Annotated in this window: 51 protein-coding genes and 4 pseudogenes (2 of these 55 running past the window's edge); 35 read left to right on the forward strand and 20 right to left on the reverse strand. The window is 50.4% G+C overall.

Annotated features, from left to right (window positions below):
* From HV237_RS11480 to HV237_RS11495, 4 genes are all read left to right on the forward strand, one after another.
* Positions 1–557: the 3' end of a glycoside hydrolase family 65 protein gene (locus HV237_RS11480; protein ID WP_135107959.1), read on the forward strand. 1,720 nt of this gene lie to the left of the window's left edge; only the last 557 of its 2,277 coding nucleotides appear in the window; the start codon falls outside the window, past its left edge; its stop codon occupies positions 555–557.
* Positions 554–1,222, forward strand: coding sequence for a beta-phosphoglucomutase (pgmB, locus tag HV237_RS11485; RefSeq protein WP_181541822.1), 669 nt, complete (start codon positions 554–556; stop codon positions 1,220–1,222). The genes HV237_RS11480 and pgmB overlap by 4 nt, the downstream gene beginning before the upstream one ends.
* A 10-nt stretch (positions 1,223–1,232) precedes the next feature.
* Positions 1,233–2,315 carry an ABC transporter ATP-binding protein gene (locus HV237_RS11490; protein ID WP_016153219.1) on the forward strand — a complete coding sequence of 361 codons (1,083 nt, stop codon included), beginning with the start codon at positions 1,233–1,235 and terminating at the stop codon, positions 2,313–2,315.
* A gap of 67 nt (positions 2,316–2,382) precedes the next feature.
* Positions 2,383–3,288, forward strand: coding sequence for an OmpG family monomeric porin (locus HV237_RS11495; RefSeq protein WP_016156630.1), 906 nt, complete (start codon positions 2,383–2,385; stop codon positions 3,286–3,288).
* A gap of 29 nt (positions 3,289–3,317) precedes the next feature.
* Here the strand turns inward: HV237_RS11495 and HV237_RS11500 are convergent, their stop codons facing one another.
* Positions 3,318–4,328, reverse strand: coding sequence for a LacI family DNA-binding transcriptional regulator (locus HV237_RS11500; protein ID WP_016153217.1), 1,011 nt, complete (start codon positions 4,326–4,328; stop codon positions 3,318–3,320).
* A 228-nt stretch (positions 4,329–4,556) separates the two neighbouring features.
* Between HV237_RS11500 and pspE the strand changes: the two genes are divergently transcribed.
* From pspE to tyrR, 4 genes are all read left to right on the forward strand, one after another.
* A complete protein-coding gene (gene pspE, locus HV237_RS11505) occupies positions 4,557–4,874 on the forward strand; it encodes a thiosulfate sulfurtransferase PspE (RefSeq protein WP_047358103.1) in 318 nt (105 codons plus the stop codon).
* Positions 4,875–5,016: 142 nt separating this feature from the next.
* The gene (locus tag HV237_RS11510) at positions 5,017–6,414 is read left to right on the forward strand and encodes a YcjX family protein (protein ID WP_016153215.1); all 1,398 of its coding nucleotides are present in this window, start codon (positions 5,017–5,019) and stop codon (positions 6,412–6,414) included.
* Positions 6,411–7,472 carry a YcjF family protein gene (locus HV237_RS11515; RefSeq protein WP_016153214.1) on the forward strand — a complete coding sequence of 354 codons (1,062 nt, stop codon included), beginning with the start codon at positions 6,411–6,413 and terminating at the stop codon, positions 7,470–7,472. Before HV237_RS11510 ends, HV237_RS11515 begins: the two co-directional genes overlap by 4 nt.
* Before the next feature lie 147 nt (positions 7,473–7,619).
* Positions 7,620–9,164, forward strand: a complete 1,545-nt coding sequence (gene tyrR / locus HV237_RS11520) for a transcriptional regulator TyrR (protein WP_016153213.1) — start codon at positions 7,620–7,622, stop codon at positions 9,162–9,164.
* A 53-nt stretch (positions 9,165–9,217) separates the two neighbouring features.
* Here tyrR and tpx read toward each other — a convergent pair whose 3' ends face one another.
* On the reverse strand, positions 9,218–9,724 hold the full coding sequence (tpx, locus tag HV237_RS11525) for a thiol peroxidase (protein WP_016153212.1): 507 nt from the start codon (positions 9,722–9,724) through the stop codon (positions 9,218–9,220).
* Positions 9,725–9,839: 115 nt separating this feature from the next.
* On the opposite strand from tpx, the gene ycjG reads away from it, so the two are divergent.
* Positions 9,840–10,805, forward strand: a complete 966-nt coding sequence (gene ycjG / locus HV237_RS11530) for an L-Ala-D/L-Glu epimerase (protein WP_047358104.1) — start codon at positions 9,840–9,842, stop codon at positions 10,803–10,805.
* Here ycjG and mpaA read toward each other — a convergent pair.
* Positions 10,780–11,508, reverse strand: coding sequence for a murein tripeptide amidase MpaA (gene mpaA / locus HV237_RS11535; protein WP_047358105.1), 729 nt, complete (start codon positions 11,506–11,508; stop codon positions 10,780–10,782). The genes ycjG and mpaA overlap by 26 nt on opposite strands.
* Positions 11,509–11,692: 184 nt before the next feature.
* Between mpaA and mppA the strand changes: the two genes are divergently transcribed.
* Complete coding sequence (gene mppA, locus HV237_RS11540) at positions 11,693–13,306, forward strand: murein tripeptide ABC transporter substrate-binding protein MppA (RefSeq protein WP_016153209.1); 1,614 nt, start codon at positions 11,693–11,695, stop codon at positions 13,304–13,306.
* A gap of 107 nt (positions 13,307–13,413) precedes the next feature.
* Here mppA and HV237_RS11545 read toward each other — a convergent pair whose 3' ends face one another.
* Positions 13,414–14,184: a DeoR/GlpR family DNA-binding transcription regulator gene (locus HV237_RS11545; protein WP_047358106.1), complete on the reverse strand. Its 771-nt coding sequence runs from the start codon at positions 14,182–14,184 to the stop codon at positions 13,414–13,416.
* A 117-nt stretch (positions 14,185–14,301) separates the two neighbouring features.
* On the opposite strand from HV237_RS11545, the gene HV237_RS11550 reads away from it, so the two are divergent.
* Complete coding sequence (locus HV237_RS11550) at positions 14,302–14,685, forward strand: VOC family protein (protein ID WP_047358107.1); 384 nt, start codon at positions 14,302–14,304, stop codon at positions 14,683–14,685.
* A gap of 215 nt (positions 14,686–14,900) precedes the next feature.
* The gene (locus tag HV237_RS11555) at positions 14,901–15,308 is read left to right on the forward strand and encodes a cupin domain-containing protein (RefSeq protein ID WP_172864449.1); all 408 of its coding nucleotides are present in this window, start codon (positions 14,901–14,903) and stop codon (positions 15,306–15,308) included.
* Positions 15,309–15,509: 201 nt separating this feature from the next.
* Here the strand turns inward: HV237_RS11555 and HV237_RS11565 are convergent, their stop codons facing one another.
* A complete protein-coding gene (locus HV237_RS11565) occupies positions 15,510–16,541 on the reverse strand; it encodes a mechanosensitive ion channel family protein (protein ID WP_047358109.1) in 1,032 nt (343 codons plus the stop codon).
* Between the two features lie 243 nt (positions 16,542–16,784).
* On the opposite strand from HV237_RS11565, the gene HV237_RS11570 reads away from it, so the two are divergent.
* Positions 16,785–17,045, forward strand: a complete 261-nt coding sequence (locus HV237_RS11570) for a DUF2534 family protein (protein WP_003020403.1) — start codon at positions 16,785–16,787, stop codon at positions 17,043–17,045.
* Between the two features lie 48 nt (positions 17,046–17,093).
* Here the strand turns inward: HV237_RS11570 and uspE are convergent, their stop codons facing one another.
* From uspE to ogt, 3 genes are all read right to left on the reverse strand, one after another.
* Entirely contained in the window at positions 17,094–18,044 is a 951-nt protein-coding gene (gene uspE / locus HV237_RS11575; protein ID WP_016153204.1) for a universal stress protein UspE, read from the reverse strand.
* A gap of 151 nt (positions 18,045–18,195) precedes the next feature.
* On the reverse strand, positions 18,196–18,948 hold the full coding sequence (gene fnr, locus HV237_RS11580) for a fumarate/nitrate reduction transcriptional regulator Fnr (RefSeq protein WP_003020397.1): 753 nt from the start codon (positions 18,946–18,948) through the stop codon (positions 18,196–18,198).
* 194 nt (positions 18,949–19,142) lie between these two features.
* Positions 19,143–19,658: a methylated-DNA--[protein]-cysteine S-methyltransferase gene (gene ogt / locus HV237_RS11585; RefSeq protein WP_016153203.1), complete on the reverse strand. Its 516-nt coding sequence runs from the start codon at positions 19,656–19,658 to the stop codon at positions 19,143–19,145.
* Between the two features lie 213 nt (positions 19,659–19,871).
* Between ogt and smrA the strand changes: the two genes are divergently transcribed.
* Positions 19,872–20,435 (forward strand): DNA endonuclease SmrA, encoded by a 564-nt coding sequence (gene smrA, locus HV237_RS11590; RefSeq protein WP_016153202.1) that lies wholly within the window; start codon positions 19,872–19,874, stop codon positions 20,433–20,435.
* Positions 20,436–20,447: 12 nt separating this feature from the next.
* Here the strand turns inward: smrA and HV237_RS11595 are convergent, their stop codons facing one another.
* Together HV237_RS11595 and HV237_RS11600 are read right to left on the reverse strand one after the other, a co-directional pair.
* Entirely contained in the window at positions 20,448–21,680 is a 1,233-nt protein-coding gene (locus HV237_RS11595) for a sensor domain-containing diguanylate cyclase (protein ID WP_016156622.1), read from the reverse strand.
* A gap of 67 nt (positions 21,681–21,747) precedes the next feature.
* Entirely contained in the window at positions 21,748–23,862 is a 2,115-nt protein-coding gene (locus HV237_RS11600) for an EAL domain-containing protein (RefSeq protein WP_047358110.1), read from the reverse strand.
* Between the two features lie 410 nt (positions 23,863–24,272).
* Here HV237_RS11600 and HV237_RS11605 point away from each other — a divergent pair, with 410 nt between their 5' ends.
* The 4 genes from HV237_RS11605 to dbpA all read left to right on the forward strand — a co-directional run bounded on the left by HV237_RS11605 (position 24,273) and on the right by dbpA (position 28,367).
* Entirely contained in the window at positions 24,273–25,382 is a 1,110-nt protein-coding gene (locus HV237_RS11605) for a methyl-accepting chemotaxis protein (RefSeq protein ID WP_047358111.1), read from the forward strand.
* 156 nt (positions 25,383–25,538) lie between these two features.
* On the forward strand, positions 25,539–26,522 hold the full coding sequence (gene zntB, locus HV237_RS11610; protein ID WP_016153198.1) for a zinc transporter ZntB: 984 nt from the start codon (positions 25,539–25,541) through the stop codon (positions 26,520–26,522).
* Positions 26,523–26,797: 275 nt separating this feature from the next.
* Complete coding sequence (locus tag HV237_RS11615) at positions 26,798–26,965, forward strand: hypothetical protein (RefSeq protein WP_016153197.1); 168 nt, start codon at positions 26,798–26,800, stop codon at positions 26,963–26,965.
* A gap of 28 nt (positions 26,966–26,993) precedes the next feature.
* Positions 26,994–28,367 carry an ATP-dependent RNA helicase DbpA gene (dbpA, locus tag HV237_RS11620; protein ID WP_047358112.1) on the forward strand — a complete coding sequence of 458 codons (1,374 nt, stop codon included), beginning with the start codon at positions 26,994–26,996 and terminating at the stop codon, positions 28,365–28,367.
* A 49-nt stretch (positions 28,368–28,416) separates the two neighbouring features.
* Here dbpA and ttcA read toward each other — a convergent pair whose 3' ends face one another.
* The 5 genes from ttcA to nifJ form a co-directional block, all read right to left on the reverse strand.
* Positions 28,417–29,352, reverse strand: a complete 936-nt coding sequence (gene ttcA, locus HV237_RS11625; RefSeq protein WP_016156617.1) for a tRNA 2-thiocytidine(32) synthetase TtcA — start codon at positions 29,350–29,352, stop codon at positions 28,417–28,419.
* Between the two features lie 198 nt (positions 29,353–29,550).
* Positions 29,551–29,985, reverse strand: coding sequence for a universal stress protein UspF (uspF, locus tag HV237_RS11630; RefSeq protein ID WP_047358113.1), 435 nt, complete (start codon positions 29,983–29,985; stop codon positions 29,551–29,553).
* Positions 29,986–30,066: 81 nt separating this feature from the next.
* Positions 30,067–30,279 (reverse strand): KTSC domain-containing protein, encoded by a 213-nt coding sequence (locus HV237_RS11635; RefSeq protein WP_016153189.1) that lies wholly within the window; start codon positions 30,277–30,279, stop codon positions 30,067–30,069.
* A gap of 145 nt (positions 30,280–30,424) precedes the next feature.
* Positions 30,425–31,558: a porin OmpC gene (ompC, locus tag HV237_RS11640; protein WP_016156616.1), complete on the reverse strand. Its 1,134-nt coding sequence runs from the start codon at positions 31,556–31,558 to the stop codon at positions 30,425–30,427.
* Positions 31,559–31,924: 366 nt separating this feature from the next.
* Entirely contained in the window at positions 31,925–35,449 is a 3,525-nt protein-coding gene (nifJ, locus tag HV237_RS11645; RefSeq protein ID WP_181541824.1) for a pyruvate:ferredoxin (flavodoxin) oxidoreductase, read from the reverse strand.
* A gap of 274 nt (positions 35,450–35,723) precedes the next feature.
* Between nifJ and HV237_RS11650 the strand changes: the two genes are divergently transcribed.
* On the forward strand, positions 35,724–35,990 hold the full coding sequence (locus HV237_RS11650) for a DUF333 domain-containing protein (RefSeq protein WP_003020360.1): 267 nt from the start codon (positions 35,724–35,726) through the stop codon (positions 35,988–35,990).
* Between the two features lie 13 nt (positions 35,991–36,003).
* Here the strand turns inward: HV237_RS11650 and hslJ are convergent, their stop codons facing one another.
* Complete coding sequence (gene hslJ, locus HV237_RS11655) at positions 36,004–36,423, reverse strand: heat shock protein HslJ (protein WP_016153186.1); 420 nt, start codon at positions 36,421–36,423, stop codon at positions 36,004–36,006.
* 112 nt (positions 36,424–36,535) lie between these two features.
* Entirely contained in the window at positions 36,536–37,525 is a 990-nt protein-coding gene (locus tag HV237_RS11660; RefSeq protein WP_003833196.1) for a 2-hydroxyacid dehydrogenase, read from the reverse strand.
* A 690-nt stretch (positions 37,526–38,215) separates the two neighbouring features.
* Here HV237_RS11660 and HV237_RS11665 point away from each other — a divergent pair.
* The 4 genes from HV237_RS11665 (at position 38,216) to HV237_RS11680 (ending at position 41,687) form a co-directional block, all read left to right on the forward strand.
* Entirely contained in the window at positions 38,216–40,855 is a 2,640-nt protein-coding gene (locus HV237_RS11665) for a YdbH family protein (RefSeq protein WP_047358115.1), read from the forward strand.
* Positions 40,852–41,043 (forward strand): YnbE family lipoprotein, encoded by a 192-nt coding sequence (locus HV237_RS11670; RefSeq protein ID WP_016156612.1) that lies wholly within the window; start codon positions 40,852–40,854, stop codon positions 41,041–41,043. The genes HV237_RS11665 and HV237_RS11670 overlap by 4 nt, the downstream gene beginning before the upstream one ends.
* A 7-nt stretch (positions 41,044–41,050) precedes the next feature.
* Entirely contained in the window at positions 41,051–41,374 is a 324-nt protein-coding gene (locus HV237_RS11675; protein WP_016156611.1) for a YdbL family protein, read from the forward strand.
* A gap of 127 nt (positions 41,375–41,501) precedes the next feature.
* A complete protein-coding gene (locus tag HV237_RS11680; RefSeq protein ID WP_016153181.1) occupies positions 41,502–41,687 on the forward strand; it encodes a hypothetical protein in 186 nt (61 codons plus the stop codon).
* 43 nt (positions 41,688–41,730) lie between these two features.
* Here the strand turns inward: HV237_RS11680 and azoR are convergent, their stop codons facing one another.
* Positions 41,731–42,336 (reverse strand): FMN-dependent NADH-azoreductase, encoded by a 606-nt coding sequence (gene azoR / locus HV237_RS11685; RefSeq protein ID WP_006684422.1) that lies wholly within the window; start codon positions 42,334–42,336, stop codon positions 41,731–41,733.
* 201 nt (positions 42,337–42,537) lie between these two features.
* Between azoR and hrpA the strand changes: the two genes are divergently transcribed.
* From hrpA to HV237_RS11720, 7 genes and pseudogenes are all read left to right on the forward strand, one after another.
* Positions 42,538–46,440: an ATP-dependent RNA helicase HrpA gene (hrpA, locus tag HV237_RS11690; RefSeq protein WP_047358116.1), complete on the forward strand. Its 3,903-nt coding sequence runs from the start codon at positions 42,538–42,540 to the stop codon at positions 46,438–46,440.
* Between the two features lie 85 nt (positions 46,441–46,525).
* Entirely contained in the window at positions 46,526–47,317 is a 792-nt protein-coding gene (locus tag HV237_RS11695) for a YdcF family protein (RefSeq protein WP_016156603.1), read from the forward strand.
* A gap of 199 nt (positions 47,318–47,516) precedes the next feature.
* Positions 47,517–48,956 carry an aldehyde dehydrogenase gene (gene aldA, locus HV237_RS11700; RefSeq protein WP_016153178.1) on the forward strand — a complete coding sequence of 480 codons (1,440 nt, stop codon included), beginning with the start codon at positions 47,517–47,519 and terminating at the stop codon, positions 48,954–48,956.
* 149 nt (positions 48,957–49,105) lie between these two features.
* Positions 49,106–49,636 (forward strand): cytochrome b561, encoded by a 531-nt coding sequence (gene cybB / locus HV237_RS11705; RefSeq protein ID WP_019076843.1) that lies wholly within the window; start codon positions 49,106–49,108, stop codon positions 49,634–49,636.
* 171 nt (positions 49,637–49,807) lie between these two features.
* A complete protein-coding gene (locus HV237_RS11710) occupies positions 49,808–50,227 on the forward strand; it encodes a translesion error-prone DNA polymerase V autoproteolytic subunit (RefSeq protein WP_016153176.1) in 420 nt (139 codons plus the stop codon).
* 2 nt (positions 50,228–50,229) lie between these two features.
* A complete protein-coding gene (locus HV237_RS11715; RefSeq protein ID WP_032931970.1) occupies positions 50,230–51,498 on the forward strand; it encodes a Y-family DNA polymerase in 1,269 nt (422 codons plus the stop codon).
* Between the two features lie 278 nt (positions 51,499–51,776).
* Positions 51,777–52,310: pseudogene (locus HV237_RS11720) on the forward strand (histidine-type phosphatase); the annotation flags it as partial.
* A 38-nt stretch (positions 52,311–52,348) separates the two neighbouring features.
* On the opposite strand, the pseudogene HV237_RS11725 reads toward HV237_RS11720, so the two are convergent.
* Positions 52,349–52,936 (reverse strand): annotated as a pseudogene (locus HV237_RS11725) (IS3 family transposase); the annotation flags it as partial.
* 70 nt (positions 52,937–53,006) lie between these two features.
* Here HV237_RS11725 and HV237_RS11730 point away from each other — a divergent pair.
* Positions 53,007–54,094, forward strand: a protein-coding gene (locus tag HV237_RS11730; protein WP_095661766.1) for an IS3 family transposase whose coding sequence is annotated in 2 segments (ribosomal slippage) — positions 53,007–53,259 and positions 53,259–54,094 — 1,089 coding nt in all. Because the reading frame shifts where the segments join, the coding sequence is not laid out codon by codon here.
* A 38-nt stretch (positions 54,095–54,132) separates the two neighbouring features.
* Here HV237_RS11730 and HV237_RS11735 read toward each other — a convergent pair.
* A pseudogene (locus HV237_RS11735) lies at positions 54,133–54,635 on the reverse strand (transposase); the annotation flags it as partial.
* A gap of 68 nt (positions 54,636–54,703) precedes the next feature.
* Here HV237_RS11735 and HV237_RS11740 point away from each other — a divergent pair.
* From HV237_RS11740 to HV237_RS11755, 4 genes and pseudogenes are all read left to right on the forward strand, one after another.
* Positions 54,704–55,363, forward strand: a pseudogene (locus tag HV237_RS11740) (histidine-type phosphatase); the annotation flags it as partial.
* A 337-nt stretch (positions 55,364–55,700) separates the two neighbouring features.
* Positions 55,701–55,976, forward strand: a complete 276-nt coding sequence (locus HV237_RS11745; RefSeq protein ID WP_003833178.1) for a metal/formaldehyde-sensitive transcriptional repressor — start codon at positions 55,701–55,703, stop codon at positions 55,974–55,976.
* 32 nt (positions 55,977–56,008) lie between these two features.
* A complete protein-coding gene (locus HV237_RS11750) occupies positions 56,009–57,127 on the forward strand; it encodes an S-(hydroxymethyl)glutathione dehydrogenase/class III alcohol dehydrogenase (protein WP_016153173.1) in 1,119 nt (372 codons plus the stop codon).
* Between the two features lie 169 nt (positions 57,128–57,296).
* Positions 57,297–57,671 carry the beginning of a methyl-accepting chemotaxis protein gene (locus tag HV237_RS11755; RefSeq protein ID WP_047358118.1) on the forward strand. 1,314 nt of this gene lie beyond the right edge of the window, so only the first 375 of its 1,689 coding nucleotides appear in the window; the start codon lies at positions 57,297–57,299; its stop codon lies beyond the right edge, outside the window.

A 57,671-nucleotide genomic window follows, 5' to 3' on the forward strand; every position in this document is an offset into this window, starting at 1 on the left:
TTCTCAAACAGGCCGATGTGGTGATGCTGACCTACATGCTACCGGAGCAATTTTGCCCGCAAACCTGTCTGGCAAACCTGCGCTTTTACGAGCCGCGCACAATTCATGACTCCTCGTTGAGTAAAGCGATCCACGGGATTGTGGCAGCGCGTTGCGGTGATCCGGCACAGGGCTATCGGTTCTGGCGTGAAGGATCGCTTATCGATCTCGGGGAGGACCCACATAGCTGCGATGACGGCATTCATGCTGCGGCAACGGGCGCCATCTGGCTGGGTGCAATCCAGGGTTTTGCCGGCGTGAATATTCGCCACGGGGAGTTACACCTTGCTCCTGCCTTACCGACTCATTGGCAAACGCTGTCTTTCCCTCTGCGCTGGCAGGGCATCGATATGCAGGTAATCATTAATGCGGCTGAAATCCGTATTAACAGCACTGAGCAGATTGTCCTTTGGGTCAATGGTGAAAAGGTCTCCGTGCAGGGGGAAACAGTAATCCGCAATGACGCCATTATTTCGCCCACTTATGGGACCGCTACCACAGAAAGGGGCGATGAATGATACTCAAACCACAGGCCATCATTTTTGATTTGGATGGCGTGATTACCGATACCGCGCATCTGCATTTTCTGGCCTGGCGGCAGGTAGCCGATGAAATAGGGATTGTGATCGACGAAGTATTTAATGACAGCCTGAAAGGGATTAGTCGCGGCGAATCACTACAGCGTATTTTGCACTATGGTGGGAAGGCGGGGGCGTTTTCTCCCGAGGCCTGCGCACAATTGGCCGAGAGAAAAAACAGACTGTATGTCCATTCTTTGCGCCAGCTGACGGTTAACTCGGTATTAGCGGGAATACGTGAGCTGTTGATGACGTTGCGGGAAGAACGGATTCCGGTGGGTTTGGCCTCTGTGTCGCGCAATGCCCCGGCTATTTTACAGGCGCTTAATCTTAGCTCTTGCTTTGATTTTTGTGCGGATGCGGCATTGCTCACCCGCTCGAAACCGGATCCGGAAATTTTCCTGGCAGCCTGCACGGGTCTTGGCGTTGACCCGCAACAATGTATTGGCATAGAAGATGCACAAGCGGGAATTGATGCAATCAACGCCTGCGGCATGCTTTCTGTCGGCATCGGTAAAGGGCTGAATGGGGCAGACTTGCTGCTTCCGGCAACCGAATTTCTGACGTGGCCGTGCTTATCGGCTTTCTGGCAACACGACAAGTAAAGGATTCAACATGGCACAGCTTTCGTTGCAACACATTCAAAAAATTTACGACAACCAGGTACACGTCGTTAAAGACTTCAATCTGGAAATTGAAGATAAAGAGTTTATTGTTTTTGTTGGACCTTCCGGCTGCGGGAAGTCAACTACGTTACGCATGATCGCCGGTCTGGAGGAGATCAGCGGCGGCGATCTGCTGATTGACGGTAAACGGATGAACGATGTGCCGGCGAAATCACGCAACATTGCGATGGTTTTTCAGAACTACGCGTTGTACCCACACATGACCGTCTATGACAACATGGCGTTTGGTCTGAAAATGCAGAAAATAGCGCCTGCTGTGATTGAGGAGCGCGTCAACTGGGCGGCGCAGATCCTTGGTCTGCGCGATTATCTGCAGCGTAAACCCGGCGCGTTATCCGGTGGTCAGCGTCAGCGTGTGGCGCTGGGGCGTGCGATTGTACGTGAAGCGGGGGTCTTCCTGATGGATGAACCCTTATCGAATCTCGATGCCAAACTTCGCGTTCAGATGCGGGCTGAAATTAGCAAACTGCATCAGAAACTCAATACCACCATGATCTATGTTACCCACGACCAAACCGAAGCCATGACTATGGCGACGCGTATTGTGATTATGAAGGATGGCATTGTTCAGCAGGTTGGTGCGCCGAAAACGGTTTATAACCACCCGGCTAATATGTTTGTCGCCGGATTTATTGGCTCACCGGCCATGAACTTTATTCGTGGCGCGATTGATGGTGATAAGTTTGTTACTGAAACACTGAAATTAACGATTCCACAAAATAAATTAGCACAATTAAAAGCGCAGGGTTATGAACATCAGGCGGTCACTCTGGGAATTCGTCCTGAAGATATACACCCGCAGCTTAATAATGAAAATAGTATATCGGCAAAAATTAGCGTTGCAGAATTAACCGGCGCTGAATTTATGCTTTATACCATTGTTGGGGGGCATGAGTTGGTGGTCCGTGCTGGGGCAGTGAATGATTATCATGCAGGAGAAAATATCACTATTCATTTTGATATGGCGAAATGCCATTTCTTTGATGCTGAAACTGAAGTGGCTATTCAATAAAATTCCGGGGGGATAAATCCCCCCAAGCCTTGGGGCATTTTTGCGAGTATTTTAACAAGGAATAATAATGAAAACCCTACTGTCCGCTACTGCGCTGATTATGAGCGCAGGAATGGCCTGCGCGCAGGCTGCTGAAAATAATGACTGGCACTTTAATATTGGTGCTATGTACGAAATAGAAAACGTTGAAGGTCAGGGCGAAGATATGGATGGACTGGCTGAGCCGTCCGTCTATTTCAACGCATCTAATGGGCCATGGAAAATATCGCTGGCCTATTATCAGGAAGGACCGGTTGATTACAGCGAAGGTAAGCGTGGTACCTGGTTTGATCGTCCGGAACTGGAAATTCGCTATCAATTCCTGGAAAGTGAAGATGTTAATTTCGGTTTGACCGGTGGCTTCCGTAATTACGGTTATCACTATGTCAATGAACCAGGAAACGACACCGCCAATATGCAGCGCTGGAAAGTTCAGCCGGATTGGGATGTTAAACTGACCGACGACCTGCGCTTTAGCGGTTGGCTGTCGATGTATCAATTCGTTAATGATTTGAATACTACTGGTTACTCCGATAGTCGTGTCGAAAGCGAGACCGGTCTGAATTACAGGTTTAACGAAACGGTGGGCTTAACGGTCAACTATTACCTTGAGCGCGGCTTTAATTTGGCTGATTCGCGCAATAATGGTGAGTTCTCAACCCAGGAAATTCGTGCATATTTACCGTTGTCTTTAGGCAATACCACCCTGACGCCGTATACCCGTCTCGGGCTTGATCGCTGGTCAAACTGGGACTGGCGAGATGATCCGGAACGTGAAGGCCATAATTTCAATCGTCTCGGTTTACTGTATGCATATGATTTCCAGAATGGTTTATCAATGTCACTGGAGTATGCCTATGAGTGGGAAGATCACGACGAAGGCGAAAGCGACAGATTCCATTATGCTGGTATAGGCGTGAACTACGCATTCTAAAATATACTGGGGCATTTATGCCCCAGTTTTTACACCAGTGAGTCGGCCAGCGATATTTGTGTGCTCACCGTGATATTTTGTAATCCTTTCTCGCCCGCAATCAGGTTAAATAATAAATTACAGCTTTGTTCACCCAACTGCTGGGTAGGCACATCAATTCCCCCAGGAACGGGCGTGAGCATAAAAGACAACAGCTCATTACTGTAGCCCACAACGGCAAGTTGTTGCGGGATGGTTATATTTTTCTCAGCCGCCACGCGATATAAGCTCATTAATTTCAAGCTGTCGGTGGCAAATACGGCGTCGGGTAACGGCTGCTGACTCAGTAATTTTCGCGAAGCAAGCAGGGCTGTTTCATGGGTATAGCCCCCGTCAACAATCCATTCATCGCGCATTTTAATATTATGCGCCTGAAGGCTGGCTTTATATCCGTTAACGCGATCGATAGAAACATGAACATCAAGCGGCGCGTGCAAACAGGCTATATTACGGTGTCCACTCTCAATCAGCGCATCAGTTAGCGTAATGCTGTCGCGATAATTATCTGTGTCTACAGAATAGACATTGGCGTAGTCGCCTTCAACCTTTCCAATAACCACGACCGGTACGTTGTATTTATCCAGCCTTGCAAAAAAAGATTCATCGGCGGGAGAGCTCAGCATAATGATACCTTTGATCAATTTCTGCTTAATTTTGCTCTCACATTTTTGTAAATCATCTTCAGTGCTTCGCGAAGTCTGTAATATGACATCAAAACCGACCTCTTCAGCCTTGGCAGTAATAGCATGCAGCACTTCAGAGAAAAACGGATTACCGGCGGTTGTTTTTGCTGAACGGGTAGATATCACCATTATTGCATCAAACCCGGAAGAGGTGAGTGCGCGAGCAAGTTTATTGGGCTGATACTGTAACTCATCAATAGCACGCAGCACTTTTTCAAGCGCTTCCGGCGAGATATTGGTTTGCTTATTAAGCACGCGCGACACCGTGGATTTTGATACGCCAGCGGCTCGTGCAATATCATAAATGGTAGGAGACATAGATCCCAAGCTCCGTCCGAGAGTCAATGGCGAACATATTATGGAGTTAATTGGCGAATGACAACAATATCGGAATGCGGGCAGAAAAATCAAAAAACTAACCGCAGTATGCGCAACCAGAGGAAGTCTCGTCCACGGGTGCAGAGGGTGATAATGCGGTCGCAATATTTTCTTAAGAACTGGCGTATAGTGTGTTGGTTAAATCCAACTATCAGTCAGGAAGATATTATGTTGAAAAAAGGCGTATTAGCGTTGGCACTGGTCATCGGCATGCCGGTTTTTGCAGCCGAGCACTGGATTGATGTTCGCGTTCCTGAACAGTATCAACAGCAGCATATTCAGGGGGCGGTCAACATTCCATTAAAAGAGATGAAGGCGCGTATCGCTGCTGAAGTTCCTGATATGACCGACACTGTGAAGCTGTACTGCAACTCCGGGCGTCAATCGAGGCAGGCGAAGGATATGTTGACGGAAATGGGCTACACGCAGGTGACCAACGAAGGTGGCATCAATCAGATAGCGCTTCCTAAAGTAGAGAATCAATAAACCGCCCGCATTCCTTCTGCTCCAGGCGGTAAGAATAATGCCGCCTGTTACAGCTCAGGTAGTTGATAAGTAAGAATTGACCCCTATCTTTACTTCCTGTTTGTTATAATTTCTTCGGTTCCTTCAGCAAAACGGGATGGCGATGAAGCGACTTAAAAATGAACTCAATTCGCTGGTTAATCGCGGCGTAGACCGGCATTTGCGCCTGGCTGTCACCGGACTTAGCCGTAGCGGTAAGACGGCGTTTATCACCGCGATGGTAAACCAGTTACTCAATATTCATGCCGGTGCGCGTCTGCCGTTGCTCAGTTGCGTGCGCGAAGAGCGTCTGCTCGGCGTTAAACGGGTTCCACAACGCGATTTTGGTATTCCGCGCTTTACCTATGATGAGGGACTGGCGCAGCTGTATGGCTCGCCGCCGACCTGGCCGACACCTACGCGCGGTGTGAGTGAAATACGCCTCGCGCTGCGCTACAAATCCAATGATTCTTTACTGCGCCACTTTAAAGACACCTCCACGCTGTACCTGGAAATCGTCGATTATCCGGGGGAGTGGCTGCTCGATTTACCGATGCTGGCCCAGGATTATCTCAGCTGGTCGCGGCAAATGACCGGATTATTACAGGGACAGCGGGGCGAATGGTCGGCAAGATGGCGGCAGTTATGCCAGGGATTGGATCCGCTGGCGCCTGCTGATGAAAACCGTCTGGCGGAAATCGCTGCCGCCTGGACGGAGTATCTGCACCAGTGCAAGCAGCAGGGACTGCATTTTATTCAGCCGGGCCGTTTTGTTCTGCCCGGAGATATGGCGGGCGCGCCTGCGCTGCAGTTCTTCCCGTGGCCGGACGTTGATGCCTGGGGGGAATCGAAGCTGGCGCAGGCAGACAAACACACCAATGCGGGCATGTTACGCGACAGGTTTAATTATTACTGTGAAAAAGTCGTGAAGGGATTTTATAAGAATCACTTCCTGCGCTTTGACCGTCAGATTGTGCTGGTCGATTGTTTGCAACCGCTCAACAGCGGGCCACAGGCGTTTAACGACATGCGTCTGGCACTCACCCAACTGATGCAAAGCTTCCATTACGGACAGCGTACGCTGTTTCGTCGGCTGTTTTCCCCGGTGATCGACAAACTGCTGTTTGCCGCCACCAAAGCCGACCATGTAACGGTCGATCAGCACGCCAATATGGTGTCGTTGTTGCAGCAGTTGATCCAGGACGCCTGGCAAAACGCTGCGTTCGAAGGTATCAGCATGGATTGTCTGGGACTGGCATCAGTACAGGCAACCACCAGCGGCCTGATCGATGTGAAAGGCGAAAAGATCCCGGCGCTGCGTGGTCATCGTCTGAGCGATGGTGAACCGCTAACCGTTTATCCGGGGGAAGTGCCCGCGCGTTTACCTGGACAAGCATTCTGGGACAGCCAGGGCTTTCAGTTCGAGGCGTTTCGCCCGCAGGTTATGGATGTTGATAAACCCTTACCGCATATTCGTCTTGATGCCGCGATGGAGTTTTTAATAGGAGATAAATTGCGATGAGCGAGCCGTTAAAACCGCGTATCGATTTCTCAGGTCCGCTGGACGTGGAACAAAACGCGGCGTTTAAAGCGCAGCAGATGTTCAACGAAACAGAGGCGCAGACTTTTTCTCCGGCGACAGTGGATGAACCTCTGCAAGACGAAGGTCAGGCAGAAGCCGTCATTGATGCGGCCCTACGCCCCAAACGCAGTTTGTGGCGCAAAATGGTAATGGGCGGGTTGGCGCTGTTTGGCGCGAGCGTTGTCGCTCAGGGCGTACAATGGACCATGAACGCCTGGCAGACTCAGGACTGGGTTGCGCTGGGAGGATGTGCCGCTGGCGCATTGATTATCGGCGCAGGTGTCGGATCGGTTGCGACCGAGTGGCGTCGGCTATGGCGTTTGCGCCAGCGTGCGCACGAGCGTGATGAAGCGCGAGATCTGCTCCACAGCCATGGAACCGGAAAAGGTCGTGCATTTTGTGAAAAGCTGGCGCAGCAGGCGGGTATTGATCAGTCCCATCCGGCGCTACAGCGCTGGTATGCCTCAATTCATGAAACGCAGAACGATCGCGAAGTCGTCAGCCTGTATGCCCATCTTGTGCAGCCGGTGCTGGACGCGCAGGCCCGACGTGAGATTAGCCGTTCAGCGGCGGAGTCCACGCTGATGATTGCCGTCAGTCCGCTGGCATTGGTGGATATGGCGTTTATTGCCTGGCGAAACCTGCGGCTGATTAATCGCATCGCATCGCTGTATGGCATTGAACTCGGTTATTACAGCCGCCTGCGTTTGTTCCGCCTGGTGCTACTAAATATCGCTTTTGCCGGGGCCAGTGAGCTGGTGCGGGAAGTGGGAATGGACTGGATGTCGCAGGATTTAGCCGCTCGCTTATCGACGCGTGCCGCGCAGGGTATTGGCGCGGGATTATTAACGGCGCGTCTGGGTATTAAAGCCATGGAACTTTGCCGACCGCTGCCGTGGATCGATGACGATAAGCCACGACTGGGCGATTTTCGCCGTCAACTGATTGGTCAGGTGAAAGAAACCTTACAAAAGAACAAATCTCCGCGCGAAAGTTAGCTAAAAATTGGGCGCCAGTCGTTTAACTTTACGTCCCGGCGCCTGATTTTCCAGCTAGCTGTCAATATTTGTTGACAGAGTTCTTCCTGCAAACCCAATACTGTCTTATCATTTAATACATAATCCCTTGTCCAGGTGAAGGTTCCTATGCGTTTGGAAGTCTTTTGTGAAGACCGACTTGGTCTGACCCGCGAATTGCTCGATTTACTGGTGCTGAGAAGCATTGATTTACGCGGTATCGAGATTGACCCCATCGGGCGGATTTACCTCAATTTTGCGGAACTGGAGTTCACCAACTTCAGTAGTCTGATGGCTGAAATCCGCCGTATTTCAGGGGTTACGGATGTGCGTACCGTGCCCTGGATGCCTTCCGAACGTGAACATCTTGCGCTGAGCGCGCTGCTTGAGGCGTTACCAGAACCGGTCCTTTCTCTGGATATGAAAAGCAAAATCGAGATGGCGAACCCTGCGAGCTGTCAGCTTTTCGCGCACACTCAGGATCGGATGCGCAATCATACCGCCGCCCAGTTAATCAATGGGTTTAACTTCCAGCGCTGGCTCGAAAGCAATCCGCAGGATTCTCATAGCGAGCATGTCGTAATTAACGGACAGAACTTCCTGATGGAGATTACGCCTGTCCATTTGCAGGGTGAAAATCAGGAGCAGATGCTGACCGGTGCTGTTGTCATGCTGCGCTCCACCATCCGGATGGGGCGTCAGCTGCAAAATATGACTACCCAGGATTTGAGCGCGTTTAGCCAGATTATTGCCGTCAGCGCCAAAATGAAACACGTAGTGGAACAAGCGCGTAAGCTGGCGACACTGAGTGCGCCGCTGCTGATTACTGGTAATACCGGCACCGGCAAAGATCTCTTTGCCCATGCCTGCCACCTGGCAAGCCCGCGTGCGTCGAAGCCGTATCTGGCGCTGAACTGCGCGTCAATTCCTGAAGATGCGGTCGAAAGTGAGCTGTTTGGCCATGCCCCGGAAGGCAAAAAAGGCTTCTTTGAGCAGGCGAATGGCGGCTCGGTTCTGTTAGATGAAATTGGTGAAATGTCGCCGCGTATGCAGACCAAATTGCTGCGTTTTCTCAATGACGGCACGTTCCGCCGCGTGGGAGAAGATCACGAAGTTCATGTTGATGTCCGCGTGATTTGCGCGACGCAAAAGAACCTTGTGGAAATGGTGCAGAAAGGGCTTTTCCGTGAAGATCTCTATTATCGACTGAATGTACTGACGCTAAATCTGCCGCCGCTACGCGATTGCCCGCAGGATATTATGCCGCTTACCGAACTGTTTGTGGCGCGCTTCGCCGACGAGCAGGGCGTGCCGCGTCCGAAGCTGTCTGCCGATCTCAGCACGGTGTTAACCCGCTACGGTTGGCCGGGCAACGTGCGTCAGCTTAAAAATGCCATCTACCGGGCGCTGACCCAGCTTGAAGGCTATGAGCTGCGGCCGCAGGATATTTTACTGCCGGATTACGATGCGGCAACGGTTGCAGTCGGAGAAGAGGTGATGGAAGGATCGCTGGATGAAATTACCAGCCGCTTTGAACGCTCTGTGCTGACGCAGCTTTATATGAATTATCCCAGCACACGCAAACTGGCCAAGCGCCTCGGCGTTTCGCACACCGCGATTGCCAACAAATTGCGCGAATACGGCCTGAGCCAGCAGAAAAAAAGCGAAGAGTAACGCGGTAAATGAAAATGCCTCCCTGCGGAGGCATTTTTGTATGCAGACGTGGTTTAAGCTTTCAGTACGTCCAGCGCAGCAGTGTAGTCTGGCTCGTTGGTGATTTCATTGACCAGTTGGCTGAAAACGACGTTGTCATTTTCATCAATAACGACCACGGCACGTGCGGCCAGACCTTTCAGTGGGCCTTCAGCGATTTCTACGCCGTAGTTTTTCAGAAATTCTGCGTTGCGCAGGGTGGACAGCGTGATAACGTTGCTCAGACCTTCCGCGCCGCAAAAACGTGAATGGGCGAATGGCAGGTCGGCCGAAATGCACAGTACGACGGTATTGTCGATTTCTGTCGCCAGTTGGTTAAACTTACGTACCGATGCCGCACAAACGCCGGTATCGATGCTTGGGAAAATATTCAGCACTTTGCGCTTGCCTGCGAACTGGCCCAGCGTAACGTCAGACAGGTCTTTAGCCACAAGGGTAAAAGCCTGAGCTTTGCTTCCAGCCTGAGGAATTGAGCCGGCAACTGTAACCGGGTTGCCCTGGAAATGAACGGTTTGTGACATGGTTATCTTCCTGTTTACATATAGTTAACGTCGAGGCTAGTTTATGCCATCAGCAGTTAACACGGCAAACGCTATTTGCGGATATCCGCTTCAGGGACTGCATTAAGGAAAGCAAATGAGAACAGTTAAGGTATATGAGGAAGCCTGGCCGCTGCACACTCCCTTTGTTATTGCCCGTGGGAGCAGAACCGAAGCGCATGTGGTGGTGGTTGAAGTGGCAGAAAACGGCGTCACGGGTATCGGCGAGTGCACACCGTATCCGCGCTATGGTGAAAGCGATGCCTCAGTGCTGGCGCAAATTATGAGCATTGCCCCACAACTGGAAAATGGACTGACGCGTGAAGAGCTGCAAAAGCTGCTGCCAGCGGGAGCCGCGCGTAATGCTGTGGACTGCGCGTTGTGGGATCTGAGTGCGCGTCAACAGCAACGGTCACTGGCAGAGTTGGTGGGAAGTGAACTGGCGGAAGTGGTGACGACGGCGCAAACCGTGGTAATTGGCACGCCGGAACAAATGGCGGTGAGTGCGGCTGCACTGTGGGAAAATGGCGCGAAACTGCTAAAAGTTAAACTGGATGCGCGCTTGATTAGCGAGCGGATGGTCGCTATTCGTGCTGCGGTGCCTGATGCCACGATTATTGTCGACGCCAATGAATCCTGGCGGGCAGAAGGTCTGGCGGCGCGCTGCCAGCTTCTGGCTGATTTAGGGGTGGCGATGCTGGAGCAGCCGCTGCCAGCGCAGGACGATGCCGCATTGGAAAATTTTGTGCATCCGCTGCCGATCTGCGCAGATGAAAGCTGCCACACCCGCAGCAGCCTGAAAGCGCTGCACGGGCGCTATGAAATGGTCAATATCAAACTGGATAAAACAGGCGGCCTGACGGAGGCGCTGGCGCTGGCAACCGAAGCCCGTGAGCAGGGATTTACGCTAATGCTGGGCTGCATGTTGTGCACTTCCCGGGCGATTGGGGCGGCGTTACCGCTTACGCCGCAGGTTAACTTTGCCGATCTTGATGGCCCTACCTGGCTTGCCAGCGACGCGGAGCCGGCCCTGCATTTTACGACCGGACAACTTCATCTCTAGGGTGCCAGCGCAGGAGATTGGACATGGCCAGCAGGTATTTCTCGCTCGCTTCATCTGAAGAGATGGGCGGAAATTCGGCGGTTATACAGTGTAAGTTCAGGTCTGCGCACCAGCTTCCAAATGAGCCGGGCGTTTCATAACCTACGCTGGTGACGAGAGGTAATTCAAACGACTGCGCCAGCCACGCGCCTAATTCGCTGCGCCTGGGATCTTCAATACAGGCCAGCGGATCGTGAAAAGAGACCACCCACGCAGGATGAATTCGGTGAATAAGCTGGCACAGCGCCTGGGTTTCTGGTTCTGAACCCGGATTTTCGCCGGTCAACAACACCACATCGCGTTCTTCTGCGCTGCTGTTCCAGCGATACACCGTTTCACCCGCTTTCCAGTTGGCAGCGGGAAAGTTACGGTTTAGATCCACTCCGTTCGCATTTGCGCGCAGCCCGAGCTGGCAACCGTCAGGGTTAACCGCCAGCACCACATGGTGACGACGTAAGGAAGGATTAAGCGTACGCAATGCGCAGGAAAGGGTGACAACCGATGCGTTTTCGTCGCCGTGCGTTCCTGCCAGTATCAGACCGCTTTCACGATCGACCGCCATTGCAGGAAACCAGATTAGCGGCGCGCCTAATAATGAACGTCCGTAATGTTCGGTTCCAGGTGGGAATGCGCCGCGCTCGGCACGGGGTCGGGTAACGGTCATAGTCATCTCTGAATGCGTGGATTGTTACTCGCAGTGTTGTGCAAAATGTATGGATAATCAAATCGTTTTCACACACTTATCTTTTCAGATGTAATATTATTTCCTTGTCGAAAGTTAATTGCATTTCCTGCTGGCGATACAAATAATTACACATTCACTTAGTAGCCGGAATTGAGGGTATTTTATGCAGCATTCTGTTTCAGTAACCTGTTGTGCGCTATTGGTAAGCAGCATTTCATTATCCTGGGCTGCTGATGTTCCCAGCGGAACGGTACTGGCAGAAAAGCAAGAACTGGTGCGTCATATCAAAGACGAACCGGCGTCATTGGATCCGGCAAAGGCCGTCGGGCTTCCTGAAATTCAGGTTATTCGTGATTTGTTTGAAGGACTGGTCAACCAGAATGAGAAGGGCGAGATTGTGCCCGGTGTTGCCACTCAGTGGAAAAGCAACGATAACCGTATCTGGACGTTTACGCTGCGCGACAATGCGCAATGGGCAGATGGTACGCCGGTAACGGCGCAGGATTTTGTCTATAGCTGGCAGCGTCTGGTTGACCCGAAAACGCTGTCGCCGTTTGCCTGGTTTGCTGCGCTGGCGGGTATTAACAACGCACAGGCGATAATTGATGGAAAAGCCTCGCCAGATAAGCTCGGCGTTAGCGCGATCGATGCGCGTACATTGAAGGTCCAACTGGATAAACCGCTGCCATGGTTTGCTAATCTGACGGCGAGTTTTGCTTTCTATCCGGTACAAAAAGCTAACGTTGAGAGCGGTAAAGATTGGACCAAACCAGGCAATCTAATTGGTAACGGCGCCTATGTGCTCAAAGATCGCGTGGTGAACGAAAAACTGGACGTTGTGCCGAACACGCATTATTGGGACAACGCCAAAACGGTGCTGCAAAAAGTCACCTTCCTGCCTATTAACCAGGAATCGGCAGCGACCAAGCGCTATCTTGCTGGTGATATCGATATTACCGAGTCGTTCCCGAAAAACATGTATCAGAAACTGTTGAAGGACATCCCGGGCCAGGTTTACACCCCGCCGCAGCTTGGCACTTACTACTATGCCTTTAATACCCAGAAGGGACCGACTGCCGACTCACGCGTGCGCCTGGCGCTCAGCATGACTATCGATCGTCGCCTGATGGCGGAGAAAGTTCTGGGTACCGGCGAAAAGCCCGCATGGCATTTTACGCCGGATGTAACGGCAGGGTTTGTGCCGGAACCTTCACCGTTTGAGCAAATGAGTCAGGAAGAGCTGAACGCTCAGGCGAAAACGCTGCTGCGTGCGGCGGGCTATGGTCCACAGAAACCACTTAAACTGACGCTGCTGTATAACACCTCTGAAAATCATCAGAAGATAGCTATTGCTGTTGCGTCTATGTGGAAGAAAAATCTCGGCGTTGACGTGAAACTGCAAAACCAGGAGTGGAAAACTTATATCGATAGCCGCAATACCGGCAATTTTGATGTGATCCGCGCCTCGTGGGTGGGCGATTACAATGAGCCATCTACGTTCCTGTCGCTATTAACATCAACCCATACGGGCAATATCTCCCGCTTTAATAATCCGGCGTACGATAAAGTGTTGACCCAGGCAACCCTGGAGAATACGCAGAAAGCACGCAATGCTGATTATAACGCTGCGGAGAACATTCTGATGGAACAGGCTCCCATTGCGCCGATTTATCAGTACACCAACGGGCGTTTAATTAAACCGTGGCTGAAAGGGTATCCGATTACTAACCCTGAAGATGTGGCTTATAGCCGCACAATGTATATTGTGAAGCACTGATATAGCTGGCCTGCTCGGGACGTTGCATTGGCGATTTCCCGAACAGACAAGGCTGTAGGGAAGGTGGGTCATGAAAGCAATGGAAAAGTATCACCCAATAGAATGGGTTACACTGTATAAATACGAATGTCGTGCGCCTGAAACGCCGTGGCATACTCTTTGCTGATATTTTCCTCGACGACAATTACATCGATATTGCTGCTTTCGGTAACGACATAACGGGCGACGGCCGGGATCTTTTCAGCCGTCAGCGCGACAATGGGTTCATTACACTGTTTGATCACCGCTTTTTTGAACTCACAATCCGCGTAATCAAATCCGGTTAAGCCGGATTCAGGCGACATCGCGCAGCCGCCAATAAATCCCTGATCGAATAAAATGCCCTGCACCTGCGAGATAGCGGTGGCACCCACGCACCCTCCAGAAGATCGTTGCACCGCGCCGCCCAGCATAATGACATCAAACAGTGGTTTTTTTAGTAAAACGGCGGCAATCTCCGGGGAATTTGTTACCACGGTTAACGCCAGCTCGGCGGGTAGGGCTTCAGCCATCGCCAGATTAGTACTGCCCGTGTCGATAAAAATGCAGCTTCCGGATTTGACCATCCGGGCGCATCTCTGCGCGATATTGCTCTTTTTCGCCACATTAATACTCTTGCGCACGGTGATGTCTTCGGATTCAGGGAGTGCAATGACCGCGCCGCCATAGACTTTTTTACACACGCCATCTTTACTCAATTCATGTAGGTCGCGGCGGATTGTATGTTCCGAAACGCCTAACCTGCTGGCGAGTTCGGAACAGATGACTCTGCCGTTTTCCTGCAGGATCTGATAGATAAGCGCCTGGCGCTGTTCAGGGAATGCTGCGTAATCGAGCATCAATACTCCAGTGAAATAAACATCGAGCAATAACAAGCATAATTGTGCATTATGGTTCTCGATGTCAACATCCCTTTAGGGAACCTATTGTTTGGATACAACAAGAAGAGGTTAGCTATGAAGGTTGCGCATGTGGCGTTATGGACACGGGATCTTGAGCAACAAGCTCAATTCTGGGTCACGTTTTTTGACGCAAAGATCAACGAAAAATACTGCAGTAAAACCAATCCTGGATTTGAATCCTATTTTGTCAAAATTGGTGAGGATATCGCGATTGAGTTAATGACTAAGCCTGGACTGACAAAACATGCTCCCGACAATAACACCTCAGGCTGGGTGCATCTCGCCATTTCAGTTGGCGGCAGTGAAAACGTTGATGCCATGGCGATGCGTGCAAAAGAACAGGGAATATTAGTTTCTGGCCCGCGCACCACCGGTGATGGCTATTACGAAGCGGTGATACGCGATCCTGACGGCAACTTGATTGAAATTGTGGCCTAAGGCTTCACGCCATCTCCAGTAGAAATGTTGTACGTGTTACCGACTATTGATGAGCATGATTCATAAGGTTGTCCTTCTTTTCACCTCTAATCACCCGCCTGTCGAGTCTCTATAATTTTTATAGTTTTCAGCATCGGTGGCGCGTGCTGCCACCGTTTTGGAGAGTCTAAATGCAAAATCAACGGAATACCGTCTCCAGCGCCGGCGCGGAGATTATGAATCAACAATTTGATGGTAACAGCGTCTTTCCTCGCGGAGAGAAAAATGAAGCGTATGCGAAATATTTCACTGGCGACAGCTATCTGACCATGCTCTCCATGGAAGGCGTGGTCATTGGTAACGTAGCATTTGAGCCGGGCTGTCGTAACTTCTGGCATATCCATCATCAAGGGGGACAAATCTTGCTGGTGACCGGCGGCAGAGGCTGGTATCAGGCGTGGAATCAACCGGCGCGCGAACTGAAAACTGGTGATGTCGTACACATCCCGGCGGGAATGAAACACTGGCACGGTGCTGCGCGTGATAGCTGGTTTGCCCATATCGCTGTGGAAATCCCGGCAGCTGGCGCATCGAACGAGTGGCTTGAACCGGTAAGCGACACTGAGTACAACCTGCTCCCCTGAGCTGTGCGGGGCACGCGTTCTGCAGGTAAAGAATCCGATGCCCGAAGTGAATCAGTTTGAGCTGATTATTGATACAGTCCTGTATCTACATGACCTGAATCCGTATATTCCAACGCTGGTGCTGGTACTGCTTTGTCATTGATATTGCCTCATTGAAATAAGTGCAGAAAAAAGACGCGGATTTCCGCGCCTTTTCTTTTGTTAGTGTGTCGATGGCGATACTTCAGGATTATCCATATACAGCGTCTGGCTGGGGAACGCAAAGTCGGCGTCGTGTGCCTTGACTATCGAAATAATCTTTAAATAAACGTCCTGCTGTACCGCAAGCCATTCCTGCCACACGGTGGTTTTCGTGAAGCAATACACCATGATATTCAGCGATGAATCGGCGAATTCATTAAAATAAACCAGCAGGGTTTGTTTCTGGTCTATTCCCGGATGGTTTTGCAGCATTTCTCTGACCGACTCGACAACGGCACTGACTTTATCAGCATCTTCATATCGTAACCCGATCACCGTTTTGATGCGGCGATTCGTCATCCTTCCTGGGTTTTCTACGCTGATAGAGGAGAAAATCGAGTTCGGGACATATAACGGACGATGATCGAAGGTGTTTATTTTGGTCATTCGCCAGCCGATTTCCGTAACTGTACCTTCAATATTGCGGTCCGGGGAGCGGATCCAGTCGCCGATGCTAAAGGGTCTGTCGAAGTAGAGCATAATCCCTGAGAAAAAGTTGCTCAGAATGTCTTTGCCTGCCATACCTACAGCGATACCGCCGATGCCGCCGAAGGTTAACAGGCCGGATAAGCTCATACCGAAATGTTCGCCATACAGCAAAATGATGGCAACCACGATGGTAATTTTGATGATGCGCGACAGGATCCTCGCGCTGGTGATATCTCTGCCTTTATTAATCTGCGTCTTTTCAAACTGATTAATTACCAGAAAAAGTTTGATGGTAAGGATCAGCGCAATCAACGAGGTGCAGATAAAGTCGACCACGCTGGAGGAGATAAATTTCAGGTTGTAATTTTCGATAACGTTATTAGCAATACTGCCTAACGTCCCGATGATAATGGCATAGACAAAAAATTGCGCGGCATGAAATATGAATCCTTTGCAGCGACGCTCTCCACGATGATACCAGACGCTCATCAGAACCAGCGCGGCACAGCAGCTGAGAATTACGGTCAAATTAAACGCATTATTTATAAACAGTTCAGCGATCATGATTCTTCCAACAGCTCCGTGGTAGTGAAATATCTTCTGATATCCTAATCCTCGAATATTTTACTCAGTTCTGGCGGTCAGATCATTAATCCATAGGGGAGATATATAATGCAATTAGCGCTATTTTCGGCGAAATAGCGCTGGTATCCACCCTGAAAGCGGTTTATGTAGCAGACAGTCAGTTGATGTCATGGTATTGTTAGCGCAAAGTAACAAGGTTTTCATCTGCAAAAGGACAGTACTATGATCATGGCTAAGCTGAAGACAGCGAAGGGACGGAAGTTTCTGTTGTGCCTGCTTGGGGTGTTTATTATCGCAGCGTCGGTCGTGACGCGAGCGACGATCGGTGGTGTGATTGAACAGTATGACATTCCGCTATCCGACTGGACCGCTTCAATGTACGCCATTCAATCGGCAATGATTTGTGTCTACAGCATGGTGTTTACGATTCTGTTGGCTATCCCGCTGGGAATCTATTTCCTCGGCGGCGAGGAGCAACACTAAGCGTTTGTTATGCCGGATGAGATCGCCATCCGGCATTGAGTTGTGTGGTTAATCGTCTTCTTCGTCATCCAGTTCAACTGGCGTCTGATATTCATCCGGCTTGATGACCAGCAGGTCGCAGCGTAGGTGATCGATAACCTGTTCAGCGGTGTTACCAAGGAACGCGGCAGAAATACCGGTACGACCGACGGTACCCAGTACTACAATACCCGCCTGCAAGTGCTCGGCTAAATCAGGAATGACCTCTTCAGGCAATCCTTTTTCAACGTGCGTCACTTTCTCATCGATACTGAATTTCTGGCGCAACGCCTTCATGGCCAGCAGATGCTGTCCACGGATCGCGTCGTTATAAACGCTGGGGTCAAACTCAGGTAGTTCAATTGCGATATTGATTGGCGTAACAGGGTAGGCGCCAACCAGATGCACTTCAGTATGGTTAACCTGTTCTGCTAGTTGCAGCGTCTCTTTGACCAGTTTTTCATTGAGCGCGTTGTGATAAGGCTCTTCACTGGCGAGGTTCACCGCAACCAGCGCTTTACCCTCTTCAGGCCATGGCTGATCTTTAACCATCCATACCGGGCTTGGACATTTGCGCAATAAATGCCAGTCGGTAGGCGTGAAAATTACGGCTTCGAGGCGGTCGTGTTGGTGTGCCATTTTGAGGACCAGGTCATGCTGAGCGCTAATGACTTCCTGGATGATGGCTTCAAAGGGACGGTTATGCCATACCACTTTAATTTCAAGAGGGATCCCTGCTTCGATGTAGTATTTTGCTTGTTCACGGATCCATGCTGTTCGCTGGCTGATGACCCCCTGACGCATTGCCGTACGCTCATCGGGCGACAGCAGGGTAGTCATCTCGTAGGAAAAGTCATAGATTGGCAAAAAGGCTTTAATTTTGCCACCAATCCGTTGATGCAAATAAACAGCTCGCCGTAATGCTGGTTGATCGTCCTGGTTTGGATCGATGACGACCAGCATATTTTTATACATAGCCATACAGGGTCTCCTTACAACTGTCATCGCAGTTTGTAATTAAAAGAGTAACCCAATAATGTGGATTGAAACAGGGGAGAACCTCCTGCCAGATCAATAAATCGGGAAAATTTAGCGATTTGACAGAAGGATAACAGAAATGCTTGCGGAAAGATTACGCTACGTTACGCGTGTGGCCAGCAAGAACTGCCAGCGCGTCGCTATTCTCAATAGTTATGTATTTGCCTTTTACTGCCAGCATACCGCTTTTCTGGAAACGACCCAACAGGCGGCTGATGGTTTCAACCGTCAGACCCAGGTAGTTACCGATGTCGCCGCGGGTCATGGTTAGGCGGAACTCACGAGGCGAGAACCCGCGCTGGGCAAAGCGGCGAGACAAGTTGTAGATAAAGGCCGCCAGGCGCTCTTCTGCATTTTTCTTCGACAACAGCAGGATCATATCCTGGTCGCCTTTGATTTCGCCACTCATCAGACGCATCATCTGCTGACGCAGATTCGGCATTTTTCCGGACAGGTCATCAAGGGTTTCGAAAGGAATTTCGCAAACCATTGAGGTTTCCAGCGCCTGGGCAAAGCTCGGGTGATGTCCGCTGCCAATCGCGTCAAAACCGACCAGATCACCCGCCAGATGGAAGCCGGTAATTTGCTCATCGCCTTGCTCGGTAATGGTATAGCTTTTAATCGTTCCGGAGCGGATAGCGTAGAGTGATTTAAGTTCATCACCTGCTTTAAAGAGCGTTTGCCCCTTTTGGATAGGCTTTTTGCGCTCGATGATGTTATCGAGCTGGTCAAGCTCATGCTCGTTAAGTGTGAACGGGATGCAAAGCTGGCTGATGCTGCAATCCTGGCAATGGATAGCACAACCGCCAGACTGAATGCGCCGTATAATTCGCTTTTCCGGGATCATAGGTCTGCTCAAGCCGTAATTGATATTTGTCAATTTTAACATCTTTTTGGTGAGCACGTAAGTCTGAGCTACTCCCAATAGAGAATAATTCAGGTATAACCGGAATGAATGTTTGTATCTCCTTGATTAACCGCATTTAATTTGTGGTCACATTATGCGAAAGTGTGACGAATAAGGCATTAATTGCCTGGATTCTAGAGTAGCAAATAGCCTTCGTGACGCAATAACCACTCTTTTCGCTGCACGCCGCCAGCATATCCAGTCATGGTGCCGTTACGCCCAATGACGCGATGGCAGGGGACCACAATGCTTACCGGGTTGGCGCCATTGGCCGCACCGACGGCTCTTGCAGCACCGGCGCGCCCTAACTGTTCGGCCAGTTGACCATAGTGCATGACCTGCCCACACGGGATAGTGCGTAATGCTTGCCAGACTTCACGCTGGAAAGGCGTGCCAGCCGTTGCCGTTTCCAGCGTGTCAATAATACTGAGATTCCCGGCAAAATACTCCGACAGTTTATCGCTTAATCCGCCAGGGTTTTTGGCTGTAATACGCTGATAACCTTCTGTGCGGTAATGAATATCCAGCAATTGTTCCATGCGATCGCGGTGCTGATCCCATTCCACCGCGCGCAGGCGAAATTGCTCATCACAAATAACCCACAGCGGGCCTAGCGGCGTGTCGATGGTGTCTTCCAGTAAGTTCAGCATCCGTTTCTCTCATTACAGCGTTCAGGCGAGGTTACACATTATCACGCCAGCAACAGTTGCAGCTATACCCCTAAAAACGGATATCTGTATGTCGTGAGTAGATCTTTTCAGCGGAGCGAGCCGGGTGAATTATTGGAAATAATCGTAAACCGTTGTCGGTATAATAGTGCGCGGTTATGATAATGCTCGTCGTAATTCGCTGGAGGAAGAAACATGAACCTTGATGATGCTTCGCTGTTTCTGGATGCTATGGGGGATGTCCAACCGCTGAAGGGCTGCGCCGATGTACACTGGCAGCCAACGCGTAATATCCGCACTCCGGCGCGTATCGATACGCTTCAACTGGATAACTTTCTCACGACGGGGTTTCTCGATATTATCCCGTTGAACGAGCCGCTGGAGTTTCGTCGCGAAGGTTTACAGCACGGCGTGACTGACAAACTGCGAACCGGAAAATATCCGCAGCAGGCGAGCCTTAATCTCATCCGCCAGCCCGTAGAAACATGCCGCCAGATGCTATTCAGTTTTATTCTGCAGGCACAGCAAGATGGATTACGTAATGTGCTGGTGATACACGGTAAGGGGCGTGACGATAACGCTCATGCCAATATTGTTCGCAGCTATGTGGCGCGCTGGCTGACAGAATTTGATGACGTCCAGGCCTACTGCGCCGCTTTGCCGCATCACGGCGGCAGCGGGGCATGCTATGTGGCATTACGTAAAACCGCGCAGGCAAAACAGGAAAACTGGGAGCGTCACGCTAAGCGCAGCCGTTGAGCCACGTATTCATCAGGCGGCCAATACTCTGTTCCTGCCTTCGTGCTTGGCTTTGTACAACGCGTCGTCCACGCGTTTGAATAATTCATCAATACTTTCGTTCGTTTCGTGCCGCGCAACGCCAATGCTGACGGTAAAGCGGGGAAGACCAGGGAGAGTAACCTTGGCTACCGTTGCGCGGATCACTTCTGCAAGATTGAGGGCGACATCCAGCGAGGTTCGCGGCAGCAGCAGCACAAATTCTTCACCACCCCAGCGAAAAATAAGATCGTCTTTTCGTGCACAGGATTCCAGTGTGCGGGCCAGAGCGCAAAGCACTTCATCGCCTTTTAAATGACCGAAGAGATCGTTAATGCTTTTAAAACGATCGGTGTCGATCAACAACAGACTGTAGTCCTGCGTCAATGATACCGCATGCGTCTGCTCCGGCTCGGTTACCTGATAAAAATGTCGGCGATTAAGTAATCCCGTTAAGGGGTCACGCAGAGCGGCATGCTCAAGCTCCTGTTCCAGCCGTTTTTGTTCGGTAATGTCATGAATAATGCACAACATGAGTTTATTACCGTAAATTTCAATCGGTCCGGCGTAGGTTTGCACATGACGTGAGGTGCCGTCTGCCAGTTTATGGACAAAGTGCAAAGGCTTATGGCCGCCGGGCAGATGGGCGATTTCATGCATCACCGGCAATATATGGCGGCCCAGCATGTTGATCTCCCAGGTATGTTTCTGGCACATCACATCAAGGTTGTAACCATAAAAATTCAGGGCACTGAGGTTTGCATCAACGATCAGGCCATCGCGGGACGGATCAATCAGTAACATTGGCGCGGAGTTGGTCTGGAAAAAACGCGCATAAAAGCCCTGTTTTTTTCGTTGATAAGTTGCTGAACGGCTGGCTTTCAGACCTTGCGCAGTAGGCGTTTCAATGCCTTCGAAAAGGATAACATCCCCCACGCCCGGCAGAGATTTAATGGACAGGCGGCTGGCCAACGCGATTTCCTCACCATCGCGGTAAACCGTGAGGATCTCAACAACGTGATGATGATTGCTCAAGTCACTGAGATACATGGTTAAATCATTTTGAGAATGCGTTGAGAATATGCCCTTGCGCAGTGGGGAAAAACAGAGATCCTGCATTAACTCACGTGCAACGATATTAGCGAACACCAGTTCTTCGGTTTGTGGCGAAACAATCCACACCGGAAAGGTTAACAAATCCAGTGAATGCAGCTCGGTTGTGCTCATCGATAATCCCGTTATCTTTATCTGCTGTGTTGCCCGTTTAATGGCGAATATTTTAGATATTACAGTCTCACAAAGTTATTGATTGTCGGTGAGACAAGGGTTGTACGACTGGCTTTTGTTTGATGCTGTTTTCTGATTGGATCAGTTCATGAATCTTATGCGCTGGCAGCGGTTTTGCAAACAGGAAACCTTGCAGCATGCTACACCCCATCTGGGTAAGAAGTAATTCCTGCTCCTGGGTTTCTATTCCTTCAGCCACCACGCGCATATTCATGGAGTGAGCTATGTCAATAATGGTAGACACAATTTTTGTATTTTTACTGTTCTCGCTAATATCTTTGACAAATATCCTGTCGATTTTTAATTCCCGTGCCGGAAGTGACTTCAACATCAATATATTTGAATAACCAGTGCCGAAATCATCAATAGAAACGGTGATCCCCAATGCCGAAAAAGCATTCAGGATTTCAATACTGCGTTTAAAATTTTTAAGTGCAGTGCTCTCCGTGAGCTCCAGCGTGAGACAGGCAGGTGAAAGTTGGTATTGCGCCAGGGCGTTACAAACAACATCAATAATATCATGCTGTTCAAACTGGGCGGGGGAGAGGTTAACGGCGAGCGTCCATTCTGTATTCCCTTGTAATGTCCACTGATGCAACTGCAAACATGCCTGTTGGATAACCCATTTGCCGACGGGAATAATCAGGCCCGTTTCTTCCAGCTCAGGCAGAAATTCAGCCGGTAGCAGCATGCCGCGCTCCGGATGATGCCAGCGTAATAACGCTTCAAAACCAGTCAGGGAATGATCTCCGGCGGTATATTTAGGCTGATACCATAGCTCAAACTGGTTGCGTTCAAGCGCTTGTGAAAGTTCCTGTAGAAATGTCGGCGGCGTATCAGCGATAGCTTCCATCTGGGGACTATAAATAGCCCAGCCGTTTCTGCCCGCTTGTTTGACATGATACATCGCCATATCGGCCTTCACTTTTAGCTCATGCAGTGTCGAGCCATGTTCGGGATAAATACTGCTCCCCGCACTTAACGAAATCCGAATGGTATGACCGAATAAGGTAAAGGGGTCACCGATCGCATCTGAAATTCGCGCAAGCAAGGCGGAGATAGCCTGCTGGTTGCAGTCTGGAACCAGCAGGATAAATTCATCTCCCCCCAGTCTTGCCAGCGTCATTGAATCATCAAGGCAACTGTAGATACGCTGTGTACTGGCAATCAGCAGTTGATCGCCGATGTGATGCCCCCAGGTATCGTTAACGACTTTAAAACGATCGAGGTCAATAAATACCAACGCGAAACGCTGTTGATGCAATTTGGAATGCCGCAGGCAGGCCTGTAAGCGGGTATCTATTTGCGTTCGATTAGCTAGTCCGGTCAGCGCGTCGAAGTGGACCTGATGTTCAAGCTGGCAGTTCAACTGATGCAGGTTGTCAGCCAGTCGGGAAGTGCGCAGTTGTGAATCCACCATCGAGACGACCAGCATGATACCCAAAATAATCAGCGTTACGGCGCAGACCCAGACAGAGAGTTCCAGCGTACTGAGCCCATCGTGCGCAGTGTGTCCAAAATGGGTGAACGTTGCCGCTCCCATACCGGTGTAATGCATAGAAGCAATTGCCAGCGCCATAATAAGGGCAGCAATAAGTCGGTTAATCAGCACGCGACGGGTGTTTTGGCGTAAATGGAAGGCGAGCCATAAACCTACGCCAGACGCAACGACGGCAATAATTACAGAGAGCAATATCAGCGAGCGATCCCATGAGATGGCCACATGTTCGATAATGGCATACATGCCAACGTAGTGCATCGTGACAACGCCGGCACTCAATATGCTGGTGGCAATGACCAGTCGTTTTGTTGATAACGTATTACCGGAAATAGCGATATTGATGGCGAGGGTTGCAGAAATGAGCGCAATAAAGAACGAAAACGCGGTGAGTGATAGGTGATAATTGATCGGCATAGTCATTTTCATGGCCAGCATACCGATAAAATGCATCGACCAGATCCCCATACCCAGCGTAGCGCCGCCAGATAGCCGCCAGAAGGTAGATTCACGTTTGCTGGAGATTGCTACCTTACCCGCACTGTCGAGGGCAATAAAGGAGGCAATAAACGCGACAACAAAGGAAATCCCAATCAATACAGGGTCCCACGACACGTGCAACATCTTACTACCTATCGAAAAAAAGCCGTGATGATAAATCTAGCAGGTTTTGTCCAGTTAACCTGATAAAACCAGGAATGTTCTTGTGTTTTTACAATGAGTATTAGAGCGAAGAGCAAGATATTGAAAATGATAAGCCATTACTTATATAAGCATTCATAAAAATTATGTTTCTGTGTGTTTTATGCTCGTCACGTGCTCGCCATCACAATAATCTGATGGTGGGGAACATTACCGCCATTGGCGGGATAAAGTGCTGAACTATTATAAATGGACAGTGTAATTTATTGACTTAAGTTAAAGGTCTGTTGGCTCTCATTGAAAGTTCAGCTTTCGTCACAGAGCAATGGAAATCTGTATTGCAGATGCTATAAAAATAACATCCACGTTATTTCTTGGTGCACAGGGTTAAAATGTTAAATGATATTAGCGTCAGAACCTTTATTATTTTATTTCTGCTCATTACAGCGGTTGCGCTCAATGTTGTTGAAATAATTTTTTCGGCTACCCCAGAAATTATTATTGGCACTAATGCGGTAAGCATTGTTTCTATATTATGTTTGTGGTGGTACATGACGAAATATCTGGTCATGCCGATTAATACGGTTAAAAGAAGCATTGAAGAGGTAACATCCGGGAATCTGGCAATCAGTATTCCCGAATTTGGTAATAACTGTGCGGGTAGACTAATTCCTGGCATCAATAGCTTATCAAGTAATATTTCAGCACTCGTTAATGAGATCAGAACATCCTCGCAAACGGCGATGGCGCTTTCTGAACAGCTGGCGGAACGCAGCGCCGAGCTTTCAGTGAAAACAGAACAGCAATCCGGAGCATTAATGCAGACGGCTGCCAACATGGATGAAATAGCGGTTAATACGCGGAATAATGCTGATAACACGCAAATAGCCAGCGCCCAGGCAACAATTGCCACGCAATGCGCCCGTCAGGGTGGCGAATTAATGGTGCAGGTTGCGACAAATATGCGTTCAATCACCGAATGCGCACAGCAAATGACAGAAATTATTACGCTGATAGATGGTATTGCATTCCAGACCAATATTCTGGCATTGAATGCTGCTGTGGAAGCTGCAAGGGCCGGTGAACATGGCAAAGGTTTTTCTGTGGTGGCCGGTGAGGTAAGAATGCTTGCACACCGCAGTGCAGATGCAGCTAAGAATATTAAGCAACTGATTGCCCAAACCCATCAAAATGTTCAGCAAGGCGCTGCTATTGTGCGTGAAGCTGAGAAAAACATGCATGATATTGTCGGGGGGGCCGGGCAATTAAACCAACTGATGGGCGAGATATTAACCACTACGCAGGAGCAGGAGAAAGGAATAATCAGAATTACCCATGCTCTGGCCGAACTGGAGAACGTCACCCAAAGTAATGCCATTATGGTTGATGAGCTTTCTGACTCCTCAGGTATCCTGAAAAATCAGGTGATTGACCTTCAATCGCGAACGCATAAATTTCGCTTAAGTCATGCGCTTGAATCAGAGAGACGCCAGCGGGCCTGAGACGGGCATCTCGTAACCAGCGCCGCATTCGTCGGCGCTTTTCTTATTATCAGATACTTTTTATGAATCATTTCAGCACAATGGGACAATGAGATATTGCTTAACATATTCTGACAGCTAGACTAACGAAAAAAGCTGAATGTTTGTGGAGGCGCTGTGGAAGCCATTAAGGGAACGGATGTTAATGTGCCGGATGCCGTGTTTGCCTGGCTATTGGATGGCCGTGGTGGGGTGAAGCCACTGGAAGATAACGATGTTATCGACAGTCAACATCCCTGCTGGCTGCATCTTAATTATACCCATCCTGAAAGCGCGCAATGGCTGGCGACAACGCCTTTACTTCCCAATAACGTGCGTGATGCGCTGGCGGGTGAAAGCACGCGCCCACGCGTAAGCCGGGTAGGGGAAGGTACGTTGATTACGCTGCGCTGTATTAACGGCAGCACCGACGAGCGACCTGACCAACTGGTTGCGATGCGCTTATATATGGATGAACGTCTGATTGTCTCAACGCGTCAGCGTAAAGTATTGGCGCTGGATGATGTGGTCAGCGATCTCCAGGAAGGCACGGGAGCGGCTGATTGTGGTAGTTGGCTGGTGGATGTTTGCGATGCACTAACCGATCATGCCAGTGAGTTTATCGAACAATTGCACGATAAGATTATCGATCTGGAAGATAACCTGCTCGATCAGCAGATTCCGCCGCGTGGTTTCCTGGCATTGCTGCGTAAGCAGTTAATTGTGATGCGCCGATATATGGCGCCTCAACGCGATGTCTATTCCCGGCTGGCGAGCGAACGTTTTTCCTGGATGACCGACGACCATCGGCGGCGGATGCAGGATATCGCTGACAGGCTAGGGAGAGGGCTGGATGAAATAGATGCCTGCATTGCCAGGACTGGTATTATGGCGGATGAAATTGCGCAGGTTATGCAGGAGTCTCTGGCTCGCCGAACGTATACAATGTCATTGATGGCAATGGTTTTTCTTCCCAGCACATTTTTAACCGGGCTGTTTGGCGTTAACCTCGGCGGTATCCCTGGCGGTGGCTGGCAGTTTGGCTTCTCACTTTTTTGTATTCTGTTAGTGGTCCTGATTGGTGGTGTTACTTTATGGTTGCATCGTAGTAAATGGTTGTAACAACAACGTTTTTTAGTGACTTTTGCGCATGAAAACGTCCTGGTTTTTGAGCGAAGTCAATAAACCATCTACCTATTCGGGGCAATATCTCTCTCGCAGGTGAATGCAACGTCAAGCGATGGGCGTTGCGCTCCATATTGTCTTACTTCCTTTTTTGAATTACTGCATAGCACAATTGATTCGTACGACGCCGACTTAGATTAGTCGGCTTTTTTTTGCCTGCAGGAAATCAGCGTCTACCCTAAAAGAGCCAACCTGAATAACTGGAGGGGTATATGAACTGTCTGATTGCAACGCCGCACACTGATTCGCTACCGACCGACCCGGTTCCCATTCCCGATCCCATACCTCGTCCGCAGCCAATGCCGGATCCGCCACCGGATGAAGAGCCGATTAAATTGTCGCATCGCGGGCGCAGATCTGCGAGGATACGCGCCTGCTGATTGTGAGTTTTTACCGCGAGATTAAATTGTGACCGCTTTTTCAACCCTGAATGTTTTACCTGCTGCCCAACTCGAGAATCTTAACGAGCTGGGTTATCTTGAAATGACGCCTGTTCAGGCTGCTGCGTTACCGGCAATTCTGGCGGGGAAAGATGTTCGCGTGCAGGCTAAAACCGGCAGTGGCAAAACGGCGGCTTTTGGTCTTGGATTATTACAGCATGTTGATGTCGCGCTGTTTCAGACGCAGTCCCTGGTGCTGTGCCCAACGCGCGAGCTTGCTGACCAGGTGGCGGGTGAGCTGCGTCGCTTAGCGCGCTTTCTGCCTAACACCAAGATCTTAACGTTGTGCGGTGGGCAGCCCTTTGGCGCACAACGTGACTCCCTGCAGCATGCGCCACATATTATTGTCGCCACGCCAGGGCGTTTACTCGACCATCTGCAAAAAGGCACTGTTTCTCTGGAGGCCCTGAATACGCTGGTGATGGATGAAGCCGATCGCATGCTGGATATGGGCTTTAGCGATGCGATTGATGATGTCATTCGCTTTGCGCCAGCTTCGCGTCAGACCTTACTGTTTTCTGCGACCTGGCCTGAAGCCATTGCCGCCATTAGTGGTCGGGTGCAGCAAAATCCATTAACGATCGAAATTGATACCGTTGACGCGCTGCCGGCGATTGAGCAGCAGTTTTTCGAAACTTCCAGCCACGGCAAAATTCCGCTGCTGCAAAAATTGCTCAGTCAGCATAAACCTGCATCATGCGTAGTTTTTTGTAATACCAAAAAAGATTGTCAGGCCGTGTGTGACGCACTGAATACGGCGGGGCAAAGCGCGCTCTCACTGCATGGCGATCTTGAACAGCGCGATCGCGATCAGACGCTGGTACGTTTTGCCAACGGCAGCGCGCGCATTCTGGTTGCTACCGATGTGGCCGCGCGTGGTCTGGATATCAAATCACTTGAGCTGGTGGTTAACTTCGAACTGGCGTGGGATCCGGAAGTCCACGTCCATCGTATCGGACGTACCGCGCGTGCTGGCAACAGTGGTCTGGCGATTAGCTTCTGTGCACCGGAAGAAGCGCAGCGGGCCAATATTCTTTCTGAAATGCTGCAACTGAAGCTGAACTGGCTGCCAGCCCCAGCTAACGGCCCAATCCTGCCGCTGGAAGCTGAGATGGCGACGTTATGCATTGATGGCGGTAAAAAGGCTAAAATGCGTCCCGGCGATGTTCTCGGCGCGCTGACCGGTGATATTGGTCTGGAAGGCGCCGATATCGGCAAAATTGCCGTTCATCCGGCGCATGTCTATGTCGCGGTTCGCCAGACTGTAGCGCATAAGGCATGGAAGCAATTGCAAAACGGTAAGATAAAAGGCAAGACTTGCCGGGTTCGGTTATTGAAATAACCACTCGTCGGAGCGCCTGATGGCGCTCCGCTTATCCGGTACTATCGACTTACTTCACTTCCACGACGTTCAGGCGCAGCTCATCCAGTTGAGCATCATCTTCTTCTGGCTGCCAGCCCGCAGGCTGCAGCGGGATCTCTTCACGATCGAACGCTAAATCACCGCCGTCCACAACCTCTGAACCGTGCCTGATACCTTTGAAATCGAACAGATTGATATCGCTCAGATGTGAAGGTACAACGTTCTGCATTGCGCTGAACATGGTTTCAATACGCCCTGGATAGCGTTTGTCCCAGTCGCGCAGCATATCGGCAATGACCTGACGCTGCAGGTTAGGCTGTGAGCCGCACAGATTACATGGAATAATCGGGAAACCTTTCGCTTCGGAGAAACGCTCAATATCTTTCTCACGGCAGTAAGCCAGCGGACGGATAACGATATGTTTACCGTCATCGCTCATCAGCTTCGGCGGCATACCTTTCATCTTCCCGCCGTAGAACATGTTTAAAAACAGCGTTTGCAGGATGTCGTCGCGATGGTGACCGAGCGCAATCTTGGTGGCGCCTAACTCAGTTGCCGTGCGGTACAGAATGCCGCGACGCAGGCGAGAACAGAGCGAGCAGGTCGTTTTGCCTTCAGGGATTTTATCTTTGACGATCCCGTAGGTGTTTTCTTCGACAATCTTATACTCCACGCCCAGTTGTTCCAGATATTCCGGCAGAATATGCTCCGGGAAGCCAGGTTGTTTCTGATCGAGGTTAACCGCAACTAAGGAAAAACTGATCGGGGCGCTTTGCTGCAAATTACGCAGGATCTCCAGCATGGTATAGCTGTCTTTCCCCCCGGAAAGGCACACCATAATGCGATCGCCGTCTTCGATCATATTGAAGTCGGCAATGGCTTCGCCCACGTTACGGCGCAGACGTTTTTGCAATTTGTTCAGGTTGTATTGTTCTTTCTTGCTAATATCTTGATTTTGCGACATTTAATAGAGGCTCAATTCATAGTGTGGCATCAGAAGAGTATGCATCACGCCGGATAGTCCGGCAAAAGAAGTCTGATATAAAAACTGTGGCGTGTATGGTACGGATAAGCGGGAAAAATGTCAGCACATTTAGGACAGGAATCGTGGGGTATAACAGGTAGAAACAAAAAGCCCGCAGCGATGTGCGGGCCAGACAGCTTAGCGGACTACCAGTACCGAACACTCCGCATGACGTACCACGGCTGCGGCGTTAGACCCCAGCAGGTAGGTGGTGATGTCAGGGCGATGTGAGGCAATAATGACCATATCAGCCGGTAATTTTTTGGCCATCTCCAGAATCTTATCTTTTGGCGCACCTTCTGTGACATGAACGTGCACTCTGTCCATTGGGATATTGAACTTCTTGATAATCTCTTCCAGTTGAGATTTTGCTTCGGCTTTCAGATCTTCCATGGCCGGTAACTCTGCCGAGTAGGCCAATCCCAGGGAAGCATAATAGGGCAGTGACGGAATTACGGTCAAAAAATGAACCTGTGCATCGTCAATTTTTGCCTCTGCTTCAACATGGGCAATAACACGTTGAGTTAATTCTGAGTCTGAAATATCGATGGGTACAAGAATCGTTCTGTTCATAAAACCTCCTGTTTAAGTATCCACCCAAAGCTTACCGCGTAATGGCACTTTATGTACAATGACAAAGATCACATTTTGGCATCACTTTATTTTTATTTCAGGAAACTTTCCTTTTATTACTCCATCGTAAAATCGACCTTTAGAAACGACGCTCAGGAAATCACGAAAAATACGAGCAGGGACATGCTGATATTGCAGAGTAGACAACTGGTGAAAGCGAATTTCTAGCGTGCGGGAGGATTCGTCATAGCCGACGGATGCAATACGGGATGATTTTACAGGATGATGATTCATTGCAGGTATCCTCTACTACAGGTCTTAATGCAAGATATCATCTATCAGAGATGTGTTTTAGCGCAACAGATATAATGTTTTGATCTGGATAAAACAGAATTGTTAGAACATAAAGAGAGCCCGCTGTTGCCAGCGGGCTGACGGATTAGAACTGGTAAACCATACCCAGTGCTACTACGTCATCAGTAGAGATGTCGTTTTGGCTGTAGAAGTTTTTATCTTCATCCAGCAGGTTGATTTTGTAATCAACATAGGTGGAGAAGTTTTTGTTGAAGTAGTAAGTAGCGCCTACGGATGCATATTTCACCAGATCCTGGTCGCCATCAGATCCGTTTACACCCAGATCCTTGCCTTTAGACATCAGGAAAGAAACTTCCGGACGCAGACCGAAGTCGAACTGGTATTGTGCAGTCACTTCAAAGTTCTGAGTTTTGTTGGCAATCGTATTATCACTACCGTTTGAGCCACCATAAGGGGTCATGTTGCGGGTTTCGGAGTACATGGTTGCCAGGTAGATGTTGTTCGCGTCGTATTTCAGACCGACTGTCCACGCGTCAGCTTTATCACCGCCCGCGGTAGAATCGTTAACCTGCTCGTTAGTACGGTCAGAAGAGGTATATGCTGCACCGAAGCTTACACCCATACCCAAATCGTAGGTCGAGGAGATACCGAAGCCGTCACCGTTGGAGTTCTTCATGTTACGATCGTCGCCACCGTTATTGGTACCTTCCTGCTCTGGTGACTGATTTTCGTTCGCGCCCTGGTACTGCAACGCCACGTTCAGACCGTCAACCAGACCAAAGAAGTCGGTATTACGGTAGGTCGCCACGCCGTTCGCACGACCGGTCATGAAGTTGTCTGCTTTGGTGTAAGAGTCGCCACCGAATTCCGGCAGCATATCAGTCCAGCCTTCAACGTCGTACATTACGCCGTAGTTACGGCCGTAGTCGAATGAGCCGTAGTCGCCGACTTTAATACCTGCGAATGCCAGACGAGTCCAGGAGTCGCCTTTATCACCTTCGGTGCCGTTAGCCTGAACCTGATATTCCCACTGGCCGTAACCGGTAATCATATCGTTAACCTGAGTTTCGCCTTTGAAGCCCATACGCATATAAGTCTGATCGCCATCACTGTTAGCGTCATCAGAGAAATAATGCAGGCCGTCTACTTTGCCATAGAGATCTAATTTGTTGCCGTCTTTATTATAAACTTCAGCCGCGTGAGCAGCGCCTGCAGCCAGCAGGGCAGGAATTACGAGAGCCAGTACTTTTCTGTTCATTGAAATAATCCTTTAGTTTTTTTATTAACCTGTGACTACCCATGTAGGGAGTAAAAGCATGCTAAAGGAGAAGTTCCGTAAAGGGATAAATATGAATTGTTACGCCTTAAGTAAAATCTTAAAGAAATAATTCTACGGAAATGATGATAATTGTGGTGAATGTATGGATGGTAAATATATAAAATAAAAATTATACAAGTGAATTGTGTTGGGCTATTCTGCGCGTGTTATATGCCTTTATTGTCACGTTTTATTTTTCGTTGACGTATTGATAGCTATTATTAATTAGCCAGCGAATAAATTGACAAGCCCGAACAACCGTTCGGGCTTTTTTTTTAGTTCCAGGTTAATACTGAGATAAACGCATTACTCGGTACCGCTCTTTTCCGCTTTTCCAGCTAACTGCGCAAGGAAGTCGTAGCGTTTTTGCAGATCGGCTGCGGCGTCTTTCCAGAGCTGTTCTGCGACTTCTGGCTGTTGGGCGTTCAGGCGACGGAAGCGCTGCTCGTTAAGCAATGTTTCGGCCAGGGCGTCAGACGGTGGGCGAGAGTCCAGCGCCAGCGGCAGCTTACCTTCATCTGCTCGACGTGGATCAAAGCGGTACAGCGGCCAGAACCCGGTTGCCGTGAGCTGACGCATCTGATCATGGCTTAGTGCGAGATCGTAACCATGCTCTTCACATGGGCTATAGGCGATAATCAGCGACGGACCTGGATAGGCCTCCGCTTCCTGGATAGCTTTCACCGTCTGGTTCAACTGCGCGCCCAGAGAGATTTGTGCAACATACACGTGCCCGTACATCATCATACTGACGCCAAGATCTTTGCGAGCTTTGCGCTTGCCATGCTCACCAAATTTAGTGACGGCCCCGAGCGGCGTAGCTTTCGACGCTTGTCCGCCTGTATTGGAGTAACACTGGGTATCCAGTACCAAAATATTGACGTTCTCGGTCAGGCTCAGGACGTGATCCAGTCCCCCAAAACCAATATCGTAAGCCCAGCCATCACCGCCAATCAGCCAGATAGATTTCTCGACCAGCGCATCGGCATCGGTTAACAACTGCTGTGCGCCGTCGACATCTTTCAGGTGCTGGCGCAGTGCTGCAACTTGCTCACGGCGCACCTCTGGCGTAGCTTCATCGTGCAGGGCGTCATTCAGTTCAGCCGGAATGTTATCAGCAAACTGTTCCACTAAACGCATGACGCGTACACGGTGCTGATCCACCGTCAGGCGGAAGCCCAGCCCAAACTCGGCGTTATCCTCAAACAGGGAGTTTGCCCACGCAGGCCCGCGACCATTGGCGTCGGTGGTATAAGGCGTTGAGGGCAGGTTACCGCCATAAATTGATGAACAGCCGGTCGCATTGGCGATCAGCATGCGGTCGCCGTACAACTGCGTAAGCAATTTGATATACGGCGTTTCACCACAGCCAGAGCAGGCCCCAGAGTACTCAAACAGCGGCGTTATCAACTGCGAGGTACGAATATCAATGCGTTCCAGTTTAGTGCGATCGATTTCCGGCAGATTGAGGAAGTAGTCATAGTTAACTTTTTCTTCTTCCACGTGCTCAAGGCGCGACATCATATTGATGGCCTTGATCTCCGGGTTCTGGCGATCTTTCGCCGGGCATACTTCAACGCACAGATTACACCCGGTGCAATCCTCTGGCGCAACCTGCAGGACATATTTCTGACCGCGCATATCGCGTGATTTCACATCCAGAGAATGCAGGCTGGCAGGGGCATTTTCCATCGCTTCTGGTGAAACCACTTTGGCGCGGATAGCCGAGTGCGGGCAGGCGGCTACGCAGTGGTTACACTGGGTACACAGCTCTTCTTTCCAGATGGGGATCTCTTCGGCGATATTGCGTTTTTCCCAACGCGTGGTGCCCATCGGCCAGGTGCCGTCTGGCGGCAGCGCTGAAACGGGGAGAGCATCGCCCAGACCGGCGAGCATTGCCGCGGTGACGATTTTCACGAAATCAGGTGCGGCATCAGAAACCACCGGTGGGCGATTAGCGCTATGTGAGTCAACCGGCTGAAGCGCCACTTCGGCGACGGATTCACGCGCCAGGGCCAGCGCCTGCCAGTTACGTTCAACCAGATCCTGTCCTTTACTGCTATAGCTTTTCGCAATCGCACCCTGCAATTCAGCCAGAGCGCTGTCGCCTGGTAAGATTTGCGTCAGATGGAAGAACGCCATCTGCATAACGGTGTTAATACGTGCAGCCAGACCGCACTCGCGGGCGATTTTGGCCGCATTAATCACGTAGAAACGCGCTTTCTTCTGATTCAGAACAGCCTGAACTTCCTGCGGCAGACGTGTCCAGACTTCATCCACACTGTACGGGGTATTAAGCAGGAATATACCGCCAGGTTTCAGGCGCTCAGCCATCTGATACTTATCGATAAATTGCAACTGGTGACAACCAACAAAATCGGCTTGCGACACCAGATACGCTGAGCGAATAGGTTGTTCACTAACGCGCAGGTGAGAAACCGTCAGACCGCCTGCTTTTTTCGAGTCATAGACGAAATAACCCTGCGCATACCACGGCGTAGAGTTACCGATAATCTTGATGTTGTTTTTGGTGGCCGACACGCTACCGTCACTGCCCAGCCCGTAAAACAGTGCCTCGAGCTTCGCGGTACCGGGCAGGGTGTTTTCCGGTAACGGTAGCGACAGGTTGGTGACATCATCATAGATACCGACCGTAAAGCGAGATTTCGGCTTCGCGATACTCAGCTCATTAAAGACCGCCATGACGCAGTCCGGGCCAAACTCTTTGGAAGAAAGGCCATAACGCCCGCCAATCACCCGCGGTAGCGTTTCTCGTTCGCCGCAGTTAAAGGCTTCCGCCAGCGCGGTCATTACATCCAGATACAACGGTTCAGCTTGCGCGCCGGGCTCTTTGGTGCGATCCAGGACGGCGATGCTCCGTACCGTTTCCGGCAGGGCGCGCAGTAAATGTCTGGCAGAGAATGGGCGGAACAGACGCACTTTCAGAACGCCAACTTTCTCGCCGCGTGCCAGCAGCTCTTCGACGACTTCTTCACTGGTTCCAATCGCCGAGCCCATCAAAATAATGACGCGTTCTGCCTGCGGATGACCGTAGTATTCAAATGGCTGGTACTGACGGCCCGTCGCAGCAGCGAAATCGTTCATCGCCTGTTCTACGTGATCGTAAACCGCGTTGTACCATGGGTTTGTTGCTTCGCGTGACTGGAAGTAGGTGTCCGGGTTCGCAGACGTACCGCGAATAACCGGATGCTCCGGGTTGAGCGCGCGCGCGCGATGAGCATCGATTTCTGCCTGCGGCATCAGCCCGAGGATTGTGTCATCGGCCAGCGGCACTATTTTATTAATTTCATGCGATGTGCGAAAACCATCAAAGAAATGAATAAACGGGACCCGGCTTTTCAGGGTGGCCATTTGCGAAATTAGCGCAAAGTCTTGTGCTTCCTGAACGCTGCTGGCGCACAGCATTGCGCATCCCGTCTGGCGCACCGCCATCACGTCTGAATGATCGCCAAAGATGGATAATGCGTGAGTGGCAATCGTACGCGCCGCAACGTGCAGCACAAACGGAGTCAACTGACCAGCCAGTTTGTACAGCGTCGGGATCATCAGCAACAGGCCCTGCGATGAAGTAAACGACGTAGAGAGCGCACCGGTCTGCAACGCGCCGTGAACGGTCGCTATCGCACCGCCTTCCGACTGCATTTCTACGACACGAGGGGTATCCCCCCACACGTTTTTAAGCCCGTTCCCGGCCCAGGCATCCGCCTGTTCAGCCATCGTCGAACTGGGCGTAATCGGGTAGATGGCGATAACCTCGCTGGTACGAAATGCGACCGAAGCAACCGCACCATTACCGTCAATTGTGATCATACTGACACCCTTACATTGCGCAAAAAAAGGGACACGCGTAACAGCGGCGAATCCTGTAGTTATCCTTTTAGTTTAGCAAAAGCGCTAAAGACAGATTTTCGCTTTTGTGTCCCCCGAATAAACAGAATGAATGGTTTGATCAAAGGAGCAGCCAAAAAATTGCCAGAAAATGTAAACGGTGCGCATAAATGCGCATATTGCCTCTCGACGGCGGTGTTTCCGCTGCCTATTATTTATGGCTGTGTCGTTTGGTTAATATTCAGAGGGGAGTAAGATGCGCGCAGCGTTTTGGGTAGGGTGTGCCGCGTTATTATTATCGGCTTGTAGTAGTGAACCTGTTCAGCAGGCAACCGCCGCGCATGTCGCACCGGGGATGAAGGCCGCAATGTCCAGTTCTGGAGAAGCTAATTGTGCCATGATTGGTGGTTCGCTCTCCGTTGCCCGTCAGCTGGATGGTTCAGCTATCGGAATGTGTGCGTTACCCAACGGCAAACGCTGTAGTGAGCAGTCGCTTGCCGCCGGAAGCTGTGGCAACTATTAAGCCACCGCGTTTCCTACATTAAATCCGCGAGTTTATACGTCAGCGTTTGTTCTGCTGTCGCCAGTGTTAACTGGTCAGCAGTCAGATCGACCTGTGCGCCTTGCTTAAACATGTCGCTGACGATCCCGTCGAGCGCGTTAAGCTGCGGATCGGCGCACATCATGCGGGTCATCGCCATATCTTTAACCTTCAACTCGCCGTCGGACAGTTTGCCCTGACCGTGGAATTGATTACACATCTTTCCCGATACCGTCATGTTTTCGCCAAAACTCAATTCGGGTGGGTTATTAGCGACGGTGACGGCTTTACCATTCACGCTCTGCAAAACGAAGCGGTGATGCTGCAACTGTTCGCGATTGACGGAAACTTTTCCATTGCTCACACAGCCAGCCATCAGCATGCTGAGCGCAATCAACGTGACAACTTTTTTCATTCAATTTCTCTACGTTTGTGACGGGAATACATTCAATATAATAATGATACTGAAGATTTTAGCATCGGTGATTATCTGAAAATGCCCCCCTGAATCCAGGGGAGCACGAGGATTAGAAGAGGGCGTTTGGACAGGTTTCGCCTTTGGAGATCTGTGCCAGATTTTGCAGCGTGGTCTCAGAAATGCTGGTCAATGCTTCGGCAGTCAGGAACGCCTGGTGACCGGTGAACAGCACGTTATGACAGGCCGACAGACGGCGGAACACATCATCCTGAATCACGTCATTGGATTTATCTTCAAAGAACAGGTCGCGTTCGTTTTCATACACGTCCATACCCAGAGAACCAATTTTCTGGTTTTTCAGCGCATCGATAGCGGCTTGCGAATCGATCAATGCCCCGCGACTGGTGTTAATAACCATCACGCCATTTTTCATTTGCTCAAAGGCTTCGTGATTGAGCAGGTGATAATTCTCCGGCGTTAACGGACAGTGCAGGGAGATGACATCGGACTCCGCGAACAGCGTTTTAAGATCGACATATTCAACGCCTAACTCCAGTGCGGCAGCGCTTGGGTAGGGATCAAACGCCAGCAGACGCATCCCAAAACCTTTCAGGATCCGCAGTGCCGCAATCCCAATCTTACCGGTACCGATCACCCCAGCCGTTTTGCCATACATGGTAAAGCCGGTCAGCCCCTCAAGGGAGAAGTTGGCATCACGAGTACGCTGATAGGCGCGGTGAATACGGCGATTCAACGTCATCATCATGCCAATCGCATGTTCAGCGACGGCTTCCGGTGAATAGGCTGGCACACGGACGACCTGCAGGCCGAGCTCTTTTGCCGCGTCGAGATCGACGTTATTGAAGCCGGCGCAACGCAGCGCAATATATTTCACGCCATGCTTTTTCAGCTCTTCCAGAACCGGGCGGCTGCCATCGTCGTTGACGAAGATACAGACGGCTTCACAGCCATGGGCTGTTTTGGCTGTTTTCTCCGTCAGCAGAAAGTCAAAGAATTCAAGTTCAAAACCAAAAGCCTCGTTAACCTGCTGCAGATACTTCTTGTCGTACTGTTTTGTACTATAGATGGCGAGTTTCATAAGACTTTCTCCAGTGATTTTGACGTCACATTAATCCAATTCAAATTATTTTACAAAATCTAAAAAGTTATTGATAGTCATAGGCGTAATGAATAATTTCAGCGCATCTGTTGTTAGTGTGGGCAGGTTACTCAATTTCAACAACTGGATATTTTTCCGTCCAACTCAATACCCGTAATCGATGCAGGTAAAAAGCCAGCCGAATCACATCCAGACAGCTACGCTTATACAGGTAGCAAATATCGGGAGGGGTCATGTTAACTCACTCTGAAGCAAAGCGATGGGCCACCTTAATGCTTAAGGCGGCATTATGTGATGGTATGAAACCTGAGGAGATTTCCCGGCAGGTACATCTGGTCTGCGATCATCATGGTAGGGAGTGCCTCGAAGAGCTCATTGAGGAAATTCTGATAGAGGCTGGTCGTTTAGGACCTAAACATAGCGATGGAGAACTGAGGCCTCATTGAGTCTGAGTTCTTTATATTCCCGACGGCACGTGTAACAGCGTGCCATATAGAATAACGCACTATCTTATTGAATTGATTATTATTTTATTAATTCTCGTTGATTGATAAATAGTGCATATACTTCATGGGAATTTATTCTTAATGTGGGCATATCCTGTTAAACATGCCACAATACTGGCCTAAACCGGCTTAAATTTTCGCTAAATCAGGATATTAACTACCCATGAAGGGTAAATATAAAGCCGCTCTGGCACTTCTCTTATTATTGATTCTCGTGCCGCTGACGTTGGTCATGACGCTTGGCCTGTGGGTTCCTACGCTGGTGGGCGTCTGGTTACCTGTTGGCACGCGCATCGCGCTGGATGAGAGTCCACGGTTGACACGGCATGGGCTGCATATCCCGGAACTCCGCTATCTGGTCGATGATTGCCCGCTAGCGCGCATTACTCAGGCCGATCTTTCCCATCCCAGCCGCTGGTTGCTTAATGTCGGGACAATTGAGCTGGATTCCGCTTGCCTGGCTAAATTACCGCAGACAGAAGCGTCTCCGGCAGCGCCCAAAACGCTGGCTGAATGGCAATCGATGCTGCCCAATACCTGGATTAACATCGACAAAGTTATTCTCTCCCCCTGGCAGGAGTGGCAGGGAAAACTGTCTCTTTCGCTAACGCCATCGACCCAGCAACTGCGCTACCAGGGTGAAAAAGTGAAATTTCAGGGGCGTCTGCGCGGGCAAAATCTCACGGTAAATGAGCTGGATATAGCCGCGTTTGAAGGGCAACCGCCGGTAAAACTGGTTGGTGAATTTACCATGCCGCTGGTTCCTGATGGACTACCGGTGAGCGGTCATGCGGTTGCTACTCTGAGCTTGCCGCAGGAGCCCTCACTGGTGGACGCCGAACTGGAGTGGCAAGAAAACAGCGGACAACTGATCGTCATGGCGCGGGATAATGCCGATCCGTTGCTCGATCTTCCGTGGGAAATAACCCGTCAGCAATTAACCATCAGCGACGGTCGCTGGAACTGGCCTTATCAGGGATTCCCGCTCAGCGGGCGGTTGGGCATGAAAGTTGAAAACTGGCAGGCCGGGCTGGAAAATGCGGTGGTGAGCGGGCGTCTGAACATACTGACCCAAGGCGATGCAGGTAAAGGAAACGCCGTATTAACGCTGGGGCCGGGTAAGCTGGGTGTGGATAGTAGCGACATGCCGTTACAGTTGATAGGCGAGGCGAAACAGGGTGACCTGATCTTTTACGCCAAATTACCCGCCAGACTCACCGGAAGCCTGAACGACCCGCAGCTGGCTTTCGAGCCAGGAGCGCTGCTGCGTTCGCGTGGACGGGTGATTGACTCGCTGGATATTGACGAAATTCGCTGGCCGCTGGCGGGCGTAAAAGTAACGCAGCGCGGCGTAGATGGCCGTCTGCAGGCTATATTGCGCGCGCATGAAAACCAGATGGGCGGTTTTGAATTGCATCTGGATGGTCTGGCAAATGATTTTCTCCCTGACGCGGGTCGCTGGCAGTGGCGGTACTGGGGCAAAGGCAGCTTTACGCCAATGCATGCGCGTTGGGACGTGGCGGGTAAGGGCGAATGGCATGACAACACCCTGAAGCTTTTTGATCTCTCCACCGGATTTGACCACCTGCAATACGGCACCATGAAGGTAGAAACCCCACGCCTGGTGATGGACGAGCCGATCATCTGGGTACGGGATGCCAACAAACCGACTTTTAGCGGCGCGCTGTCGCTGGACGCAGGGAACACCACTTTTACCGGGGGGAGCGTGTTACCGCCGTCAACCCTGAAGTTCAGCGTGGAAGGCACCGACCCGACGATTTTCCAGTTTAAAGGCCAGCTTCACGCGGGCGCGATAGGTCCAGTACAGGTAAATGGCCGTTGGGACGGGATCCGCCTGCGCGGACAGGCCTGGTGGCCAAAACAATCGCTCACCGTATTCCAACCGCTCATCCCACCAGACTGGAAAATGAAGCTACGTGAAGGTGAACTGTATGCGCAGGTTGCGTTTTCGGCTGCCCCGGAACAGGGCTTTGAAGCGGGCGGCCATGGGGTATTAAAAGGCGGTAGCGCCTGGATGCCCGATAACCAAATTAATGGCGTCGATTTTGTGTTGCCTTTCCGGTTTAGTGAAGGCGCATGGCAACTGGGTACGCGTGGACCTATTTCACTGCGTATTGCGGAAGTGGTGAATCAGGTGACGGTGAAAAATATCGCCGCCGATCTACAGGGGGCGTATCCCTGGAGTGAAGACAATCCGTTACTGTTAAGCGATGTCAGCGCCGAACTGCTGGGGGGCAAAGTCATCATGCAACAACTGCGGATGCCGCAGCACGATCCGGCATTATTACGGGTGCAAAATATCTCTTCCAGCGAGCTTATCAGCGCGGTTAATCCCAAGCAATTCGCCATGTCTGGCCCGGTCAGCGGTGCGTTGCCGTTATGGCTGGATAACGAAAAGTGGATCATTAAAGACGGTTGGCTGACCAACCCGGGGCCTATGACGCTGCGTATTGATAAAGACACGGCGGATGCCGTCGTCAAAGATAATATGGCAGCTGGTGCGGCCATTAACTGGCTGCGTTATATGGAAATAAGCCATTCCTGGACGAAAATAAATTTGGATAATCTCGGTGTCTTAACCATGCAGGCAACCGTAACTGGCAATAGCCGGGTGGATGGCAAAGTGGGGACGGTTAATTTGAATTACACCCATGAGGAAAACGTCTTTACGCTATGGCGTAGTTTGCGTTTTGGCGACAATTTACAGGCATGGCTTGAACAAAATGCAGCGCTGCCGGAATCCCATTGCCCGGAAGGCAAGGAATGTGAGGAACAACAATGAAAACGATAGCTGCCATGCTGGGTCTGCTGGCTTCATCTCTGCTGATCGGGTGCACACCCAGAATCGAAGTGGCTGCGCCTAAAGAGCCGATCACTATTAATATGAACGTCAAAATCGAGCATGAGATCCATATCAAAGTCGATAAAGACGTTGAGAGCTTATTAAAATCGCGCAGCGATTTGTTCTGAGGTCACGATGAAAAAACAGCTTGCAGTGATCCTGGTGGCATTGAGTTTATTCAGTGGCAATGGGTGGGCATTGACCTTGAATGAAGCCAGATCCCAGGGGCGGGTGGGCGAAACGCTTAATGGTTATCTGGTGGCATTGCAAACCGACGCCGAAACGCAGGCGCTGGTGAGTGAGATTAATAAAGCACGCAGCGCCAGCTATCAGCAACTGGCTGAGAGCAATAACATTCCTCCAGATGAAGTGGCGAAAATGGCCGGACAAAAGCTGGTCGCTCGGGCTAAACCAGGGGAGTACGTCCAGGGCATCAATGGTAAGTGGTTGAGAAAATAATAAATCTTCTCTGCACACAACCAGAGAGGCACGACGCTGACTTATTCATCGACATCGCAATAGTTGCCACACGGCATCAAACTGAGGCTGATATAGTTCAACACCGGTCGCGTTGCGGAGTGAAATCATGTGGCTTTTCAAGTGGTATGTCTGGAATCGTTGGATATTCAAGCTGTTAAGCCGGGATGTTGCCGAGCCAGAACAATTTTTGCTGCATTGCTGGGAAGAGAATCTGGCGAAGTGCAGAGATTATGCAACCATCTGGCGTGATATTAACCGCATTCACGGCAAACAGGTGCAGGTAAAGAAGTAAATGCTGGAGAAACCCTCCCACCGGATGGTGAGAGGGTGAATTATCAGGCAGCGACGACGCTGTCGATAGCGGCTTTCGCATCGGACTGCGCTTTGGACGCCACTTCCGGGCCGTACGCAATGCCTTCAGCAAAGACGACGTTCACGTCGGTGATGCCAATAAAGCCCAGGAATACGTTCAGATACGGCGTGATCAGGTCGGTCGGCGTATCTTTATGGATACCACCACGGCTGGTCAACACGACTGCGCGTTTACCCGTCACCAGACCTTCCGGACCTTTCTCGGTATAACGGAAAGTCACACCTGCACGGGCAATCAGATCGAAATAGTTTTTCAGCTGGGTTGGGATGTTGAAGTTATACATCGGCGCGGCGATAACAATCACATCATGCGCTTTCAGCTCAGCAATCAGCTCATCGGACAACGCCAGCGCTTCCTGCTGACGCGGTGTCAGCGGCGCATCGCTCGGGCGCAGCGCACCCACCAGTTCGCCATCCAGTACCGGAACAGGATTTGCAGCCAGGTCACGGACGGTGATTTCATCAGCGGAGTGCTTTTCACGCCACTGTTCAACAAAATAATCAGACAACTGACCAGACTGAGAGTACCCTGCCAGAATACTGGATTTAAGAACTAATACCTTGCTCATGGGTGTTTCCTTTTATGTGTTTGAAGGGGGAGTGCCCCGTTGCTTGTTGACACTTTATTCACAATCCTGTCGCAGTGATAGCGCAATATATCGAATCCTATGTTCGAAATTATTGAACAACACATGAAAAGCGCTGATGTGGTACTCTATACCTATCATCTAAAAGAGATTTAACCCGGCAGAGCACTGCCTTTTAACGCTATGACAGAACAACAAAAATTAACCTTCAACATGTTGCAGCAACAGCTGGATTCACTGATGCTGCGTGACAGACAGCGTTTTGCCCGCCGCCTGCAGGGCGTGAAGAAGGTTAAAAATCCTGATGCACAACAGGCCATTTACCAGGAGATGGCAAAAGAGATTGATCACGCTGCAGGTAAAGTTGTGCTGCGTGAAGCCGCGCGTCCGGTCATCAGCTACCCGGAAAACCTGCCCGTCAGTCAGAAAAAACAGGATATTCTGGAAGCGATCCGCGATAACCAGGTGGTGATTGTCGCCGGGGAAACGGGATCAGGGAAAACCACCCAGTTACCCAAAATCTGTATGGAGCTCGGGCGCGGGGTAAAAGGGCTGATCGGCCATACCCAGCCGCGTCGTCTGGCGGCGCGTACCGTGGCGAACCGTATTGCAGAAGAGCTGCAAGCCGAGCCGGGCGGTTGTATCGGTTATAAAGTCCGTTTTAGCGATCATGTCAGCGACAACACCATGGTTAAGCTGATGACGGACGGTATCTTGCTGGCGGAAATCCAGCAAGATCGGCTGCTGATGCAGTACGACACCATCATCATCGATGAAGCGCATGAGCGCAGCCTGAATATCGATTTTCTGCTCGGCTATCTGAAAGAGCTTCTGCCGCGCCGTCCGGATCTAAAAATTATCATCACTTCGGCGACCATCGATCCGGAGCGTTTTTCAAAGCATTTCAATAATGCACCAATTATCGAAGTCTCTGGTCGAACCTATCCGGTGGAAGTTCGCTATCGTCCAATTGTTGAAGACGCAGATGACACCGAGCGTGACCAATTGCAGGCAATTTTTGATGCCGTAGATGAGTTAGGCCGTGAAAGTCAGGGCGACATTTTGATCTTCATGAGCGGCGAGCGCGAAATCCGCGATACCGCCGATGCGCTGAATAAGCTGGATTTGCGCCATACCGAAGTGCTACCGCTGTATGCGCGTCTTTCCAACAGCGAGCAGAACCGTGTGTTTCAGTCGCACAGCGGTCGCCGTATCGTGCTGGCGACCAACGTGGCGGAAACCTCGCTGACGGTTCCGGGGATCAAGTATGTGATTGATCCGGGTACTGCGCGTATCAGCCGTTACAGTTACCGCACCAAAGTTCAGCGCTTGCCGATTGAACCGGTGTCGCAGGCCTCTGCCAACCAGCGTAAAGGCCGTTGCGGTCGTGTTTCGGAGGGGATCTGTATTCGTCTGTATTCTGAAGACGATTTCCTGTCGCGCCCGGAGTTTACCGACCCGGAGATTCTGCGTACCAACCTGGCGTCCGTTATTTTGCAGATGACCGCCTTGGGGCTGGGCGATATCGCGGCGTTTCCGTTTGTTGAAGCGCCGGATAAACGTAACATTCAGGACGGTGTACGCCTGCTCGAAGAACTGGGGGCGATAACCACCGACGAACAGGCAACCGCTTACAAACTGACGCCATTGGGCCGTCAGCTCTCGCAATTGCCGGTGGATCCACGTCTGGCGCGCATGGTGCTGGAAGCGCAAAAACATGGCTGCGTACGTGAGGCGATGATTATCACCTCGGCGCTGTCTATTCAGGATCCGCGCGAGCGCCCGATGGACAAGCAGCAGGCCTCCGACGAGAAGCATCGCCGTTTCCACGACAAAGAGTCTGATTTCCTCGCATTTGTGAATCTGTGGAACTATCTCGGCGAGCAGCAGAAAGCGCTGTCGTCAAACCAGTTCCGTCGTCAGTGCAAACTTGATTTTCTGAACTACCTGCGCGTGCGTGAATGGCAGGATATCTACACGCAACTGCGTCAGGTGGTGAAAGAGTTAGGGATTCCTGTTAACAGCGAACCCGCTGAATACAGAGAGATCCACGTCGCGTTGCTGACCGGTTTACTGTCACATATCGGGATGAAAGATGCCGATAAACAGGAATTTACCGGGGCGCGTAACGCTCGCTTCTCGATCTTCCCAGGCTCTGGTCTATTTAAAAAACCGCCGAAGTGGACGATGGTAGCGGAGCTGGTGGAAACCAGCCGCCTGTGGGGACGTATTGCTGCACGCATCGATCCTGAGTGGGTCGAACCGGTTGCCCAGCATCTGATCAAACGTTCATACAGTGAACCGCACTGGGAACGTGCGCAGGGCGCGGTGATGGCAACAGAAAAGGTTACCGTCTACGGTTTACCGATTGTTGCAGCCCGTAAGGTGAACTACAGCCAGATCGATCCCGCGTTGTCGCGTGAACTGTTCATCCGCCATGCTCTGGTGGAAGGCGACTGGCAAACGCGCCATGCGTTTTTCCGTGACAATTTGAAGTTACGCGCTGAGGTGGAAGAGTTAGAGCACAAATCACGCCGTCGCGACATTCTGGTTGATGATGAGACGCTATTTGAGTTTTACGACCAACGCATCAGCCATGATGTAGTCTCCGCGCGTCACTTTGACAGCTGGTGGAAAAAGATCAGCCGTGAAACGCCGGATCTGCTCAACTTTGAAAAGAGCATGCTCATCAAAGAGGGTGCGGAAAAAATCAGTAAGCTGGATTACCCGAACTTCTGGCATCAGGGCAATCTCAAACTACGGTTAAGTTACCAGTTCGAACCCGGAGCCGATGCGGATGGTGTGACCGTACATATTCCGCTCCCGCTGCTCAATCAGATCGAAGAGAGCGGTTTTGAATGGCAAATTCCGGGGCTGCGCCGTGAACTGGTGATCGCCCTGATTAAGTCTCTGCCGAAACCGGTACGACGCAACTTTGTGCCCGCGCCAAACTATGCGGAAGCGTTTTTAGGCCGCGTCACGCCGCTGGAACTGCCGCTGCTCGACTCGCTGGAGCGTGAACTGCGCCGCATGACCGGCGTGACCGTTGACCGTGAAGACTGGCATTGGGATCAGGTGCCCGATCACCTAAAAATCACCTTCCGGGTAGTGGATGATAAGAACAAAAAGCTGCAGGAAGGACGTTCGCTACAGGATCTGAAAGACGCACTGAAGGGTAAAGTGCAGGAAACATTGTCTGCGGTGGCGGATGACGGTATCGAACAGAGCGGGTTGCACATCTGGAGCTTCGGTCAGCTTCCGGAGAGTTACGAGCAAAAACGCGGTAACTATAAGGTAAAAGCCTGGCCAGCGCTGGTGGATGAGCGTGACAGCGTTGCCATCAAACTGTTTGATAACCCGCTGGAGCAACAGCAGGCGATGTGGTGCGGTTTACGCCGCCTGTTGTTGCTGAATATTCCTTCACCAATCAAATATTTGCATGAAAAACTGCCCAACAAAGCCAAGCTGGGGCTGTATTTTAACCCGTACGGTAAAGTGCTGGATTTGATTGACGACTGTATATCCTGTGGTGTGGATCAACTGATCGACGCCAACGGTGGTCCGGTGTGGACCGAAGAAGGCTTTGCGGCGCTGCATGAAAAAGTGCGGGCTGAACTGAACGATACGGTGGTGGATATTGCTAAGCAGGTCGAACAAATTCTGACCGCGGTGTTTAATATCAACAAACGTCTGAAAGGGCGCGTGGATATGACCATGGCGCTGGGGCTTGCGGATATCAAATCGCAGATGGGCGGGCTGGTGTACCGTGGATTTGTTACCGGCAATGGTTTCAAGCGTCTGGGCGATACGCTGCGTTATTTGCAGGCTATCGAAAAGCGTCTGGAAAAACTGGCTATCGACCCGCATCGTGACCGTGCGCAGATGCTGAAAGTGGATAGCGTGCAGCAAGCCTGGCAGCAGTGGTTCAATAAACTGCCTCCCGCTCGCCGTGAAGATGACGATGTCAAAGAGATCCGCTGGATGATAGAAGAGCTGCGCGTCAGCTATTTTGCCCAGCAGCTTGGTACGCCGTATCCGATTTCCGATAAACGTATTTTGCAGGCGATGGAGCAAATTTCGGGATAAATCGGTACCAGACAGCATACCGGGTAAGGTGACGTCACCGCCCGGTATGCAACCCGATAAAGTATTAAGATCAGGAGTCATGAGTATGAGCCAGTTTCCGACACTTTCCGCAACCACGCTTGCGGCGATCAATACCGTTGGGCGATGGTTGGCGCAGAATGATTTTACGGGGAATATCACCGTTCAGTCAGATTGCGTGATTCTGGCAGGGAACGCGGTTATTCCGACCATCGACGCCGCCTGCCGGATCGCGAAAGAGCAACAGGTTCCCTTGTTGATTAGCGGTGGCATCGGTCACTCCACACGATTTTTGTATGACGCGATTGCAGAGCATCCTCGTTACAACATCATTCGTACCACCGGGCGCGCGGAAGCAGCGATCCTTGCCGATATCGCACATCAGTTCTGGCAAATCCCGGGGGAGAAGATTTGGGTGGAAGACCAGTCAACAAACTGCGGTGAGAATGCCCGTTTTAGCTGTGCATTATTGAATCAGGCGACGGAAAGTATTCATACCGTCATTGTGGTACAGGATCCCACTATGCAACGTCGTACGATGGCAACCTTTCAGCGCGTAACCCGCGATGAGCCGCATGCGCCGCGCTGGTTGAGTTTCCCTGGATTCATCCCTGAGCTGGCCCCACAGCAAGACGGCGTGGATTTTGTGCCAGCAGCAGAAGGTTTGTGGTCAGTGGATCGCTATCTGTCTCTCATTACCGGTGAGCTTCCTCGCCTGCGTGATGATGCCACCGGTTATGGGCCTTGTGGCCGCGATTTTATTGCCCATGTTGATATTCCTCAGAACGTTGAGCAAGCCTGGCAGCAGTTGCAAAATGACATCGTGCTGACTGACTTACTGGAGAGCCGCTCTCTGTAATTCCTGTTGCCCGTTTGTCGGCGTTTTGCGGCAAACGGGCAAAAATCACACCTGTTTTTTCCCTTCATCATCACTTTGCCAGACGCTTTTATGAAGCCGCTCACAGAACAGCCACTCCAGCCATAATACGACCTGCATGATTGATATTAATTAACAATAGTTTTACTTGTTAAAAACAAATCAATCACAGGAGAGCCGCATGTCAGTACCCGTACAACATCCTATGTATATCGATGGGCAGTTTGTGACCTGGCACGATGATGCCTGGATTGATGTCGTCAATCCTGCCACGGAAGAGGTGATCTCACGTATTCCCGATGGACGTGCCGAGGATGCGTGTAAAGCGATCGATGCTGCACAGCGCGCTCAGCCGCAATGGGAAGCGCTGCCTGCCATTGAACGGGCGAACTGGTTACGCAAAATTTCTGCGGGTATCCGTCAGCGAGCCAGTGAAATCAGCGCGCTGATTGTGGCGGAGGGTGGAAAAATACAGCAACTGGCTGAGGTCGAAGTCTCGTTTACCGCCGACTATATCGATTATATGGCGGAGTGGGCGCGTCGCTATGAAGGCGAGATCCTGCAAAGCGATCGTCCGGGCGAGAATATTCTGCTGTTTAAGCGCGCTTTGGGCGTGACTACGGGCATTCTGCCGTGGAACTTTCCATTTTTCCTGATTGCCCGCAAACTGGCTCCCGCACTGTTGACGGGTAATACCATTGTCATTAAGCCGAGTGAATTTACACCGAATAACGCCATCGCCTTTGCCAAAATTGTTGATGATATTGGCTTGCCGCGCGGCGTATTTAATCTGGTGCTGGGACGTGGTGAAACGGTCGGTCAAGCGCTGGCCGCAAACCCGAAGGTGGCCATGGTGAGCATGACCGGTAGCGTCGGGGCGGGTGAGAAAATTATGGCTGCGGCGGCTAAAAATATCACCAAAGTTTGTCTGGAGTTGGGCGGCAAGGCCCCGGCTATCGTGATGGATGATGCCGATCTTGAACTGGCCGTAAAGGCAATTGTTGACTCGCGGGTGATCAACACCGGACAGGTATGCAACTGTGCCGAGCGCGTGTACGTTCAGAAAGGTATTTATGACCAATTCGTCAATCGTCTGGGCGAGGCGATGAAAGCCGTGCAGTTTGGCAATCCGGCTGAGCGCAATGATATTGCAATGGGGCCGCTGATTAACGCCGCTGCGCTGGAGCGTGTAGAGCAGAAAGTTGCACGAGCGGTGCAGGAAGGCGCCAGAGTGGTGCTGGGCGGTAAGGCCGTTTCCGGCAAAGGGTATTACTATCCACCGACGTTACTGTTAGACGTGCGCCAGGAGATGGCGATTATGCACGAGGAGACGTTTGGTCCGGTGCTACCGGTGGTAGCGTTTGATACGCTGGAACAGGCGCTGACGATGGCCAATGACAGCGATTACGGTCTGACCTCATCGATCTATACGCAGAATCTGAATACGGCGATGAAAGCGATTAAAGGGCTGAAGTTTGGCGAAACCTATATTAATCGTGAAAACTTCGAGGCGATGCAGGGCTTTCATGCTGGCTGGCGCAAGTCCGGGATTGGCGGGGCTGACGGTAAACACGGTCTGAACGAATATCTGCAAACGCAGGTGGTGTATCTGCAGTCCTAAGTTTTCGCCGGGTGAGCCTGTACGCCACCCGGCGCAATTCTCACACTTTGCTGGCGATCCATAAGAATAAGCCGGGTGAGCAAAAGTTAATGAATTTTTAACAAAAGCCCGTTATGGTGACGCATTATTGTTTTTATTCAGGAAGTGTTATGGGGAATAAGTATTCTGGCCTGCAAATTGGCATTCACTGGCTGGTCTTTTTGTTGGTCATTGTGGCCTACAGCGCTATGGAGTTTCGCGGATTTTTCCCGCGCAGCTATCGTCCCTTATTTAACATGGTGCACGTATCCTGTGGCATCACTATTTTAACGCTGATGGTGGCGCGTCTGCTGGTCAGGCTAAAATATCCGGCACCGCCGATTGTGCCAAAACCGAAGCCGATGATGACCGGAATGGCGCATCTGGGGCATCTGGTTATCTATCTGCTGTTTATTGTTCTGCCGATTATTGGACTGGTGATGATGTACAACCGGGGTAACCCGTGGATTGCATTCGGCATCGTTATGCCGCATGCGGCAGAGGCCAATTTTGATGTAGTGGATATGCTGAAGTCCTGGCACGTGACGCTGGCAAATCTGGGCTATTTTGTTATTGCTCTGCATGCCGCTGCCGCCCTGATGCACCACTATTTCTGGAAGGACAATACGCTGCTGCGCATGATGCCGCGAAAACGCTCCTGATGTAATGCCCCGCAAATGCGGGGTATTTTTTTAGCCGATTATTTTTCCAGACATCATAAAAACTTACCGGCAAGATGGTTAAACAACGTCCAGTTCATCACACTCGCTACTTGATTGCTGCTCTTATTAAAACTACTGTATATAAATACAGTAAATGAGAGGCAGATTATTATGTTGTTTTTCCAGCCTGCGGAACGCCGCGAAATTAAACACTTTCCGTTATTTAGCGATCTTGTGCCCTGCGGTTTTCCATCTCCTGCACAGGACTACGTTGAGAAACGTATCGACCTCAATGACCTGCTGGTACGGCATCCCAGCGCAACCTATTTTGTTAAATCATCTGGCGACTCTATGAGGGGAGCAGGGATCGGCGAGGGGGATTTACTGATTGTCGACAGCGCCAGAAAACCTGCCCATGGAGACATCGTTATTGCCGCCGTTGAGGGCGAATTCACCGTTAAACGCCTGCAATTACATCCGGTTGTGATGCTGAAGCCAGAGAACAGCGCCTACGCGCCGATCATGATTAGCAGCGAGGACACGCTGGATATATTTGGCGTGGTGACATTTATCATTAAAGCTGCGGGCTGATGATGTTTGCACTGGTGGATGTTAACGCGTTTTATGCCAGCTGTGAGTCGGCATTCCGGCCTGATCTGAAAGGGAAGCCCGTTGTCGTTCTTTCAAATAACGATGGTTGCGTTATTGCCAGCAGCGTAGAGGCAAAGGCACTTGGCGTTAATATGGGCGCTCCGTACTTCAAACAGAAAGATCTGTTCAGGCGCTATGGCGTGTTCTGTTTTAGTTCGAACTACGAACTGTATGCGGATATGAGCAGCAGGGTGATGTCGATTCTGGAGGAGTTGTCGCCACGCGTGGAGATATACAGTATTGATGAAGCCTTTTGTGATTTAACGGGCGTGCGAAACTGCAGGGATCTTACGGATTTTGGTCAGGAAATCAGAGCAACCATTTTGCAGAAAACACGTCTCACGGTTGGGGTCGGCATTGCTCAGACCAAAACCCTGGCCAAACTGGCGAACCATGCGGCCAAAAAGTGGCAGGAACAGACGGGCGGAGTCGTGGATCTCTCAAATATTGAACGCCAGCGTAAGCTGATGGCAGCACTCCCGGTTGATGAAGTCTGGGGCATCGGACGCCGTATCGGCAAAAAACTGGACGTTATGGGTATTAAAACGGTTCTCGACCTCGCGGGTACCGATATTCGCTTCATTCGTAAACATTTCAGCGTCGTGCTTGAGCGAACCGTCCGGGAATTGCGTGGTGAACCTTGTCTGGCTCTGGAAGAGTTTGCGCCGGATAAGCAGGAAATTATCTGCTCAAGATCGTTTGGTGAAAAACTCACGGATTACAACGCCATGAGAGAGGCCATTTGCACCTATGCTTCACGTGCTGCGGAAAAGCTGCGCAGAGAACACCAGTACTGCCGGTTTATCTCTACGTTTATCAAAACCAGTCCGTTTGCCCTGAATGAACCTTATTACGGTAACAGCGCATCGATAAAACTGCTGACGCCAACTCAGGATAGCCGGGACATTATTACAGCAGCCACGCGCAGCCTGGACGCCGTTTGGCGAGAGGGGCTACGTTATCAAAAAGCGGGCGTTATGCTGGGGGATTTTTTTAGCTCTGGCGTTGCACAGCTGAATCTTTTTGATAATAACGCCCCGCGGCGTAACAGCGATAAATTGATGGACCTACTGGATACTCTTAATGCTGAAAAGGGGAAAGGAACGCTCTACTTTGCCGGGCAAGGGATACAGCAGCCGTGGGCGATGAAGCGAGACATGCTTTCACCACGTTATACAACAAGATACAGTGATTTGCTGCGGGTAAATTGATAGCCAAACAAGGCTTCCGCCCACCTTATTTATACCGGATCAATTATCCTTTCAATGACAGGACGTTGTAAATTGCCAACGATTCCATAACCTTGGATACCTTTCCAGCGCGGCTAAATTAGCACTCCTTTAATACTTCGATAAGATACAAAGTTGATATTCAAAAAGTTGGATTGTTGTGAACTCAGGAGTAGGATTATTTCTATCTGATAGAACCAGGTATCGAACTGGCTTATACGAGTTGTTTGTTTTTCACTTACGAAAAGGTGGTGCTGGTAATGAGTACATTCATCATTCGTTTATTAATTTTTTCTCTCTTATGCGGTTCTTTCTCAATACGTGCTGAAGAGCAGAACGGTATGAAACTTGAGCGGGTTGTGATAGTGAGTCGTCATGGAGTAAGAGCACCTACGAAGTTCACTCCAATAATGAAAGATGTCACACCCGATCAATGGCCACAATGGGATGTGCCGTTAGGATGGCTAACGCCTCGTGGGGGAGAACTTGTTTCTGAATTAGGTCAGTATCAACGTTTATGGTTCACAAGCAAAGGTCTGTTGAATAATCAAACGTGCCCATCTCCAGGGCAGGTTGCTGTTATTGCAGACACGGATCAACGCACCCGTAAAACGGGGGAGGCGTTTCTGGCTGGGTTAGCACCAAAATGTCAAATTCAAGTGCATTATCAGAAGGATGAAGAAAAAACTGATCCTCTTTTTAATCCGGTAAAAATGGGGAAATGTTCGTTTAACACATTGAAGGTTAAAAACGCTATTCTGGAACGGGCCGGAGGAAATATTGAACTGTATACCGGTAATACCCCCATTTTTGACGGAGGTGATAAGTAGAATCAGGCCATGCGTTGAATATGTTGCATCGGCGTGAAACCATTCAACGCCATATTTGGTCGTTCATGATTATAAAACCATTGCCACTGCGTGGCATAGTTCTGCAATTCATCCAGTGATGTAAACAGGTGTTGCCCCAGCCAATCATAGCGTACCGTACGGTTGTAACGCTCAATATAGGCATTTTGCTGCGGATTGCCGGGCTGAATAAAGTTAATCTGGATGCCCCTGTCATTAGCCCATGATATCAACGTGTTACTGGTATATTCTGGTCCATTATCACATCGTATTGCTATGGGTTTACCTTTCCATTCAATGAGCTGTTCCAGCGTTCGCACAACTCGGTTTGCCGGCAGAGAAAAATCGACCTCTATTGCCAGTGCCTCACGGTTAAAATCATCGATAATATTCAGCAGACGGACTGAGCGACCATCTGATAATTGATCGTGCATGAAGTCCATCGACCAGCATTCATTACTGTTTTTAGGTACCGTCAGCGGTTCGGGCTTATCCCGTTTCAGTCGTTTTTTCGGCTTTATTCGCATGTTCAGCGATAACTCGCAGTAAATTCGGTACACCCTTTTGTGGTTGGGTAATCCCCCCGAAAAGCCGGTGTGTTCATAAGTAGAATTTTCTCGTAATCTGAACCGGGAGATTTCTATGAAAAAATCACGTTTTACCGACAGCCAGATCATGGCCATCCTCAAGCAAGCAGAAGCAGGAACGCCGGTGGCTGAATTGTGCCGCGAGCATGGCATGAGTAGCGCCAGTTTCTATAAGTGGCGCTCACGCTTTGGCGGGATGGATGCCTCCATGATGGCCCGTCTGAAAGAGCTGGAAGATGAAAACCGCCGCCTTAAAAAGATGTATGCCGAAGAACGACTAAAAGCCGAGATCATTCAGGAGGCTATGGCAAAAAAGTGGTGAAGCCATCGCATCGAAAGCAGATGGCACAGGACGCAGTCAGGAGTCGAAGCGTCAGCATACATTTTGCCTGCCAGTTGTTTGCTGTCAGCGAAAGTTGCTATCGCTATCAGCCTCAGTTGAATGAAGAAAATGTCATTATTGCCGACTGGTTGCTCCGCATCACTGGCAATCAGCGCAACTGGGGATTTGGCCTGTGCTTTTTGTATCTGCGTAACGTAAAAGGCTTTAAGTTCAACCACAAAAGGGTGTACCGAATTTACTGCGAGTTATCGCTGAACATGCGAATAAAGCCGAAAAAACGACTGAAACGGGATAAGCCCGAACCGCTGACGGTACCTAAAAACAGTAATGAATGCTGGTCGATGGACTTCATGCACGATCAATTATCAGATGGTCGCTCAGTCCGTCTGCTGAATATTATCGATGATTTTAACCGTGAGGCACTGGCAATAGAGGTCGATTTTTCTCTGCCGGCAAACCGAGTTGTGCGAACGCTGGAACAGCTCATTGAATGGAAAGGTAAACCCATAGCAATACGATGTGATAATGGACCAGAATATACCAGTAACACGTTGATATCATGGGCTAATGACAGGGGCATCCAGATTAACTTTATTCAGCCCGGCAATCCGCAGCAAAATGCCTATATTGAGCGTTACAACCGTACGGTACGCTATGATTGGCTGGGGCAACACCTGTTTACATCACTGGATGAATTGCAGAACTATGCCACGCAGTGGCAATGGTTTTATAATCATGAACGACCAAATATGGCGTTGAATGGTTTCACGCCGATGCAACATATTCAACGCATGGCCTGATTCTACTTATCACCTCCGTCAAAAATGGGGGTATTACCGTTGAACTTAAAGCCTTTTACGTTACGCAGATACAAAAAGCACAGGCCAAATCCCCAGTTGCGCTGATTGCCAGTGATGCGGAGCAACCAGTCGGCAATAATGACATTTTCTTCATTCAACTGAGGCTGATAGCGATAGCAACTTTCGCTGACAGCAAACAACTGGCAGGCAAAATGTATGCTGACGCTTCGACTCCTGACTGCGTCCTGTGCCATCTGCTTTCGATGCGATGGCTTCACCACTTTTTTGCCATAGCCTCCTGAATGATCTCGGCTTTTAGTCGTTCTTCGGCATACATCTTTTTAAGGCGGCGGTTTTCATCTTCCAGCTCTTTCAGACGGGCCATCATGGAGGCATCCATCCCGCCAAAGCGTGAGCGCCACTTATAGAAACTGGCGCTACTCATGCCATGCTCGCGGCACAATTCAGCCACCGGCGTTCCTGCTTCTGCTTGCTTGAGGATGGCCATGATCTGGCTGTCGGTAAAACGTGATTTTTTCATAGAAATCTCCCGGTTCAGATTACGAGAAAATTCTACTTATGAACACACCGGCTTTTCGGGGGGATTACCTACCGTCTGAACTTAAAGTAACTCCTGACAATGTATCATTACCTGGTGCCTGGAGTCTTTCTTCCACGCTGACTGAGATATTTCTGTTGCAAGAGGCCCAGGGAATGCCACAGGTAGCCTGGGGGCGTATTACGGGAGAAAAAGAATGGAGAGATTTGTTAAGTCTGCATAACGCTCAGTTTGATCTTTTGCAAAGAACTCCAGAAGTTGCCCGTAGTAGGGCCACACCATTACTCGATATGATAGAGACTGCATTATTGACAAATGGTACAACAGAAAACAGGTATGGCATAAAATTACCCGTATCTCTGTTGTTTATTGCTGGTCATGATACCAATCTTGCAAATTTAAGCGGGGCTTTAGATCTTAACTGGTCGCTACCCGGTCAACCTGATAATACCCCTCCTGGTGGGGAGCTTGTATTCGAAAAGTGGAATAGAACCAGTGATAATACTGATTGGGTTCAGGTTTCATTTGTTTATCAGACGCTGAGAGATATGAGGGATATACAACCGTTGTCGTTAGAAAAACCTGCTGGCAAAGTTGATTTAAAATTAATTGCATGTGAAGAGAAAAATAGTCAGGGAATGTGTTCGTTAAAAAGTTTTTCCAGGCTCATTAAGGAAATTCGCGTGCCAGAGTGTGCAGTTACGGAATAAGTAACTAATTATTATATATAGCGTATTAAAAAATAGAAACCCCCGGTTTGTAGTCGGGGGTATTCGTATTGTTCATAATTACATGAGTCTTCAACTGACTGTTCTTTGCGAGTGACAAACCAGTTACGCTGCTCCAGAAAAAATCCGGTCTGTTCAGCGATGCAGAATACATCGAAAAGCGCTCGGTGTTGCGGCTCTAAAACCGCTTAACACGGTGATATGCCCACATATGTCTAAATGTGCTGTTTGTGCAACTCATTAAAGAATAACAAGTTATTTATTTTACAATTAGTTAAAAAGATTGATAGTATACCCCCCTATAGTATTTGGAGGGCGTATGCCGCATTCACCCGAAGATAAAAAACGCATTCTCACCCGTGTACGCCGTATTCGCGGTCAGGTTGATGCGCTTGAGCGCGCGCTGGAGTCCGGCGAGCCGTGTTTGGCTATCCTGCAACAAATTGCCGCCGTGCGCGGCGCATCCAATGGCCTGATGGGCGAAATGGTTGAGATCCACCTGAAAGACGAACTGGTCAGCGGGGAAACAACCCCAGACCAGCGTGCCGTGCGCATGGCTGAAATCGGCCATCTTCTGCGTGCTTATCTAAAATAACACCATCACCTCGCAATAATGGGAAGAGACAAATGAAATCACGTGCAGCAGTTGCATTCGGCCCCGGCCAACCGTTAAAAATTGTCGAAATCGATGTCGCACCGCCAAAGAAAGGTGAAGTGCTGGTTAAAATTACCCACACAGGCGTGTGCCATACTGATGCTTTTACGCTCTCAGGCGACGATCCGGAAGGGGTTTTCCCGGCGGTGCTCGGCCATGAAGGTGGCGGCATTGTGGTTGAAGTGGGTGAAGGCGTTACCAGCCTGAAACCGGGCGATCATGTGATCCCGCTATACACCGCAGAATGTGGCGAGTGTAAGTTCTGTAAATCGGGTAAAACTAACCTGTGTCAGGCCGTACGTGCGACCCAGGGCAAAGGTCTGATGCCGGATGGCACAACCCGTTTCTCGTATAACGGCGAGCCGATTTATCACTATATGGGCACCAGTACCTTCAGCGAATACACCGTTTGCGCGGAGATCTCTCTGGCGAAGGTTAACCCGCAGGCTCCGCTGGATAAAGTGTGTCTGCTGGGGTGTGGCGTGACCACCGGTATTGGAGCGGTCCATAACACCGCAAAAGTGAAAGAAGGTGATACCGTCGCCGTATTTGGTCTGGGCGGTATTGGCCTGGCGGTGATTCAGGGCGCGGCGCAGGCGAAAGCCGGGCGTATTCTGGCCGTTGATACCAATCCGGAAAAATTTACGCTGGCAGGTGAAATGGGCGCGACCGATTTCATCAATCCGAAGGATTACGACAAACCGATTCAGGATGTGATTGTCGAGCTTACCGATGGCGGCGTGGACTTTAGTTTCGAATGTATCGGTAACGTTAACGTGATGCGCGCGGCGCTGGAATGCTGCCATAAAGGATGGGGCGAAAGCATCATTATTGGCGTGGCAGGAGCCGGACAAGAGATCAAAACGCGTCCGTTCCAGTTAGTTACCGGGCGTGTCTGGCGCGGTTCCGCGTTTGGCGGCGTGAAGGGGCGTACTCAGCTTCCTGGTATGGTTGAAGATGCGATGAGCGGGAAAATTCAGTTGGATCCGTTTATTACCCACCGTTTACCGCTGGAGCAGATTAACGACGCGTTCGATTTAATGCATCAGGGTAAATCCATCCGTACCGTTATCCACTTTGGCGATAACTGATTCATTGGCCAGCGGATTTCTCCGCTGGCACTTTCCTGAATTTTTTAGAATTATGTTGTGAAAGTGTGACGAATCCGGCGCTTTTCACGGTAAGTAAACTTCCCGGATTGCCGATGACTATCTAACGGGCGTGTTTTCACGCATAAACCCTACAAGAGAGTCGACGGTCATGGACAACACTACATCGATGCAAGCCCAGCATAAACTGGGCTTTCTGCATCAAATCCGGCTGGTTCCGCTGTTTTCCTCCATTCTCGGTGGCATCCTTCTGCTGTTCGCCTTAAGTTCCGGGCTGGCAAGCTATTTTCTTATGCAGGCCGATCGCGATCAGCGCGACGTGACCGATGAGATTCAGGTCAGGATGGGGTTATCTAACAGCTCTAACCACTTGCGTACAGCGCGTATCAACATGATCCACGCCGGCGCGGCGAGCCGTATTGCCGAAATGGATGACATGAAGGCCAATATCGCCGAGGCAGAAAAACGGATTAAGCAATCGCAGGACGGTTTCAATGCTTATATGTCACGCGCGGTAAAAACGTCT

The organism is Citrobacter sp. RHBSTW-00570 (assembly GCF_013739755.1).
In the GTDB taxonomy this organism is placed as follows: domain Bacteria; phylum Pseudomonadota; class Gammaproteobacteria; order Enterobacterales; family Enterobacteriaceae; genus Citrobacter; species Citrobacter braakii.

Coding starts and splice junctions, on each gene's coding strand:
- pgmB (WP_181541822.1), top strand. CDS start 554: ATGATACTCAAACCACAGGCCATCATTTTTGATTTGGATGGCGTGATT.
- HV237_RS11490 (WP_016153219.1), top strand. CDS start 1,233: ATGGCACAGCTTTCGTTGCAACACATTCAAAAAATTTACGACAACCAG.
- HV237_RS11495 (WP_016156630.1), top strand. CDS start 2,383: ATGAAAACCCTACTGTCCGCTACTGCGCTGATTATGAGCGCAGGAATG.
- HV237_RS11500 (WP_016153217.1), bottom strand. CDS start 4,328: ATGTCTCCTACCATTTATGATATTGCACGAGCCGCTGGCGTATCAAAA.
- pspE (WP_047358103.1), top strand. CDS start 4,557: ATGTTGAAAAAAGGCGTATTAGCGTTGGCACTGGTCATCGGCATGCCG.
- HV237_RS11510 (WP_016153215.1), top strand. CDS start 5,017: ATGAAGCGACTTAAAAATGAACTCAATTCGCTGGTTAATCGCGGCGTA.
- HV237_RS11515 (WP_016153214.1), top strand. CDS start 6,411: ATGAGCGAGCCGTTAAAACCGCGTATCGATTTCTCAGGTCCGCTGGAC.
- tyrR (WP_016153213.1), top strand. CDS start 7,620: ATGCGTTTGGAAGTCTTTTGTGAAGACCGACTTGGTCTGACCCGCGAA.
- tpx (WP_016153212.1), bottom strand. CDS start 9,724: ATGTCACAAACCGTTCATTTCCAGGGCAACCCGGTTACAGTTGCCGGC.
- ycjG (WP_047358104.1), top strand. CDS start 9,840: ATGAGAACAGTTAAGGTATATGAGGAAGCCTGGCCGCTGCACACTCCC.
- mpaA (WP_047358105.1), bottom strand. CDS start 11,508: ATGACCGTTACCCGACCCCGTGCCGAGCGCGGCGCATTCCCACCTGGA.
- mppA (WP_016153209.1), top strand. CDS start 11,693: ATGCAGCATTCTGTTTCAGTAACCTGTTGTGCGCTATTGGTAAGCAGC.
- HV237_RS11545 (WP_047358106.1), bottom strand. CDS start 14,184: ATGCTCGATTACGCAGCATTCCCTGAACAGCGCCAGGCGCTTATCTAT.
- HV237_RS11550 (WP_047358107.1), top strand. CDS start 14,302: ATGAAGGTTGCGCATGTGGCGTTATGGACACGGGATCTTGAGCAACAA.
- HV237_RS11555 (WP_172864449.1), top strand. CDS start 14,901: ATGAATCAACAATTTGATGGTAACAGCGTCTTTCCTCGCGGAGAGAAA.
- HV237_RS11565 (WP_047358109.1), bottom strand. CDS start 16,541: ATGATCGCTGAACTGTTTATAAATAATGCGTTTAATTTGACCGTAATT.
- HV237_RS11570 (WP_003020403.1), top strand. CDS start 16,785: ATGATCATGGCTAAGCTGAAGACAGCGAAGGGACGGAAGTTTCTGTTG.
- uspE (WP_016153204.1), bottom strand. CDS start 18,044: ATGGCTATGTATAAAAATATGCTGGTCGTCATCGATCCAAACCAGGAC.
- fnr (WP_003020397.1), bottom strand. CDS start 18,948: ATGATCCCGGAAAAGCGAATTATACGGCGCATTCAGTCTGGCGGTTGT.
- ogt (WP_016153203.1), bottom strand. CDS start 19,658: ATGCTGAACTTACTGGAAGACACCATCGACACGCCGCTAGGCCCGCTG.
- smrA (WP_016153202.1), top strand. CDS start 19,872: ATGAACCTTGATGATGCTTCGCTGTTTCTGGATGCTATGGGGGATGTC.
- HV237_RS11595 (WP_016156622.1), bottom strand. CDS start 21,680: ATGAGCACAACCGAGCTGCATTCACTGGATTTGTTAACCTTTCCGGTG.
- HV237_RS11600 (WP_047358110.1), bottom strand. CDS start 23,862: ATGTTGCACGTGTCGTGGGACCCTGTATTGATTGGGATTTCCTTTGTT.
- HV237_RS11605 (WP_047358111.1), top strand. CDS start 24,273: ATGTTAAATGATATTAGCGTCAGAACCTTTATTATTTTATTTCTGCTC.
- HV237_RS11615 (WP_016153197.1), top strand. CDS start 26,798: ATGAACTGTCTGATTGCAACGCCGCACACTGATTCGCTACCGACCGAC.
- ttcA (WP_016156617.1), bottom strand. CDS start 29,352: ATGTCGCAAAATCAAGATATTAGCAAGAAAGAACAATACAACCTGAAC.
- uspF (WP_047358113.1), bottom strand. CDS start 29,985: ATGAACAGAACGATTCTTGTACCCATCGATATTTCAGACTCAGAATTA.
- HV237_RS11635 (WP_016153189.1), bottom strand. CDS start 30,279: ATGAATCATCATCCTGTAAAATCATCCCGTATTGCATCCGTCGGCTAT.
- ompC (WP_016156616.1), bottom strand. CDS start 31,558: ATGAACAGAAAAGTACTGGCTCTCGTAATTCCTGCCCTGCTGGCTGCA.
- nifJ (WP_181541824.1), bottom strand. CDS start 35,449: ATGATCACAATTGACGGTAATGGTGCGGTTGCTTCGGTCGCATTTCGT.
- HV237_RS11650 (WP_003020360.1), top strand. CDS start 35,724: ATGCGCGCAGCGTTTTGGGTAGGGTGTGCCGCGTTATTATTATCGGCT.
- hslJ (WP_016153186.1), bottom strand. CDS start 36,423: ATGAAAAAAGTTGTCACGTTGATTGCGCTCAGCATGCTGATGGCTGGC.
- HV237_RS11660 (WP_003833196.1), bottom strand. CDS start 37,525: ATGAAACTCGCCATCTATAGTACAAAACAGTACGACAAGAAGTATCTG.
- HV237_RS11665 (WP_047358115.1), top strand. CDS start 38,216: ATGAAGGGTAAATATAAAGCCGCTCTGGCACTTCTCTTATTATTGATT.
- HV237_RS11670 (WP_016156612.1), top strand. CDS start 40,852: ATGAAAACGATAGCTGCCATGCTGGGTCTGCTGGCTTCATCTCTGCTG.
- HV237_RS11675 (WP_016156611.1), top strand. CDS start 41,051: ATGAAAAAACAGCTTGCAGTGATCCTGGTGGCATTGAGTTTATTCAGT.
- HV237_RS11680 (WP_016153181.1), top strand. CDS start 41,502: ATGTGGCTTTTCAAGTGGTATGTCTGGAATCGTTGGATATTCAAGCTG.
- azoR (WP_006684422.1), bottom strand. CDS start 42,336: ATGAGCAAGGTATTAGTTCTTAAATCCAGTATTCTGGCAGGGTACTCT.
- hrpA (WP_047358116.1), top strand. CDS start 42,538: ATGACAGAACAACAAAAATTAACCTTCAACATGTTGCAGCAACAGCTG.
- HV237_RS11695 (WP_016156603.1), top strand. CDS start 46,526: ATGAGCCAGTTTCCGACACTTTCCGCAACCACGCTTGCGGCGATCAAT.
- aldA (WP_016153178.1), top strand. CDS start 47,517: ATGTCAGTACCCGTACAACATCCTATGTATATCGATGGGCAGTTTGTG.
- cybB (WP_019076843.1), top strand. CDS start 49,106: ATGGGGAATAAGTATTCTGGCCTGCAAATTGGCATTCACTGGCTGGTC.
- HV237_RS11710 (WP_016153176.1), top strand. CDS start 49,808: ATGTTGTTTTTCCAGCCTGCGGAACGCCGCGAAATTAAACACTTTCCG.
- HV237_RS11715 (WP_032931970.1), top strand. CDS start 50,230: ATGTTTGCACTGGTGGATGTTAACGCGTTTTATGCCAGCTGTGAGTCG.
- HV237_RS11745 (WP_003833178.1), top strand. CDS start 55,701: ATGCCGCATTCACCCGAAGATAAAAAACGCATTCTCACCCGTGTACGC.
- HV237_RS11750 (WP_016153173.1), top strand. CDS start 56,009: ATGAAATCACGTGCAGCAGTTGCATTCGGCCCCGGCCAACCGTTAAAA.